Below are 41,395 nucleotides of genomic sequence, written 5' to 3' on the forward strand. Positions count from 1 at the left end.
GCGACGATCTCGGCGGCGGTCTCCTTGACGGTCGCCTCGTCGATGTCGCTGACGACCAGCTCGGCGCCTTCGCGCGCGAAGGCGAACGCGGTCTCCCGCCCGATGCCGCTGCCCGCGCCGGTGACCGACACCAGGGTGTCGCCGAAGTACTCGCGGGGACGCCCGACCTGCGCGCGCAGCATGGCCCGGCTCGGCGGTTTGCCGTCGACCAGGTCGGCGAAGTCGTGCACCGCGGCCGCCATCACCTGCGGGTGCGACATCGGCGAGAAGTGGCCCGCCCTGATGTCGCGGCGCCACAACCGCGGCGCCCAGCGCGCGGTTTCGTCGAACGAGTAGGGCCGCACGTACTTGTCGCGGGTGTTGACGATGAGCTGCACGGGCACGTCCACGGTCTGCGGCCTGCCACGCATGGAGAACGAGCGAAAGTAGTTGGCCGGGTAGGTCTTCACCGAACGGGCGGCGTCGGAGGCCAGCTTGTCCGAATGGTGGATCTTTTCGGCGGGGATGTTGTCGACGGCATTGCGCCGCAGAGCCGGGACCGACAGCGCCAGCCGCAGGCCCAGGGGCGCCAGCACCGGGATCGAGAAGAACACCATGTAGGTCAGGCGCAGCGCCTGGGTGATCGAGCGCAGGAACCTGCGCGGCCGCCAGGGCTGGCGCAGCCCGCTGAACACGTAGTCGACCAGCTGCTCGTGGCTGGGGCCGGACACCGACGTGAACGAGGCGACCCGGTCGCTCGCGCCCGGCCGCTTCAGGTACTCCCAGATGCCCACCGAACCCCAGTCGTGGGCCAGCACGTGCACCGGCTGGCCGGGGCTCAGCTCGCCGATCACCGCGGCAAAGTCGTCGGCGAATCGGGCCATCGTGTAGGCGGAGACCGCCTTGGGCGCCGACGTCATGCCGACGCCACGGTTGTCGTAGCGGATGACGCGGAACCGCTCGGTTAGCTGCGGGACGACGCCGTCCCACAGCACGTGCGAGTCGGGGAAGCCGTGCACCAGCACGACCGTCGGGCCCTCGCGGTTGCCCTCCTCGTATACGGCGATGCGCACGCCGTCGGTGCTGTCGACGAACCGCTGGGGTACCTGTTGTAGCTCCGGCATCGAACCTCCCGCTGTGACTGGCCTCTGACGCCAGTGGCCACACGGTAGCAAGCGCGTCGGCGCCGACCCGGCACCCGAACGCGGTCGCCCTGGATGTGTGCCGACGAATGCGCAGTGACAGGATAGTTTTGATAGTCGACCCGCCCCGACCCACGAGCGATCGAGGAGTCAGAAAAGATGGCCTTCTCCGTCCAGATGCCGGCACTCGGTGAGAGCGTCACCGAGGGGACGGTCACCCGCTGGCTCAAGCAGGAGGGCGACACGGTCGAACTCGACGAGCCCCTCGTCGAGGTGTCGACCGACAAGGTGGACACCGAGATACCGTCGCCGGCCGCCGGTGTGCTGACCAAGATCGTTGCCCAGGAGGACGACACGGTCGAGGTCGGCGGCGAATTGGCCGTGATCGGCGACGCGGGAGAGCAACCCCAGGCCCAACCCCAGGCGCCCAGCCAACCGGAACCGCAGCCGGAGCCGGAGCCGGAGCCCGAACCGCAGGCCCAGGCTCAGCCCGAGCCGCAGCCGGCGGCGCCGGCCCAGCCGGCGGCGTCGGGCGGCGGTTCCGGCGACTCCAAGCCGGTGCTGATGCCCGAGCTCGGCGAGTCGGTGGCCGAGGGCACCGTGACCCGCTGGTTGAAGAAGGTCGGCGATTCGGTTCAGGTCGACGAGCCGCTGGTGGAGGTGTCCACCGACAAGGTGGACACCGAGATCCCCTCGCCGGTGGCCGGCGTCCTGGTCAGCATCACCGCCGAGGAGGACGCGACCGTCCCGGTCGGCGGCGAGCTGGCCCGGATCGGCGCCGGAACGGAGGCCGCCGCGCCGGCTCCGTCGGCTCCCCCGGCGCCGCCCGCACCCCAACCCGAGCCCAAGCCGGCGCCGAAGCCCGAACCCAAACCGGAGCCGGCGGCGGCCAAACCCGCGCCCGCGCCGGCGCCGATACCGCAACCCGCACCAGCCCCGGCCCCGCCCGCCGCGGCGCAGGCCGGCGCCCCGAGCGGGGACGGCGCGCCATACGTGACCCCGCTGGTGCGAAAGTTGGCCAACGAGAACAACATCGACCTCTCCGAGGTCACCGGCACCGGCGTCGGCGGCCGCATCCGCAAGCAGGACGTGCTCGCGGCGGCGCAGAAGAAGGAGCAGGCGAAGCAGGCGCCCGCACCGACCGCGGCGCCCGCCGCGGCGCCGGCCGCGGACCGCAAGGCGGCTCCCGCCGCCGCGCCCACGCCGACGCCCGCGCTGGCCCACCTGCGCGGCACCACCCAGAAGGCGAGCCGGATCCGTCAGCTCACCGCGGCCAAGACGCGCGAATCGCTGCAGGCCACGGCCCAGCTCACCCAGACCCACGAGGTCGACATGACCAAGATCGTGGGGCTGCGGGCCCGCGCCAAGTCCGCATTCGCCGAGCGCGAGGGGGTGAACCTGACCTACCTGCCGTTCATCGCCCGCGCCGTGATCGACGCCCTCAAGATCCACCCCAACGTCAACGCCAGCTACAACGAGCAAACCAAGGAGATCACCTACTACGACGCCGAGCACCTCGGCTTCGCCGTCGACACCGAGCAGGGCCTGCTCTCCCCCGTCGTCCACAACGCCGGCGACCTGTCGCTGGCCGGGCTGGCCCGGGCCATCGCCGACATCGCCGAGCGCGCCCGGTCGGGCAACCTGAAGCCCGACGAGCTGTCCGGCGGCACGTTCACCATCACCAACATCGGCAGCCAGGGCGCCCTGTTCGACACCCCGATCCTGGTTCCGCCGCAGGCGGCCATGCTCGGCACCGGTGCGATCGTCAAGCGGCCGCGGGTGATCGTGGACGAGTTCGGCAACGAGTCGATCGGTGTCCGCTCGGTCTGCTATCTCCCGCTGACCTACGACCACCGGCTGATCGACGGCGCCGACGCCGGACGTTTCCTCACCACGATCAAGAACCGGCTCGAAGAGGGAGCCTTCGAGGCTGATCTGGGGCTGTGACGACGTGCCCAAGCCCGTCATCGCGATAGCGGGTTCCTCCGGCCTGATCGGCTCCGCCTTGGCCGCCGCGCTGCGCGCCGCCGACCACCCGGTGCTGCGCATCGTGCGCCGCACGCCGACGAATTCCGAAGAGCTGCACTGGAATCCGGAGAGCGGCGAGTTCGACGCGGACGCGCTGGTCGACGTCGACGCCGTCGTCAACCTGTGCGGCGTCAACGTCGGGCAGCGCCGTTGGTCGGGCGCCTTCAAGCAGAGCCTGCGCGACAGCCGCATCGCTCCCACCGAGGTGCTGGCCAACGCCGTCGCCGACGCCGGCGTCGAAACGCTGATCAACGCCAGCGCGGTCGGCTACTACGGCAACACCAGGGATCGGGTGGTCGACGAAAACGCCCGGGCGGGAAGCGGTTTCCTCGCGCAGCTGTGCGAGGACTGGGAGGCGGCGACGCTGCCCGCCCAGTACGCGGGCACCCGGGTGGTGCTGGCCCGCACCGGCCTGGTGCTGTCGAAGTCGGGCGGCGCGCTGCGCCGGCTGCGACCGCTGTTCGCGACGGGCCTGGGCGCCCGGCTGGGCAGCGGCCGGCAATACATGTCGTGGATCACGCTGGAAGACGAGGTGCGGGCGCTACTGTTCGCCATCTCACACCCGTCGCTGTCGGGTCCGGTGAACCTGACCGGACCGGCGCCGGTGACCAACGCGGAGTTCACCACCGCCTTCGGTCGTGCGCTCAATCGCCCGACCCCGTTGATGCTGCCCGGCTTCGCGGTGCGGGCCGCGCTCGGGGAGTTCGCCGACGAGGGGCTGCTCATCGGTCAGCGCGCCATCCCGTCGGCGCTGGAACGCGCTGGTTTCGAGTTCCACCACAACACCATTGGCGAGGCGCTCGCCTACGCCACCGCCCGCCGCGACCACGACTAATAACGTCGCGTCGCCGGTCCGGGGCGGGCCGAGTAGCGTCGGCCGGGTGAGTGATTCCATCCGGTCGAGTTCGGCCGCGATCGACGTCCGCCAGCTCGGGACGGTCGAATACCGCACCGCCTGGCAGCTGCAGCGCGACCTGGCCGACGCCCGGGTCGCCGGCGGGCCCGACACCCTGCTGCTGCTGGAGCACCCGGCGGTCTATACCGCCGGGCGGCGCACCGAGGCGCATGAGCGACCGGTTGATGGGACGCCGGTGGTCGACACCGACCGCGGCGGCAAGATCACCTGGCACGGTCCCGGGCAGCTGGTCGGCTACCCGATCATCGGGCTGGCCGAGCCGCTCGACGTCGTCAAATACGTTCGGCGCCTTGAGGAAGCGCTCATCAAGGTGTGCGGTGACCTGGGCCTGGCCACCGCCCGGGTCGACGGCCGGTCCGGCGTTTGGGTGCCCGCCGGCGGCGGCCGGCCGGCCCGCAAGGTCGCCGCCATCGGTGTGCGGGTGTCGCGGGCGACCACGCTGCACGGGTTCGCCCTCAACTGCGACTGCGACCTGGGCACCTACAACGCGATCGTCCCGTGCGGCATCAGCGACGCCGGGGTGACGTCGTTGTCCGCCGAACTGCGGCGCAGCGTCGCCGTCGACGAGGTGCGGGCGGCGGTCGCCGTCGCGGTCTGCGACGCTCTGGACGGCGCGCTTCCGGTGCGTGACCACCCGGTTGCCCGCGTAGCATCAACGATGTGACTGTCGCTCCCGAAGGCCGCAAGCTGCTGCGCCTGGAGGTGCGCAACGCGCAGACCCCGATCGAACGCAAGCCGCCGTGGATCAAGGTGCGGGCCCGGATGGGTCCGGAGTACACCCAGTTGAAGGGCCTGGTCCGCCGGGAGGGCCTGCACACGGTGTGCGAGGAGGCCGGCTGCCCCAACATCTTCGAATGCTGGGAGGACCGGGAGGCCACCTTCCTGATCGGCGGCGACCAGTGCACCCGTCGCTGCGACTTCTGCCAGATCGACACCGGAAAACCGGCGGCGCTGGACCGCGACGAGCCCCGGCGGGTCGCCGAGAGCGTGCAGACGATGGGGTTGCGCTATGCGACCATCACCGGTGTCGCGCGCGACGACCTGCCCGACGGCGGCGCGTGGCTATACGCCGAGACGGTCCGGGCCATCAAGGAGCTCAACCCGTCGACCGGCGTCGAGCTGTTGATCCCCGACTTCAACGGCGAGCCCGCGCGGCTCGCGGAGGTCTTCGAGTCGCGCCCGGAAGTGTTGGCGCACAACGTCGAAACGGTGCCGCGGATCTTCAAGCGGATCCGGCCCGCCTTCACCTACCGGCGCAGCCTTGACGTGCTCACCGCGGCCCGCGACTTCGGCCTGATCACCAAGAGCAACCTCATCCTCGGGCTGGGCGAAACCGCCGACGAGGTGCGCGGCGCGCTGGCCGACCTGCGCGACGCCGGCTGCGACATCGTCACGATCACCCAGTACCTGCGCCCGACGTCGCGCCACCACCCGGTCGAGCGCTGGGTGACACCCGAGGAGTTCGACGAGTTCGCCCGGCACGCCGAGGGCCTCGGCTTCTCGGGGGTGCTGTCCGGGCCGCTGGTGCGGTCGTCGTACCGGGCCGGGCGGCTCTACGACCAAGCCGTGCGCGGCCGCGCCTCGACGGCCTGAGTGTCCCGGCGATCTGGGCCCGAACGTATCCTTGGTGATTATGGCTAAACCCCGCACCGCCGCCGAGAACAAGGCCGCCCGGGCTCAGGCAACCGCCGCCCGCAAGGCCGCCGCGAAGGAGCGCCGCGGCCAGTTGTGGCAGGCGTTCAACATGCAGCGCAAGGAAGATAAGCGCCTGCTGCCGTACATGATCGGCGCGTTTGTGCTGATCGTCGGCGCCGCGGTGGCGGTCGGCATCTGGGCCGGCGGCCTGACCATGATCACGATGATCCCGTTCGGCGTGCTGCTGGGCGCCCTGGTGGCGTTCATCATCTTCAGCCGCCGGGCCCAGCGCGCGGTCTACAGCAAAGCCGAAGGTCAGACCGGCGCGGCCGCGTGGGTGCTGGACAACCTGCGGGGCAAGTGGCGGGTGACCCCGGGGGTCGCCGCGACCGGCCACTTCGACGCGGTGCACCGGGTGCTCGGCCGGCCCGGCGTGATCCTGGTCGGCGAGGGATCGGCGGCCCGGGTCAAACCGCTGCTGGCCCAGGAGAAGAAGCGCACCGCCAGGCTGGTCGGCGAGGTGCCGATCTACGACATCGTCGTCGGCAACGGCGAGGGCGAGGTGCCACTGGGCAAGCTGGAGCGCCACCTCACCAAGCTTCCGGCCAACATCACCACCAAGCAGATGGACACGCTGGAGTCGCGGCTGGCCGCCCTGGGTTCGCGCGCCGGCGCCGGCGTCATGCCGAAGGGGCCGCTGCCGAACGCCGGCAAGATGCGCGGCGTGCAGCGCACGGTGCGCCGCCGGTAACGTCGGTCACCGCCGCAGCACGGCCGTCCCCGTCAGCCGATCTTGCAGGCCACGGCCGTCGGAGTCGGTAAACAGCGCCGGGATGACCATCGCGATCAGCAGCCCGCGCGCCACCAACCGGCCGAGCCCGACCGGCACCCGCCCGTCCACCGACGCCACCTGCAGACCCAGCGCCAACTGCCCCGGCGTGAAGCTGAACAGCCGCACCGCCACCACCCCGAGCGCGAACCAGATCACCAACACCGCGGTGGCCAGCGTCCGCTGGGAAAACAGGCCGAACGCCATGGCCAGCGCGCCCAGGCCGTAGGAAATCAGCCAGTCGATCATCAGCGCGACCAGCCGTCGGCCCATCGGCGCCAGGGATCCCGGACCCGCCTGCGGCAGGCCGAGGCTCTCGCCCGGAAAAGCCGACCGCGATCCCGGCAAACCGTCGGTCATGGGCGGCTTCCGACGGCCCGGTGGAACCGCCGCGCAAGCCCGCGACGCAGCGGGGATGCGACGGTGTGTCCGTCTTGCCGACCAGATACGATGCTGCCGTCCATGGCCCCACAATAGAACCCGTCAGCGACCCGGATTCTGGTGCGGGGAAGCATGGTCACGTAACCTCTGCGCAACATCGGGTTGACTGACGGGCAACATCAGCTCCATAGCGTCAGGCCGCGGATCACCAAGTAAAGGAGCAATTCTGTGACGGAAATGACGCCCGACGACGTCTTCAAACTCGCCAAGGACGAGGATGTCGAGTTTGTCGACGTCCGGTTCTGTGACTTGCCAGGCATCATGCAGCACTTCACGATTCCGGTTTCGTTCTTCGACGAGAGCGTGTTCGAGGACGGCTTGGCCTTCGACGGTTCGTCGATTCGCGGTTTCCAGTCGATCCACGAATCCGACATGCTGCTGCTCCCGGACCCGGCGACCGCTCGGATCGACCTGTTCACCGAAGCCAAGACCCTGAACCTCAATTTCTTCGTGCACGACCCGTTCACCCTGGAGCCGTACTCGCGCGACCCGCGCAACATCGCGCGCAAGGCCGAGAACTACCTGAAGAGCACCGGGGTCGCCGACACCGCCTACTTCGGCGCCGAGGCCGAGTTCTACATCTTCGACTCGGTCAGCTTCGACTCGCGCACCAACGGCTCGTTCTACGAGGTGGACGCGATCTCCGGGTGGTGGAACACCGGCGAGCCGAACGAGAGCGACGGCAGCCCCAACCGCGGTTACAAGGTCCGCCCCAAGGGCGGCTACTTCCCGGTCGCGCCCGTCGACCACTACGTCGACCTGCGCAGCCGGATGCTGCACAACCTGATCCAGTCGGGCTTCTCCCTGGAGAAGGGCCACCACGAGGTGGGCTCCGGCGGCCAGGCCGAGATCAACTACAAGTTCAACACGCTGCTGCACGCGGCCGACGACATGCAGCTGTACAAGTACATCGTCAAGAACACCGCGTGGCAGGCCGGCAAGACCGTCACCTTCATGCCCAAGCCGCTGTTCGGCGACAACGGGTCCGGGATGCACACGCACCAGTCGCTGTGGAAGGACGGCAGCCCGCTGATGTACGACGAGACCGGCTACGCCGGCCTGTCGGACACCGCGCGGCACTACATCGGCGGCCTGCTGCATCACGCCCCGTCGCTGCTGGCGTTCACCAACCCGACGGTGAACTCCTACAAGCGGTTGGTGCCGGGCTTCGAGGCGCCGATCAACCTGGTGTACAGCCAGCGCAACCGCTCGGCGTGCGTGCGTATCCCGATCACGGGCAGCAACCCGAAGGCCAAGCGGCTGGAGTTCCGTTGCCCCGACTCGTCGGGCAACCCGTACCTGGCGTTCTCGGCCATGCTGATGGCCGGGCTGGACGGCATCAAGAACAAGATCGAGCCGCAAGCGCCGGTCGACAAGGACCTCTACGAGCTGCCGCCCGAGGAGGCCGCCAACATCCCGCAGGCACCGACCCAGCTGTCCGCGGTGATCGACCGGCTGGAGGCCGACCACGAATACCTCACGGAGGGCGGCGTTTTCACGCCCGACCTGATCGAGACGTGGATCAACTTCAAGCGCGAGTACGAGATCCTGCCGGTCCAGATCCGGCCGCACCCCTACGAGTTCTCGCTCTACTTCGACGTCTAAGCCGCCCCAACGGTCGCGAGCAGACGCAGAATCGCCCTCGCCGACGCGCTCCGGTGCGATTCTGCGTCTGCTCGGCGGTGAAACTCCTTCTGCCGCAGGATCAACCGGGGCGGCGGCCCAGGATTCCGCGGGTCATCCGCACCGGCTGACCCTCGGCCATCTCGACGACCTCCAGCCAGCCCCCCGGCGCGACGTAATGCCGCTCGACGTCTTCGCGATGCATCGAGATGATCAGCACCCCCGCGTCGGTGACCTCGTAGCTGTCGAAGGCGCCGTAATCCCGCGGTTCACCGTTGCTGAAAACGACCGTGAAAGCCACCGGCAAATTCTAGCCGTCGAGCGACAGGTCCTTGCGGAAGCGCTGCATGCCGTCGATCTTGTCGGCCAGCGTGGCATCCGGGCCGGAGTAGAACACCCACGGCATGGTGATGATGCCGGTGATGCCGGCGTCCGCGGCGCGCTGATAGTCGGCGGTGGTGAAGGCGTCGGTCAGCGGCGTCAGGATGGTGAAATCGTCCATGGACAAGCCGAGTTCGGCCCGCAGTTCCCGCAGCCGGCCCACCGCCTCGATGGCCCGATCGGTCTTGATCAGGTCGCCGATCCAGCCGTCGTTGCGGGCGGCGCGGCGCAGCGCGATGTCGCTGAGCCCGCCCACGTACACCGGTATCGGAGGCGGCGTCGGCTCCATTTCCAGGCGCGGTGTCCGGTAGAACGTGCCCTCGAACTCGGCCCAGCCCGGTCGCCACAGCGCCCGCATCAGCTCGATCATCTCGTCGGTGCGTTTGCCGCGGGCGTCGAACCGCTCACCCATCAAGGCGAACTCCTCCCGGCACCAGCCGACACCGATCCCGAGCTCTACCCGGCCGGACGCCAAAACCGCCGCCGTGCCAATGGCTTTCGCCGCCGAGTACGGATTGCGCATGGCGGGAATGTAGACGGTGGTGACGAACCGCAGCCGGGCGGTGACCTGGGCCAGCGCGCCGACGAGGACCCAGGGGTCGGGCCAGTCGGTGAAGGGCTGCCAGCGGCGCTGGCCGTCCCTGGTGTACGGGTACGGGGTTTCCAGGGTCTCCAGGTTGACGACGTGGTCGGGGATCCCAACGCCGTCGTAGCCGAGTTCGTCGGCCGCCTTGGCGATTTCGACGATCTCCCGGGTGTTCAAAAAGGCGCTGCTGACGTAGAACTTCATTCGGCTTCCCTCGCCCACGACGGCTCGATGAAGACGCCCTCGGCCTCGACGGTGACCCCGTGCGCGTCCGAAATAGTGCCGCGCGCAAAGACTTTGACGCCCTCCTTGCGGTCGACCCACGCCTCGGAGCGCAGCGGGCCCAGCGGGGTGCCGCGCAGGTACTTCACGGTGATGGTCCCGGTGAAACGCGGCTTGGAAAGCCCCTCGCTGGCCGCCTCGCCCAGCATGTGGTCGAGCACCAGGGCGCTCACCCCGCCGTGCACCAGCTTGGGCGGGCCCTCGTAGGCCGTCCCGAGGACGAACTCGCTCCAGCACCGGCCGCCGCCGTCGTGGTGCACGATCACCGGCGGGGCGATCGGGTTGCCCAGGCCGATCGCGGCGTTGCCCAGAGTCAGCGGGCGGCCGCCGTCGACGCGGTAGGTCACCCCCATCGGCCGCGTCCGTTGCCGCAGCGACTTGGTGACTTCCTCGATCGCGGATCGCGCGTCGGCGACTACGCCCTCGTCGGCCTCGGTCCGGATCGTGGCGTCGATGAGGTCGCGGACCGCGTCGGCCAGCGGGGTGTATAGGGCCGTCACGCGTTGGGCTTCCGCCGCGCTGAGCACCTCGAAAGTGGCGTCCAACGCGCCGGCCTCCTGACTCAACTTCCAAACACCTTGCGCACCACGGCTTTTGCCCGACGCGTTACCCGCAGATAATTGTCCAAGAACTCGCCGCCGTCGTCGGACGACCACCCCGCGGCCACCGCGACCGCCTTGAGCTGACGGCCCGGCCCCGGCAGCTGGTCGGTGGGCTTGCCGCGAACCAACACGAGCGCGTTGCGGGCCCGCGTGGCGGTCAGCCAGGCCTGCCGCAGCAGGTCCACATCCTCCGCGGGCACCAGGCCGGCCGCGGCGATGGCGTCCAGGGATTCCAGCGTCGACGTGTTGTGCAGCGCGGGCACCTCGTGCGCGTGCCGCAGCTGCATGAGCTGCACGGTCCATTCGATGTCGGCCAGTCCCCCGCGACCCAGCTTGGTGTGGGTGTTGGGGTCCGCCCCCCGCGGCAGCCGCTCGGACTCGACGCGGGCCTTGATGCGGCGGATTTCGCGTACCGCCTCCGCCGACACGCCGTCGGGTGGGTAGCGCGTCTGGTCGGCCATCACCAAGAACCGCTGGCCCAGTTCGGCGTCGCCGGCGACCGCGTGCGCGCGCAGCAGCGCCTGGATCTCCCACGGCTGCGCCCACTGCGAGTAATAGGCGGTGTAGGAACTGAGCGTGCGGACCAGCGGGCCGCTGCGACCCTCGGGCCGCAGGTTCGCGTCCACCTCCAGCGGCGGGTCGACGCTGGGCGTGCCCAGCAGCGCCCGCACCTGCTCGGCGATCGTCGTCGACCACCGCACAGCCTGCGAGTCGTCGACGCCGTGGGCGGGCTCGCAGACGAACATCACGTCGGCGTCGGACCCGTAGCCCAGCTCGGCGCCGCCCAGCCTGCCCATGCCGATGACCGCGATCGCCGCCGGCGCCCTACCGTCGTCGGGCAGGTTGGCCCGCATCATGGCGTCCAGGGCGGCCTGCAGCACGGCCACCCACACCGACGTTAGCGCCTTGCAGACGTCGGTGACCTCGAGGAAACCGAGCAGGTCGGCCGAACCGACGCGGGCCAGTTCGCGGCGCCGCAGCGTGCGCGCGGCCGCGATCGCCCGCACCGGATCGGGGTGGCGGCTCGCCGAGGCGATCAGCGCCCGAGCCACCGTCGCGGGGTCGGTCTCGAGCAGCTTGGGCCCGCCCGGACCGTCGCCGTAATCCTGAATTACCCGGGGCGCGCGCATCAGCAGGTCCGGCACGTAGGCCGACGTTCCCAGCACGTGCATGAGCCGCCGGGCCACCGCGGGCTTGTCCCGCAGCGTGGACAGGTACCACCTCTCCCCGGCCAGCGCCTCCGACAGGCGCCGGTACGCCAGCAGCCCGCCGTCGGGATCGGGCGCGTAGGACATCCAGTTCAGCAGCCTCGGCAGCAGCACCGACTGCACCCGGCCGCGCCGCCCGCTCTGGTTGACCAGCGCCGACATGTGCTTCAGCGCGGTCTGCGGCCCCTCATAGCCCAGCGCCGCGAGCTGCCGCTCGGCGCCCTCGGAGGTGATGCCGTGTGGGATCTCCAAACCGGCCGGGCCGATCGACTCCAGCAGCGGCTGGTAGAAGAGCTTCGCGTGCAGGCCGGACACCCGCACGTTCTGGTGCCGGAGCTCCTCGCGCAGCACCCCGGCCGCGTCGTGGCGGCCGTCGGGCCGGATGTGCGCCGCCCGCGCCAACCAGCGCACCGCCTCCTCGTCGTCGGCCTCCGGCAGCAGGTGGGTGCGCTTGAGTCGCTGCAGTTGCAGCCGGTGCTCGAGCAACCGCAGGAACTCGTAGGACGCCGTCAGGTTCGCCGCGTCCTCGCGTCCGATGTAGCCGCCCCGGCCCAGCGCGTCCAGCGCGTCCACCGTCGAAGCCACGTGCAGCGACTCGTCGGTGCGGCCGTGCACCAGCTGCAGGAGCTGCACGGCGAACTCCACGTCCCGCAGGCCGCCGCTGCCGAGTTTGATCTCGCGGGCGCGCACCTCGGCGGGCACCAGCCGCTCCACCCGGCGGCGCATGGCCTGGACCTCGACGACGAAATCCTCACGCTCGCAAGCGACCCAGACCATTGGCGTCAGGGCGGCCAGGTAGCGCTCCCCGAGCTCGGCGTCGCCGACGGCCGCCCGGGCCTTCAGCAGCGCCTGGAACTCCCACGTCTTGGCCCAGCGCTGGTAGTAGGCGATGTGCGATTCGACGGTGCGCACCAACTCGCCGCTGCGGCCCTCCGGCCGCAGGCCGGCGTCGACCTGGAAGAAGGCCGACGACGCCACCCGCATCATCTCGCTGGCCACCCGGGTGGTGACCGCGTCCGCGCGCTCGCCGACGAAGATGACGTCGACGTCGCTGACGTAGTTCAGTTCGCGGGCACCGCATTTGCCCATCGCAATGACCGCCAGCCGGGGCGGCGTGCGGTCCCCGCACACGCTGACCTCGGCCACCCGCAGCGCGGCGGCCAGCGCGGCGTCCGCCAGGTCCGAGAGCTGGGCACTCACCACGGTGAACGGGAGGACCGGCTCGTCCTCGACCGTGGCGGCCAGGTCGAGGGCCGCCAACACCAGCAGCTGGTCCCGGTAGAGGATGCGCAGGCGTTCCAGCGCCGACCCGGGGGCGCTCAGCGCCTCGTCGACGCACTCGAGGAACGTCGCGCACAGTTCATCGCGTGAGGGCAGGTGGGCCTTGCCGCGCAACAACTTCCAGGACTGCGGGTTGGCGGCGAGGTGATCCCCGAGGGCCAGCGACGAGCCGAGCACCCCGAACAGTCGGCCACGGAGCCCGCGTTCGGTGAGCAGCGCGGCGCTCAGTTCGTCCCAATCGCTGTCCGGGTTCTCCCACAGCCGCACCAGGACCCGCAGCGCGGCGTCGGGGTCGGGCGCGCGCGACAACGCCCACAACCGGTCGATGTAGTTCTGGTCGTCGCGCTCGTACCAACCCAGCTGCGCCAGACGATCACCGGCGGGCGGGTCGACCAGCCCGAGCCGGCCCACGCTGGGCAGCCGGGGGCGTTCGGTCGCGGGTTTGGTCACGACCACGACGGTAGCGCAAGCCGCCGGTCTCTCAGACCGATCGGCGCAGGGTGTGAGCTAGAGCGACAGGTAGGTGCGCAGCTCGTAGGGCGTGACGTGGCTGCGGTAGTTGGCCCACTCCGTGCGCTTGTTGCGCAGGAAGAAGTCAAACACGTGCTCCCCCAACGTTTCCGCGACCAGCTCGGAGGCCTCCATGGCGCGCAGCGCCGCGTCGAGGCTGGTGGGCAGCTCGCGATATCCCATCGCGAGGCGTTCCTCGGGCGTCAGGTCCCACACGTTGTCCTCGGCCTGCGGTCCCAGCACGTAGCCCTTCTCCACGCCGCGCAGCCCGGCGGCCAGCAGCACCGCGAACGCCAGGTACGGGTTGCACGCCGAGTCGGGGCTGCGCACCTCGATCCGCCGCGACGACGTCTTGTGCGGCGTGTACATCGGCACCCGCACCAGGGCCGACCGGTTGGCCGCCCCCCACGACGCGTTGGTGGGCGCCTCGCCGCCCTGCACCAGCCGCTTGTAGGAGTTGACCCATTGGTTGGTGACGGCGCTGATCTCCGAGGCGTGCTCGAGGATCCCGGCGATGAACGACTTGCCCACGTCCGAGAGTTGCAGCGGGTCGTCGGTGCTGTGGAAGGCGTTGACGTCGCCCTCGAACAGGCTCATGTGGGTATGCATGGCCGAGCCGGGGTGTTCGGCGAAGGGCTTGGGCATGAACGACGCCCGCGCGCCGTTTTCGATCGCGACTTCCTTGATGACGTAGCGGAACGTCATGACGTTGTCGGCCATCGACAGCGCGTCGGCGAAGCGCAGGTCGATCTCCTGCTGACCGGGCGCGCCCTCGTGATGGCTGAACTCGACCGAGATGCCCATGAACTCGAGGGCCTCGATGGCGTCCCGGCGGAAGTTGGACGCGGAGTCGTGCACCGCCTGGTCGAAGTAGCCGGCGCTGTCGACGGGGATGGGCCTCGACCCGTCGTTGGGGCCGGACTCCAGCAGGAAAAATTCGATTTCGGGGTGCACGTAGCAGGAAAAGCCGAGGTCGTTGGCCTTCTGCAGCTGGCGGCGCAGCACGTGGCGCGGGTCCGCCCACGACGGCGAGCCGTCGGGCATGGTGATGTCGCAGAACATCCGCGCGGAGTGGTGGTGGCCGGACGGGGTCGCCCAGGGCAGCACCTGGAAGGTCGACGGGTCGGGGTTGGCGACGGTGTCGGATTCGGAGACGCGTGCGAAGCCCTCGATCGAGGATCCGTCGAAGCCGATGCCCTCCTCGAAGGCGCCTTCGAGTTCGGCCGGCGCGATGGCTACGGACTTCAGGTAGCCGAGCACATCGGTGAACCAGAGCCGAACGAAGCGGATGTCTCGCTCCTCCAACGTGCGGAGGACGAATTCCTTCTGTCGATCCATAACTCGAACAGTAGGCAACCGCTGTTAATTTTGTGTTACCGACGCCCGCTCAGAACCGTTGCGGGGCTCCGCCCTTGATCCGCGTGCGCTAGAGGCCGGTGCCGCCGCGGCCGCCGGTGGCGGTGCCGTTGCCGGCGCTTATGACGGCGGCGCTGCCACCACCGCCACCTCCGCCACCACCGGCGAGGACGTCGCCGAGGCCGCCCGCGCCGCCGGTGGCGCCGCCGCTTCCGGTGCCGCTGTGGCCGTTGCCGCCGCCGGTTCCGCCGACGCCACCCACGCCACCGGGACCGCCGCTGCCGCCGGTTCCGCCGTCGACGCCGCCGCCGGTGCCGCCGCTGCCGCCGGCGTTGGCGACGCCGATGCCACCACCGCCACCACCGCCACCGGCGGCGTCCACGGCGGAGGCGTTGGCTCCGGTGACGGTGCCGCCGACGCCGCCGTTGAGGACGAAGACGCCGGGACCCGCTCCGTTGCCCCCGCTGCCGCCGGTGATCGTCGTGGCACCGACGTTGACGGCCGCGCCGCCGCCACCACCGCCACCGGTACCGCCCTGGATCAGCAGGTTGGGCCCGCCGCCTTGACCTCCGACGCCGCCGCTGCTGGTGAGGTCGAGGCCGAGCGTGGGATCGATGATTTCCGCACCGCCGCCTTGGCCCCCGGCTCCGGCGGCGCCGCCGGAGCCGCCGGTGACGAACAAGCCGCCCAACTGGCCGCTGCCGCCCACGCCACCGCCGCCGCCCCCGCCGCCGGCGATGGCACCACCGGTCGTGGTGGTGAGGACGCCCTGGCCGCCAATGCCGCCATTGCCGCCGTGGCCGCCGTTGAGGCCCGTACCGCCGGCCCCGCCGGCGCCGCCGGTGCCGCCGACGCCGCCATTGAAGCTGGTAGAGCCGCCGGGGCCGCCATCGCCACCGGCGCCTCCGGTGCCCCCTTCACCGAACAGGCCCGAGCCTGCGCCGCCGGCCCCGCCCACGCCGCCGGCACCGCCGTCGCCGCCGTTGATAGAGCCGGCGGTGCCCGGCAACCCGGTGCCGCCAGTCCCGCCCATGCCGCCGGTGCCGCCCATGCTCAGCAGACCGATGCCCGCCCCGCCGGGCCCGCCTGTTCCGCCAACGCCGCCCGCGAGGCCGGCGCCGCCGGTGCCGCCGACACCGCCATTGCCGAAGAGGACGCCGCCAGTGCCGCCCGCGCCCCCGACGCCGCCGGTTGCGCCGGCCCCACCGGCGCCGCCGGCCCCGCCGTTGCCGAGCAACCCGGCGTTACCGCCTCGGCCGCCGGGTTGCCCCGGCAGGCCAGACCCGCCGTTGCCGCCATTGCCCCACAAGAGCCCGCCCGGCCCGCCCGGCTGCCCGGTCCCGGGCGCCCCATCGGTGCCGTTGCCGATCAACGGGGTCCCCAGCAACAACTCCGTGGGCGAGTTGATCGCCCCTCGCACGTCTTGCCAAACGGTTTGCAACGGCGAGGTATTCGCCGCCTCGGCCGCCGTATAGCCGGCCGCCGCCGCCCGCAGGCTCTGCGTGAACTGGTCGTGAAACGCTGCCGCCTGCGCGCCGAGTCCCTGGAAGTACTGCCCGTGGGCGGAGAACAGCGCCGCGAGGGCCGCCGACACCTCATCCCCCGCCGCGGGCAGCACCCCCGTCGTCGAGAGGGCAGCCGCGCGGGCCGCGCCGAGCGCCGACCCGATCCCGGCCAAATCCGCTGCGGCCGCCGCCATCGTCTCCGGTGCGGCGATTACGAACGACATGTCGGTCCACCTACCAGCTAGCCCCGGTTGCCACTAGCCCGGCGGTCCTCCATCCGTCAGGTGCATGCAACGTAGCAGGACGGGCGAGGGCAAGCCCGAGGTTTGGCTCAGGGCCGGCACCGCAATGAAGCCGGCGGCAGTGCGCCCGCGACGAAGTACCGCACCACCGCGGTGTCCACGCACTGGTCGCCGTTGAACACGGCGGTGTGTTGGGTGCCGTCGTAGCTGATCAGCGGCGCGCCGAGTTGCCGGGCCAGGTTGACGCCGGCCTGGTACGGCGTGGCCGGGTCGTGCGTCGTGGAGACGACGACGGCCTTGCCGGGTGCGACGGGCGCCGCGGCGTGCGGCCTTGAGGTGGCGGGCACCGGCCACAGCGCGCACAGGTCGCGCGGTGCGTTTCCGGTGAACTGCCCGTAGCTCAGGAACGGGGCGACCTGCCGCATCTTCTGATCGGCGGCGACCCAGGTCGCCGCATCCGTCGGTGTCGGCGCGTCGACGCAGCGCACGGCGTTGAACGCGTCCTGGTCGTTGCTGTAGTGCCCGGCCTTGTCGCGGCCTTCGTAATCGTCGGCCAGCATCAGCAGGTCGCCGGCGTCGGTGCCGCGTTGCAGCCCGAGCAGGCCACTGGTCAGGTACTTCCAGTGCGCCGGGGTGTAAAGCGCGTTGATGGTGCCGGTGGTCGCGTCGGCGTAGCTCAGCCCGCGCGGGTCCGACGTCCGGCCCGGCTTGGCGACCAGCGGGTCGACCAGGGCGTGGTAGCGGTTGACGAATTGAGCCGGATCGGTGCCCAGCGGGCATCCGGCCGAGCGGGCGCAGTCGGTGGCGTAGTCGTTGAAAGCCGTTTGGAATCCGGCCATTTGGTTGATGTTCTCGGTGACCGGGTCCACGGTCGGGTCGATGGCGCCGTCGAGCACCATCGCCCGCACGTGGTCGCCGAACGCCTCGAGGTATGCGGTGCCCAGCTCGGTGCCGTAGCTGTAGCCGAGGTAGTTGATCTGTTCGTCGCCCAGCGCCTGGCGGACCGTGTCCATGTCGCGCGCGACGGATGCGGTGCCGGCGTTGGCCAGAAACGCGTTGCCCATCCGGCTGGCGCATTGCTGAGCCAGGTGCTGGTTGATTTGCTCGATGTGCGCCACGCCGGCCGGGCTGTAATCGACCATCGGTTCGCGGCGGAACGCGTCAAAGTCGGCGTCGCTGCGGCAGCGCAACGGCGGGGTCGAGTGGCCCACCCCTCGAGGGTCGAACCCCACCAGGTCGAAGTTGCGGGTGATATCGCTGTTCTCCAGGTCCGAGGCCATGCCGGCGACCATGTCGACCGCGGACGCGCCCGGCCCGCCCGGGTTGATCAACAGCGATCCCATCCGGCGTCCCGTCGCGGGCACCCGGATCACCGCCAGCTTGGCTTGCGCGCCACCCGGATTGGCGTAGTCGACGGGGACCGACACGGTGGTGCACTGGGCGGTGGGGACGTCGCTGGTGTCGGTCAGGAATTGGCTGCAGCTGCCCCAGTTCTGCGGGCGCGCCGCAGCGGCCGGCGGAGCCGGGGTCGGGGTCTGGCCCGCACCCGGTTCCGGGGTCGCCCCGGCCACCGGCAGCGGCAGCACCGGTTGTCCCGCAACCAGAATCCCGAACGACAGCAGCGCCGAGCTCAACGGTCTCAGGCGCGACATGGCTGTCAATATTTGCAGCACCGAATACCCGTCCGAACGCGAAATGGTCACGGCTTGATCTCGCCTCGGCGCGTCGCGACCTGGTCGGATCGTCGGGCGTTGGGTGTGAATCGTGGGCGTTTCATGTGAGCCCAGGGCGGGAAAATCGCCGAAACCCCGCCCTAGGCGCACACCGAAAACCGCCAGCTCACAATCGACGCCCAGTGCGCGCGTCGCCACTAGTCCGTCGAGACTGCGCTCAGCGCCAAAAAACGCCGGATTTTTAGCGTTGAGCGCAGTCTCGGCGCCGCAACACCCCTAGCACTTGGCGCCGCTCGGCGGCGTGTCGCCGCCGATCAGGTACTCCGTCACGTAGTCGTCGATGCAGCTGTCGCCCTGGAAGACCACCGTGTGCTGGGTGCCGTCGAAGGTCAGCAGCGAGCCGCGCAGCTCCTGGGCCAAATCGACGCCGGCCTTGTAGGGGGTCGCCGGGTCGTGCGTGGTCGACACCACCACCGTCGGCGCCAGGCCGGGCGCCGTGATGGCGTGCGGCTTGCTCGTCGGCGGCACCGGCCAGAACGCGCAGGTGCCCAGCGGCGCGTCGCCGGTGAACTGCCCGTAGCTCATGAACGGGGCGATCTCGCGGGACCGGCGGTCCTCGTCGATCACCTTGGCGCGGTCCGTAATCGCCGGCTGGTCAACGCAATTGATCGCGACCCGGGCGTCGGTGGCGTTGGTGTAGTGGCCGTGCGGGTCGCGGCGCATGTACATGTCGGCCAACGCCAGCATGGTGTCGCCGCGGTGGTCGGCCAGCTCGGACAGGCCGTCGGTCAGGTGGTGCCACAGCGACGGCGAGTACAGCGCCATGATCGTCCCCACGATGGCGTCGGCATAACTCAACCCGCGCGGGTCCTTGGTGGGTATCGGCCGGCCGACCATCTCGTTGTTGGGGTCCACCATCGGGTCGACCAGTCTGTGATAGACGGTGACCGCCTTGGCCGGGTCGGTGCCCAGCGGGCAGGTCGGTTGCTTGGCGCAGTCGGTGGCGAAGTCGTTGAACGCGTCCTGAAATCCCTTGGCCTGACGCAGATCCGCCTCGATCTGGTCGGCGTTCGGATCGACGGCGCCATCGAGGATCATCGCGCGCACCTTGGTGGGATAGGCCTCCGCATAGGCCGAGCCGATCCGGGTGCCGTAGGAGTAGCCGAGGTAGGTCAGCTTGTCGTCGCCCAGCGCCGCGCGGATGGCGTCCAGGTCGCGGGCGACGTTGACCGTCCCCACGTTCGCCAGGAAGTCCTTGCCCATCTTGTCGATGCAGCGGCCGACGAACTGCTTGGTCTCGTCCTCCATGTGGGCCACGCCGGCAGGGCTGTAGTCGACGTTCGGCTCGGTGCGCAGCCGGTCGTTGTCGGCGTCGGAATTGCACCAGATCGCCGGCCGCGACGAGCCGACCCCGCGCGGGTCGAAGCCGACCAGGTCGAAGCGTTCGCGGATGCGCTTGGGCAACGTCTGCACGACGCTCAACGCGGCGTCGATGCCGGACTCACCGGGGCCGCCGGGATTGATCACCAGCGAGCCGATCTTGTCCCCGGTCGCCGGAAACCGAACCATCGCCAGCGTCGCCACGTCGCCGTCGAGGTGGTCGTAGTCGACGGGCACCGCCAGCCGGCCGCACATCGCGCCGCTGGGGATCTTGGCCTTGGGGTTGGACGAGCGGCACGGCGTCCATTCGATCGCCTGGCCCAGCTTGGGCCCCGCCATTACGGCGCGCCCGCCCACGACGCGGAGACAGCCGCCGAGCAGCATCGCCACGGCGGCGAGCGCCGTCCAGATCAGCAGCGTGCGCGCGACCTTGTCGCGGCGAGACAACCCCATGCCCACATATGCTGCCAGAGCCAACCTGAGATTCTGATGAGCGCCTCCAGCGGCGAACTAACCGACGGCCGCGAGCAGTTCTTCCATCGCCACCGCGAAGTCGTCGGCCATCTCCCACAGGTCCGGCAGCAACTCCGGGCACGAGATCAGCCCGACGTCCAACGTTCCGTTCAGCGACATCACGGTGATGTTGAGGCCCGAGCCGTGGAAGATCGGGCCCAGCGGATACATCGCCTTGACCTCGCAGCCCAGGAAGTACAGCGGCTCCTGCGGACCCGGGACGTTGGAGACCACCAGGTTGTGCACCGGCATGGTCTCGGTCAGCCGGGTCCGGGCGTACAGCCGCATCGCGACGCCGAAGACCGCCGGCGCGGCGAACTGCGTCCAGTCCTGCAGCAGTGAGGCGCCGATGGCCGAACTGTGTTCCTTGGCAAGCGAATTCGCCTCGGCGATGGCCGCCAGCCGCTCGACCGGATCGGCGATCTCGGTGTGCAGGCTGGAGAACATGGCCGAAACCTGGTTGCGGCCCGGGCGATCCGACTTTCCGTGCACCGACACCGGAACGGAAGCCACCAGCGACGTGTCGGGCAACGCGTCGCGCTCGGCCAGGTACTGGCGCAGCACCCCGGACACCAGGGCCATCACCACGTCGTTGACCTTGACGCCGAAGTGGTTCTTGACGGTCTTGACGTCCTCGAGGTCCAGCTGCGCGTACGCGATGTTGCGGCGGCCGGTGATGGAGGCGTTGAACGCGGTCCGCGGCGCGGCGAACGGACGCGCCATCGCCTGGCCCTCGACGGCCTTGCGCACCGTCGCGACCACCGAGGACACGGTCTGGGGCACCACGTTGGCCAGCCGCAGCGGCCGGCTGGCGAACCGGACCAACCCGCCCGCGGCGATCTGCCATCCGCTGCCGCCGCCGACGCCGTCCACCGGATCGGGTGCGGGCGCGTCGGCCTCGGTGGCGCACAGCTGCGACATCAGATTCGCGCCCGTCACCCCGTCCACCCCGCAGTGGTGCACCTTGGTCATCACCGCCAGCCGATCGGAATCAGCGCCCGCCACGCCTTCGATGACCCACATCTCCCACAGCGGCCGGCTGCGGTCCAACGGCAGCGACGCGATGTGCCCGCAGATTTCCGACAATTCGCTGCGGCCGCCCGGCGGCGGCAACCCGATGCGGTGCAGGTGGCGGTCCACGTCGAAGCTCTCGTCTTCCACCCACACCGGGTGATCGAGGTTCAGCGCGCTGTCGGCGAGCTTTTCGCGGAACTGCGGCATCGCCTTCAGGCGCAGCGTCAGCGCGTCGCGCAGCCGGCCGAAGGTGTAGCCGCCCGGCATCGTCGACGTGTCCACCTCGATGATCGAGCAAACATGCATGGGCTGCGCGGCGGTCTCGAGGTACAGGAAACTGGCGTCGAGTCCGCTGAGCCGCTGCATGCGGAGATGGTATGACTCACACCACACGGGCGGTGCAACCGCGCACCCGAGATGGCAGAATGGCGGGAGTCAGCGAACCCGGGGACCGCAACGGCCACGAGGATCGATCCGACCACTACCAGGGACAATGATGTCTGAGCAAAACCCTTATGGTGCCAATCCGGCTGCGCAAGCCAAGCCGCCGACCCGGATTCGCACCCACCACCTGCAGAAAATGAAGGCCGAAGGCCACAAGTGGGCCATGCTCACGGCCTACGACTACTCGACCGCCCGGATCTTCGACGACGCCGGCATCCCGGTGCTGCTGGTCGGTGATTCGGCCGCCAACGTGGTGTACGGCTACGACACCACGGTTCCGGTTTCGATCGACGAACTCATCCCGCTGGTGCGCGGCGTGGCGCGCGGCGCCGAGCACGCCATGGTCGTCGCCGACCTGCCGTTCGGCAGCTACGAGGCCGGCCCGGCCGCCGCGCTGGCCGCCGCGACCCGGTTCATGAAGGAGGGCGGCGCGCATGCCGTCAAGCTCGAGGGCGGCGAGCGGGTGGCCGACCAGATCGCCTGCCTGACGGCCGCGGGCATCCCGGTGATGGCCCACATCGGCTTCACGCCGCAAAGCGTGAACAGCCTCGGCGGCTTCAAGGTGCAGGGCCGCGGCGACGCCGCGGAGCAAACCGTGCACGACGCGATCGCCGTAGCCGAGGCCGGCGCGTTCTCCGTCGTGATGGAGATGGTGCCCGCCGAGCTCGCCACCCAGATCACCGGCAAGCTCACCATCCCGACCATCGGGATCGGGGCCGGGCCCAACTGCGACGCCCAGGTCCTGGTTTGGCAGGACATGGCCGGCCTGAGCGGCGGCAAGCCGCCGCGGTTCGTCAAGCGGTTCGCCGATGTCGGGGCCGAATTGCGAAAGGCCGCAACGCAATACGCGCAAGAGGTGGCCGCGGGCTCCTTCCCCGCCGAGGAGCACTGCTTCTGACGGCCGCTTAGCCGAAAGGCGCGCAACCCGCCCTTTCCCCCGCTTGAAGCGGCGGTCCCGGTCATGCCGGGGATTGCTGAAACCTCTTGTGTGACACCGCTGGTAGGGTTGCTGCTATGGGCGACCGGGGCTCGTGAGCGGGGTTGAAGAAATCGTCGGCAGTAATCGTGGTGGCCTCGTGCACCGCCGAACGGTCCTGGCGTTGCCGCTGCTACTGGCGGGCGGCGCGGCCCTGACGCGAGTGCCCCGCGCCGCCGCGCAACCGCCCCCCGGCCCACCGGAATCGAGCCGGTGGTCGACCGAGCGCGCCGACCGCTGGTACCGGGCGCAGGGCTGGCTGGTCGGCGCCAACTACGTCACGTCGAACGCGATCAACCAGCTGGAGATGTTCCAGCCCGACACCTTCGACCCGCTGCGCATCCACGTCGAGCTGGGCTGGGCCCGCTCCGCCGGATTCAACGCCGTGCGGGTGTTCCTGCACGACCAGCTGTGGACCCAGGATCAGCGCGGTTTCCAGGCTCGCCTCGCCCAGTTCGTCGCCATCGCCGCCGACCGCGGCATCAAGCCGCTGTTCGTCTTGTTCGACTCGTGTTGGGACCCGTTCCCCAAGGTCGGGCCGCAGCGGTCCCCGACGCCGGGCGTGCACAACTCGGGCTGGGTGCAGGGCCCGGGCGCCGAACGCCTCGGCGACCGCGGCTACCTCGACACCATGCGGGCCTACGTGACGGGGGTGCTGACCCAATTCCGCAACGACGACCGAGTTTTGGGTTGGGACCTATGGAACGAGCCCGACAATCCCTCGCACCACTACGCGTCGGTCGAGCGGCCGGACAAGGAGCAGCTCGTCGCGGACCTGCTGCCGCAGGTGTTCGCGTGGGCCCGTTCGGTCGATCCCGTCCAGCCGTTGACGAGCGCGGTGTGGCAGGGCGAATGGCCCGACGCCGGAAGCACCAGCGCGATCGCCGCCATTCAGCTGGGTAACTCCGACTTCCTGACGTTCCACTCCTACGGCGAGCCGGCCGGCTTCGAGAACCGCATCGACGAGCTCGCCTCGCAGGACCGGCCGATCGTCTGCACCGAGTACCTGGCCCGTCCGTTGGGCAGCACCGTCGCGGACATCCTGCCAATTGCCAAGCGCCGCAAGGTCGGTGCGATGAATTGGGGGCTCGTCGCGGGCAAGACCCAGACGTATTTCCCGTGGGACTCGTGGGATCACCCGTACGCCTCGATTCCCGACGTGTGGTTCCACGACCTGTTGCAACCCGACGGGCGGCCGTTCCAGGAAAGCGAAATCCAGACGTTTCGTCAGCTGACCGGCGGGGCGATGCATCTCAACCAGTAGCACCGCGATATGGCACCCTATGGGTTGCCCATCACGCCGCCTCAATGGAGCCGAGAATGCCTGTGAAAGCGCCGAAAACCTCGCGTCATCTGGAGGTGGAGCGCAAGTTCGACGTCGTGGAGTCCACCGTGTCGCCGTCGTTCGAAGGCATCGCCGCGATCGCTCACGTCGACAAGTCGCCGGTCGAATCGCTGGACGCGACGTACTTCGACACGCCGGGGCAGGACCTGGCGCGCAACAAGATCACCCTGCGCCGCCGCACCGGCGGTCACGATGCGGGCTGGCACCTCAAGTTGCCGTCCGGCCCGGAGGCGCGCACCGAGGTTCGCGCACCGCTGGACGCCTCAGAGCCCGACACCGTGCCGGGCGAGTTGCGCGATGTGGTGCTGGCCATCGTCCGGGAGCGCCCGCTCGTACCCGTCGCCCGAATCAGCACCGAACGCGAAACCCAGGTGCTCTACGGCGCGGACGGGGCGGCGCTGGCCGAGTTCAGCAACGACCACGTCACCGCGTGGGCGGCCGGCGACTCCGACGCCCAGCCCGCCGAACAGGAGTGGCGCGAATGGGAACTCGAGCTCGCCGAGGGCAACGGCGCGGCCGACACCGAGCTGCTGAGCCGGTTGAGCAATCGGCTGCTGGACGCCGGTGCCGCGCCCGCCGGTCACGCCTCCAAGCTAGCCCGCGTGCTCGGCACGTCGGCGCGTCCCGACGGCGCGGTCGCGCCCGCCGACCCGGTGCACCGGGCGGTGGCCGAGCAGGTCGGCGAGCTGCTGGTGTGGGATCGGGCGGTCCGCGCCGACGCCTACGACGCGGTGCACCAGATGCGGGTGACCATCCGCAAGATCCGCAGCCTGCTGGCCGACTCCGGTGACTCGTTCGGATTGTCCGAGAACGCGTGGATCCTCGACGAGCTCCGCGAGCTGGGCAACGTGCTGGGCGCGGCCCGCGACGCCGAGGTGTTGGCCGAGCGCTACCAGCAGGCGTTGGACAAGCTGCCACCCCAGCTGGTGCGCGGACGCATCCGCGAACGCCTCGTCGACGGGGCGCGCCGCCGCTACCAGACGGGGCTGCGGCGGTCGCTGATCGCGATGCGCTCGCAGCGATACTTCCGGCTGCTCGACGCCCTCGAGGCCTGGGTGGCCGAAGCTCCCGCGGCGGTTCCGGGCGAAGAGGCTGCGCCGGTGACCCTCGATCCGGCTTACCGCAAGGTCCGCAAGGCGGCGAAGGCCGCCGCCCAGGTGGAATCCGGCGACGAGCACGAACGAGACCTGGCGCTGCATCGAATTCGCAAGCGCGCCAAGCGGCTTCGCTACACCGCCGCGGCCACCGGCGCCACGCAGGTGTCCGAGCAGGCGAAGGTAATCCAGACGCTGCTGGGCGACCACCAGGACAGCGTCGTCAGCCGCGAGCACCTGGGTCATCAGGCCGAGGCCGCGCACACCGCCGGCGAGGACACCTTCACCTATGGGCTGCTGTACCAGCAGGAGGCCGACCTCGCCGAGCGGTGCCGTCAGCAACTCGACGACGCGCTGCGCAAACTCGCCAAGGCGGTGCGCTAAGCGCCAAAGCGGGGGCGGACGAGTTGGCCTGTAAGCCGGATTCTGTTCCCCGCCGCCGCGGCATGAGCAACGGCGGCGGGGCGGCGACCATCCATCTGGACACTCCGTTGCCGGGTGCCTCGAGCGGCCTACCCGCAGGCTCGGGCGAGCAACCCTCGAACGCCTGCGCGGCCGCACCTTTCGATGCGGCCTTCTTGGCCTTGCTTCGGGTGGGGTTTGCCTAGCCACTCCGGTCACCCGGAATGCTGGTGCGCTCTTACCGCACCGTTTCACCCTTACCACCGCGAGGGTGGCGGTTTGTTTTCTGTGGCACTTTCCCGCGAGTCACCTCGGATTGCCGTTAGCAATCACCCTGCTCTGTGAAGTCCGGACTTTCCTCGACTCGACATGCGAGCCGCGGCCGCCCGGCCAACTCGTCCGCGACGGTCCACGGTACCCGCTGGAGAATCTGCTGACCAGCGGCATTCGGGCATATCAGCAATTACCTAATCATTGCCTAAATAGCGAAGTTGGTGTCACATTGAACCTCATGACAGAAACCGACGGGTATGTCGATCAGGCGTTCGCGGGACTCGCCGATCCGCAGCCGATGTACAAGGCGTTGCGCGAAACCACCCCGGTATTCCGGTCGCCGACGGCATGGGTTCTCAGTCGTCTGGCCGACATCGAGATGGCCCTCAAGCACACCGAGTTGTTCTCGTCGAACATGGACGCCGTCGACCTCGGCAACGTCCGGCCGATGATCCCGCTGCAAATCGACCCGCCCGATCACGCGAAATACCGCCGCGTCCTCGACCCGCTGTTCACCCCGCGGGAGATGGCCCGGCGCGAACCCCGCGTCAGCGAGCTGGTCAACGAGATGATCGACCGCTTCGCCGGTCGCGGCGAATGCGACTTCCACGAAGAGTTCGCCGTCCCCCTCCCCTGCACCGTCTTCCTGCAATTGCTCGGCCTGCCGCTGGAGGACCTCGACCAGTTCCTGGAGTGGAAGGACGGCATCATCCGCCCGCCGGGCGACTCCGGCTACGACCGCCGCCACGAGTCCGGTGCTCCGACGGCGCAACAGATCTACGAGTACTTCGACCGTGCCATCGACGACCACATCGCCAATCCGCGCGACGACGTGCTGTCCGCCATGATCGCGGCGAACGTGGAAGGCAAACCGCTGACGCGCGAGGAGCTGCTGGACATCTGCATCCTGTTCCTGATCGCCGGGCTCGACACCGTAACCGACTCTCTGGACTGCTTTTTCGTGTTCCTGGCCCGCCACCCCGAGCACCGTCGCCAACTCGTCGAGCAACCCGAGATACTGCCCAGCGCCATCGAGGAGCTGTTGCGCTGGGAGACGCCCGTGCCGGGCGTGGCCCGCGTCTGCATCCAGGACACCGAGGTGGGCGGGTGCCCGATCAGCAAGGGTGAACGGGTCAGCCCGCTGCTCGGCGCGGCCAACACCGACCCCGCCGAGTTCCCCGACCCGGAGCTGGTGGACTTCACGCGTAATCCAAACCGGCACCGCGCCTTTGGCGGTGGCCCGCACCGCTGCCTGGGGTCCCACCTCGCCCGCATGGAGCTGCGGGTGGCGCTGCGTGAATTCCACCGCCGCATCCCGAATTACGAGGTCAAGCCCGGCACGCAGCTGACCTATACCGCCGCGCTGCGGTCGGTGGAGTCGCTGCCGCTGGTGTTCCCGGCGTCATGACCCGCATTGAAGTGGATGCGGACCGTTGCACGGGGCACGGCCGCTGCTACACGTTGGCGCCCGACGTCTTCGACGCCGACGAGGTGGGTCACTGCGTGGTGCTCGTCGAGGAGGTCTCGGGCGAACTCGAGGCGCAGGCCAAAACGGGTGAGCAGAACTGCCCGGAGCAGGCAATCACGCTGTCGCCCTGAGGATTACGCGAAGCAGACCACGCTGCGGGCGCCGCGCCCGGCGGACATGTCGGTGAATGCCGCCTCGACATCGTCGATGCCGATCCGCCGCGTCACCAACGCTTCGAGGTCGAGCTTGCCGCGTTGGGCCAGCGCGGCAAGCACCGGGATGTCGCGCGCCGGGTCGCTGGCGCCGTAGACGCTGCCCTGGATCGCCTTGCCGTCGGCCATCAACGACAGCGCCGGAAACGTCACCTCCTCGGCGATCCCGGCGGCGCCCACCAGGGTCACCTTGCCGCCGCGACGGGTGGCCTCGTAGGCCAGGCGCATGGTCGCGGGCTTGCCCACCACCTCGATCCCGTGGTCGACCCCGAGGCCCCCGGTGAGGTCGCGCACCGCGGCGACGACGTCGACCTCGCTGGCGTCGATGGTGTCAGTTGCCCCGTTGGCCACCGCGGCCGGAAGCTGGCCGGCGGCCCGGTCGGCGGCGATGATCGGCGCCGCGCCGGCCAACCGCGCGCCCTGGATCGCGGCCAAACCCACACCGCCGCAACCGATCACGAGCACACTCTCCCCCGGGCGCACGGCCGCGGTGCGCATCACCGCGCCGACCCCGGTGGTGACGCCGCAGCCCAGCAGCGCCGCGAGGTCGAGCGGCAGCGACTCGTCGACCCGCACCACCGCCGCGGCCGGCAGCAGCGTCTCCTCGGCCAGCGACCCGACGCCCATTCCCGGCCACACCGGCGCGCCGCCGCCCTCCGCGTACGGGCCGCCGTATGCGTGGTCGTAGCCGTGCACGCACAGCTGGGCCTCGCCGCGCAGGCAATGCGTGCAGGAGCGGCAGGGCACGTTCCACGTCAGCACCACGTGGTCCCCCGCGCTGACGGTGGTGACGTCGGCGCCCACCTCGGCGACCATCCCCGCACCCTCGTGCCCGAGCGTCGACGGCAGCAGCGTCGGTATCGCCCCGTCGCGCAACGACAGATCGCTGTGGCACACCCCGCTGGCGTGCAGCCGCACCCGGACCTCGTGGCCGGCCAGCGGTCGCAACGCGAGCTCCTCCACCGCCGTGGGCTGTCCGACCTCGCGCAGCACGACCGCTTTCATCGGACCAAAAATGTGATCGGCGTCATAGCGACTTACCATGGCTGGACAACCGCACCGGGTCAAGGGAGACGGGCGATGACAACTACGGTCCACAAAGCGCCGGCGACGGATTCGGTCCTGACCATCGGCGGCCAGCCGCAGGAAGGCGCCGCGGGAACCTACCCGGTGCACAACCCGGCCCGACCGGCCGAGATCGTCGGCCACGCACCCGCCGCCGACCGTGCCCAACTGGACGCCGCGGTGTCGGCGGCGAAGCGGGCGGCCCCGGAATGGCGGGCGCTCGGCGTCGCGGAGCGGGTCGCCGCCATCTCGGTGGCCGCGGCCACGGCCGCCGAACAGCTGACCGCCAACGACGGCGCGCGGCTCTACACCCGCGAGCACGGCAAGGTGCTCACCGAGGCGAACTTCGAGATCAGCACCGGACCCGGCCTCGCCGCGCTGATCGGCTCGATGGCCGAGGCGGCGCTGGCCCAAGAGCAGGTCGACCCCGGCTCCGATTACCCACGGCTGCACCGGGAGCCGTTCGGCGTCGCCGCGCTGGTGCTGCCGTTCAACTGGCCACTGGCGCTGACGATGACGAAGCTCGCGTCGGCGCTGACGGCGGGCAACACCGCCGTCGTCAAGGTGCCACCGAGCTGTCCGCTGGCCGCGCTGCAGCTGGCCGGCGCGGTGGCCGCGGCGCTGCCGCCGGGCGTGGTGAACGTCCTGTCCGGACCGGGCAGCGAGCTGGCCCAGGCGCTGGTCACCCACCCGGGCATCGACCTGATCTCGCTGACCGGCGGCGTCGCCACCGGGCGCGCCGTCATGGCCGCCGCCGCGGCACGCCTCACCCCGGTGCTGCTCGAGCTGGGCGGCAACGACGCCGCGATCGTCGCCCCGGACATCGAGGTCACCGACGAGCTCGTGGAGCGGTTGGTGACGGCGACCTATACCACCGGCGGCCAGGTCTGCATGGCGATCAAGCGGCTGTACGCGCCTGCCGGCAAGGTCGGCGAGCTGGCCGAGGCGGTGCTCGCGCGCTGCGAGCGCGAGGTGATCGGCGACGGCCTCGCCGACGAGACCACGCTCGGTCCGCTGCACACCGCCGCCGGGCGCGACCGGGTCGCCGCCCTGGTCGGTGACGCCGAGGCCCAGGGCGCGTCGGTGCGCACCGCGGGGCGGATCCGCGAGGCCGACGCCGCCTCCGGCGGCTACTTCGCGCTGCCGACCGTCGTCACCGACCTCGCCTCCGATTCGCGGCTGGCCTCCGAGGAGCAGTTCGGTCCGGTGCTGCCGATCTTCGGCTACGACGACATCGACGACGCCGTAACCGCTTCCAACGCAACAGAATTCGGCCTCACCGCGTCGGTCTGGACCGGGGACGACGCGCTGGCCGACCGGATCACGGACCGGCTCGTCGCGGGCACCGTCAGCGTCAACTGCCATGGCCTGGCCGCCCAAGACCCGCGCCTGCCGTTCGGCGGCTGCGGCCAGTCGGGCCTCGGCCGGGAACTCGGCGTCGACGGGATCCGGGCGTTCACCCAGCCGCGGACGTTCGTCCGGCATCCCGTGCCGAGTTAGCCACTACCGGCGATCGGCAGTCCCGGGCACAGCTTGACGTAGCCCATGTCGGGCGACACCCAGTCGCGCCACTGCTGGCGGCTCATGTTCGAGGTCAGCTTGGCGCACAGCATCTCCGGCGACGCATCCGCCGGCCATAGCCGCACCGTGGTGTCGGCTCCCGCGGAGGCCAGCCGTTGCCCGTCGGGGCTGTACGCCACGCTGAGTACCGGGCCGGTGTGGCCCTCGAGGTAGGCGCCGAACGGCTGGCCGGTGGTGGCATCCCAAAGTTGCAGCGTGCCTTCGCTTTCCGCGGTGGCCAGCCGCCGTCCGTTGGGACTGAAGGCCACGGCGTTCACGGTGTCGCCGTTTCCCCTCAAGGGGTCGCCGACCGGTTGCTCGGTTCCCGCGTCCCACAGCCGCACCGTCTGGTCGCCGCTCGCGGTGGCCAGCCGGCGGCCGTCCGGGCTGAACGCCGCGCTGAACACCGGCCCGGCGTGGTCGGCGAGGACGGCGAGCGATTGGCCGGTGCCCGCATCCCAGAGCCGCACCGTCTGATCGACACTGGCCGAGGCCAGCCGGTGACCGTCGGGGCTGAACGCCACGCTGTCCACCCTGCGGGTGTGGCCGGTCAGGGCGATCGACTTACCGGTGGCGGCGTCCCACAGCCGCACCGTCTGGTCGTCGCCGGCCGACGCCAGCTGGCGGCCGTCGGGGCTGAACGCCACGCTGAGCACCGGGCCGGTGTGGCCGCGCAGCGGCGCGCCCACCGGTTGGCCGGTCCCGGCGTCCCACAGCCGCACCGTCTGGTCGTCGCCCGCCGAGGCGACGCGCCGCCCGTCGGGGCTGAACGCCACGCTGTTCACGTTGCCGGTGTGGCCGCGCAGGGGCGCGCCGACCGGCTGGCCGGTGCCGGCGTCCCACAGGCGCACCGTCTGGTCGTCGCTGGCCGAGGCGAGGCGGTGGCCGTCGGGGCTGAAGGCGACACTATTCACCTTGCTGGTGTGGCCGACCAGCGGTGAGCCGAGCGGCTGGCCGGCGTCCCACAGCCGGACCGTGGCGTCGGCGCTTGCGGTGGCCAGCCGGCGCCCGTCGGGGCTGAACACGACGCCGTTCACGATGCCGCTGTGTCCGACGAGCAACGGGCCGCGGTCGTGGTCGGCGTCGGCGTCCCACAAACGCACGGTCTGGTCGGCGCTCGCACTGGCCAGCCGATGTCCCGCGGGGTCGAACGCCACGCCCTGCACCGGCCCGGTGTGACCGGTGAGGGGCGCGCCGACCGGTTGACCGGTGTCGGCGTCCCAGATCCGGACCGTCGTATCCATGCTCGCGGAAGCCAGCCGGTGCCCGTCGGAGCTGAACGCGACGCTGAGCACCGGGCCGATGTGCCCGACGAGGGGGGCGCCGATCGGTTGGCCGGTGCGGGCGTCCCACAGGCGCACGGTCTGGTCGTCGCTCGCCGAAGCCAGCCGCTGCCCATCAGGGCTGAACGCCACGCCGACCACCGAGCCCGTGTGGCCGACGAGCCGGGGACCGGGCGTGTAGCCGGCCCGTACGTCCCACAGCTGCACGGTGCGATCGCTGCTCGCCGAGGCCAGCCAGTTCCCGTCCGGGCTGAACGCCACCCCGAGCGCCGAACCGGTGTGACCGCGGAGGGGCGCGCCGACCGGGTGGCCCGTCTCCGCATCCCAGATTCGGACGGTCTTGTCCATGCTCGCGGAAGCCACCCGGCGCCCGTCCGGGCTGAACGCCACGCCGATCACGTTGTCCTGATGGCCGGTCATCGCCGCGCCGACCTGTTGGCCGGTCTCGGTGTTCCACACCCGCACCGCCTTGTCGAGGCCGACGCTGGCAAGCCGGCGCCCGTCGGGGCTGAACGCCACACCGTTCACGGCACCGGTGTGCCCGGTGATGATTTTCAGGGTGCTGGCTCGTTGGGCCACCGCGGTGTAGAGCGGGCCGTCGTCGGCGGGAGTGAGCAGGGCGCGCGCGGCGAGGATCTGCTGGAAGGCGCGCGCGTCCCCGCCGGGCTGGGTGCCGGCCAGCATGTCCTGCGCCTCGGCGATCAGGATCTGCCGCTGGGTGAGCAGCTTCTGGTGCAGCTGGCTCTGCGCCTCGTGTCGCGCTTGGACGGCCTGCACACCGAGCATCACGGCGACGAGGGCGACGACGGCGGTGACCGCCAGCGCGGCAGCGAGGATCTGTAACCGTTTCCGCAGGGCAGCCGCGCGCCGCTGGGCGGCTTCGAGTCCGACTTGCGGGCCGTCGGCGCGGGATGCCAAGGCGGCCTTGGTCTTTCCCGTGCGTCGCCGGTCTCGGTGTTCGCGGACCGCGTCGGTGAGCACATCGTGCGTGAGTTCGATGCGCTGCGCGCCGTAGCGTTCCTGCAGCCGTAGCAGCCGCGACCCGATCAGCCGGGACAGTTCGTCCTCGGTGAGCCGTGACGGCACCGCTTCCTCGCGGACGTAGCTGTCGCGGAATCCCTTCTCGGTGATGAGCTCGGACTCGATGAACTGCGCGACGCGCGGGGGAAGATCGCGCACGCACGACAGGTAGTAGTTCGACAGGATGTCTCGCCTGGCGTCCTGGACCAGCCGGTCGTCGAAGTGGCTCTGCCCGCGCCGCTTCCGCTCCTCGTTGAGCTCGCGGCAGAACAAGCTGAGCAGCGCGGGTTCGACCTCCAGGGCGTCGAAGTCGTCGCCGGGACGATCGACATCGGCAAACGGGACGCCATGGGCGCGGTGCAGGTCCTCGCCGGCGACGATGCCCACCACCCGGCGCGCCAACGAACGGGGCATCAACTCCTCGGCCGGCTTGTACACCGCGTCGACTGCCTCGCTCGTTCCCATCGGCAAGAGTCGCATCCGCGACTGACCGAGCGACGGGATGAGCTGGCGCCAGTCGTCGAGATCCGGGACAGATTCCTCCCGCAGGCAGAGCAGTAACTTGTAACTGCCCTTCCGTTCGGCCAGCTCACCGAGCTCATCCCTGAATTCCCGAACGAGATCGGCAACCCGCTGAGCGGGTGTGACGAGTTCCTCGAACTGGTCGAGGACGATCACCGGCGTCAGTGGCTCGCCGCGCTCGCTTCGGAGCTCGAAGTCGTCGCGATGCAGATATTCCGAAAGAGATTCGCCCTCCGCAGGCAGCACCGGATCGAGCACCTCGGCCCGAATCGAGTCGGACACCGATTGCCGCAATTGACGAGTCAGCGGTGCGGCGCCCGGCGCAACGTCGAAGCGCACATAGACCGGCAGAAAGTCGTTGTCGCGCAGCAACGGGAACAGCCCCGCGCGCAGCAACGACGTCTTGCCGACGCCGGACCGCCCGTACAACAGGGTGATGGGAGCGTCGAGAACGCAGCTCAGCAGCGTCGTCGATTCGTGGCCACGCCCGTGGAAGAACGCGCTCCCGGATTCCTCGAACGACTCGAGCCCCGGCCACGGGTTTTCGCTGTCGAGCCGTTCTGTCGCAGTCGCGCGCGTCATGCCGTGTCGCCAAACGCCAAGCGCCCGAAGGCATCCCGAGCGCGCTCCGCATTCGCCAAGACAACCGGAATCGACGAACGGATCGTTCGGCGGATCGCGGTCAAGTCTTACGCTCCCATGCGTCCCCCGGGCCTACAAAAGCCCAAGATATGCGGATGGCCAGGGTGTCGGAGGCTAAATCACTTTTTTCATATCTGCAAGCCGAATTGGGTATCTCGGCTGTCTCTAGACTAGCCGTCCGGGGGGTCCCCGGTTTTCCTGTACGGCAATGTGTTTGCGGCCCTCCGGATCGGGCGGCGAACGCGGGTAGAGTGGCTCGATGGCCGTCGCCCCGTCGAATGAGCGGATGATCGCGGGCGTCGCCGCCGCGTCTGTCTCGCTCGGGGTGGCCCAGCTGGTGGGCATCCCGTTCGGCGCGCAGGCCGACGCGCGTGCCGCGGTCGGCGCGGTGGCCGTCGACGTGACACCGGGGCCCGTCAAAGAGTGGGCGATTCAGACCCTCGGCTCCCTGGACAAGCCCTTCGTGGCCGTCGTCGTGCTCGTGGCGATCGCCGCGATCGCCGCCATCGCGGGGAGCTTCGAGACTGCGCGCCGCCCCGTCGGGAGCGTCACGATCGCAGCGGCGGGCGTGCTGGGATGCCTCGCGGTGTTGTCACGGCCGGGTGCGACGGCCGTCGACACGATCCCGACGCTGGTCGGCGCCGCCTGCGGCGTTGCGACCCTTCGTTTGCTGACCCGTCGGATCCGGTCGGGGTCGGACGGCGGGGACACCGTCGACGACCCGGACGCGGGCAGGCGCAGGCTGGTCATGCTGGGGCTGCTCGGATTCGGAGTGGTGAGCGGCGTGGCGGGTGCGGTCGTCACGCGGTTGGTGCATTCGGTGGCCGCCGACCGCACCGGCTTTGCGCTTCCCCGCCCGCGCACGCCGGCGCCACCGATACCCGCCGACGTGCAACCGAACGGCGTTGCGCTGCCGAGCTTTATCACGCCCAGCGCCGACTTCTACCGCGTGGACACCGCACTGACCGTTCCCCAGCTCAGCCACGGTGACTGGCGACTGCGCATCCACGGCATGGTGGACCGCGAAACCACCTACAGCTTCAACGACCTGGCCCGCTTCGACGTCGTCGAAACGGTGACGACGCTGACCTGCGTATCGAATCCCGTTGGCGGAAACCTCATTTCGACGGGTGTTTGGACCGGCTACCGGGTGGCCGACCTGCTCGCCGCGGCCGGGGTGCATGCTGACGCCGACATGGTGCTCTCGACGTCGATCGACGGGTTCACCGCCGGCACGCCCGTTCAGGCGCTCACCGATGGCCGCGCGGCGCTGCTGGCGGTGGGCCTGAACGGTCAGCCCCTCCCAGTCGAGCACGGCTATCCGGCCCGGCTGGTGGTGCCCGGGCTCTACGGCTACGTGTCGGCGACCAAGTGGGTCGTCGACGTGGAGCTGACCCGCTTCGACAGGGCGAAGGCGTACTGGACGCGGCAGGGCTGGGCGCCGCGCGCGCCCATCAAGACCGAGTCGCGGATCGATGTGCCGAAGGATGGTCAGCAGCTGCCCGTGGGCCCCGTGGTCTTCGGCGGCGTCGCGTGGGCGCAGAATCGCGGCGTGCGGGCGGTCGAGGTCCTCATCGACGACGGGGTCTGGCAGCCCGCCGAGCAGGGCGCCAGTTATTCCAACGACACGTGGCGGTTGTGGCGCTTTCCGTGGCAGGCGAAAAGCCCTGGGAGGCACACCATCTCCGTGCGCGCCACCGACAACACCGGGGCCACCCAAACGGCCGATCGGGTCGGTAGCGTCCCGGACGGCGCCACCGGCTGGCACACGGTGGAATTCACCGTCGTGCAGGCGTGAACTATTTTGCCGAAAGCTTGCGCCAGCTGAACACCACGATCGCGAGGCCGACCAGCACCGTGATGGGCCCGATGATCGACCAGGTCGTGGTGTTGCTCATCGGGCTACCTAGCAGCACCCCGAATCCCTGCAGCGCCCAGATCAGACCGAACAGCGCGACGATTACCCCGAACGCGAGCGTGACGACGAAAGTCCTTCGCATATAGGCAGGCTACGCGCCGCGTCGAGTGTGCAGTCAAGGCTTCCCGTGTGCACTGGCGGCGGAGAATACGCCGAATCCACACCCTGGGCTCCCACTCAAAGCCCTGAGTGCACAACCGCCGAACGCACGAAGTGAGGTAGCCGACTACGCGTGCAATGTGCTCCCCCGCTCCCAAGACTTCGTGGTGAAAGCACGACACCGACGACCTCCGGGGGAACACCATGACCATCACGGCTGATGCACCGATCTGCCCGAGCGTGTTCGAGGCCGGCCTCCCGAGGATCAACTACGAGCACTGCCAGAGCCCGGACGAGGCGCACGAAATCCTCCGGGCAGCGCGACGCCGGGCGCCGATCGCCGTCAGCCCGCACGGGCCGGAGCTGCTCACCTACGAACTGGTCAGAAGCGTGCTGCGCGACCCCCGATTCCGGATGCCTCAGGGCATGTTCCTGGCCTCACAAGGCATCACCAGTGGGCCGTTGTGGGAGCGGGTGGCAGCCAGCCTGATCAGCCTCGACGGGCCCGAGCACCAACGGCTGCGACGACTGGTGTCCCAAGCCTTCACACCGCGCGCCACCGCGCGGCTGCGCATGACGATCGTCGATGTGATCACCGAACTGGTGGACCGCCACGCCGCTACGGGACGCTGCGAGGTAGTCGGCGAGATCGCGAGGCAATATCCGATCCCGATCATCTGCGCGCTGCTGGGCGCGCCGGCGGAGGATTGGCAGCTCTTCTCGGACTGGACCGACGACATCTTCAAGGCCTTCAGCTGGGACGTCGCCGCCCACGAGCGGACCATCCTGACCGCGTGGGCGGATCTTGACGCCTACATCGACGACATGGTCGCCCAGCGGCGCCACCGGCTGACCGACGACCTGACCTCCGATCTGATCCGGGCCGAGGACGACGGCGATCACCTCAGCGCCGACGAACTACGGATGCTGGCGGCCGGCCTGCTGATCGCCGGCACCGACACCACCCGCAACCAGCTGGCGGCCTCGGTGCAGGCGCTGTGCGAGCACCCCGGCCAGTGGGAGCTGCTGGCCCAGAATCCCGAGCTCGCCAACAAGGCCGTCGAAGAGACGATGCGCCACTCACCGATCGCGGCCGCCACGCTGCGCACCGCGCGCGAGGACGTCGAAATCGCCGGATTCATGATCTCGGCCGGCACGCTGGTCATCGCCAACACCGCCGCCGCGAACCGCGATCCCGCCGTGTACGACGAACCCGACCGCCTCGACATCACCCGCGACGGCGCCCCGCCAATGCAGACGTTCGGCGCCGGCATGCACTACTGCCTGGGCGCCAACCTGGCCCGACTTGAGCTGGCCGAAGCACTCGCGATCATGACCCGGCGCATGCCCAACGCCCGCCTCGCCGGCCCGGCCCCATGGAAGCCCCTCAGCGGGCTGAGCGGACCCATGGCACTGCCGATCGAATTCGAGCCCGGGCATTAATCGCTATCGCACGGTTCGGATGACGAACGCGTCGATGCTCTCGTCGTAACCGACCGTCTCGTCCACGAACAGTTCCCCCACCGTGTGGCCGTCCTCGGCAACCGCGATAAAGCGCGCTGCCTCCTCGTCGTATGTCACCGACCCTTGCACGAACATCGCCGCCACCTCGTGCCCGTCGGCTCCGAAAACGACAAGCTTCAACCCTCCGGCTTCCTTGACGTACTGCGCCGCTTCGGCACGGGTCTTGGCCATCGCAGGGATTCCTTTCTGCCGGTGCTGTGGTCAATGCTTACGGCATCGCCTCGGCCCACTTAATCTTGCCCTCGAAGCCCAGCGATGTTGCCACGGCGCGGTAGCAGCGAAAGACGCGGCGGCCAGCGGAATGAGTCATTTATACTCATACCATGAGTAAGCGGCTGCAGGTTCTTCTCGACGCGGACGAGTGGGACGAGCTGCAGAAAATCGCCCGCCGGCATCGCACAACCGTCTCCGAATGGGTGCGCCGCACCCTGCGCGAGGCGCGGGAACGGGAGCCGACCGGCGATCTCGACGCCAAGTTGCGGGCCGTCCGAACCGCCGCGCGTCATGAGTTTCCGGCGCCTGGCATTGACCAAATGCTGGAGGAGACCGAACGCGGATACATGGAGCCTCCTGAAGCTACCCAGTGATCTTCGTCGACACCAACATCCCCATGTACTTGGTGGGCGCGTCGCGCCCACACAAGCTGAATGCGCAACGTCTGCTGGAATCCGCACTGTCGGCGGGCAACCGGCTTGTCACCGACGCCGAAGTGCTACAGGAAATCTGTCACCGATATGTGGCGATCGAGCGTCGCGAGGCGATCCAGCCGACCTTCGACGCGATCCTCGGGGTGGTGGACGAGGTGCTGCCGATCGGGCACGCCGATGTCGAGTTCGCCAAGGACACTCTGTCGCGCTATCGAGGCCTCTCGGCGAGGGCTGCGTTGCACATCGCCATCATGACTCGCTACCACATCGCTCAACTGATGAGCTTCGACCGCGGCGTCGACGCATATCCGGGCATCACGCGACTGGATTAGCCGCAACTTTGCTTTCATTGCATAGATAGCATTGACAGCGCCGGAAATCCGACGATAGTCATCAGGTATGGCGCTGCTGCCAGACCCTGATCCCCGGCAGCGACAGCACGTCGTGATCTCGGTGGACGACCACGTCATCGAGCCGCCCGATCTGTTCATCGGCCGGCTGCCCGCGGCGCTGTCCGACCGCGCCCCGAGGGTCGTCGAGACCGACGACGGGCGCCAGGTGTGGCGCTACGAGGGCCGCGAGTATCCCAACATCGGCCTCAACGCGGTGATCGGACGGCCCCGCGAGGAATGGAGCATGGAAGCCGCCCGGTTCGACGAAATGCGGCCCGGCTGTTGGGATGTCGACGCCCGGATCGCCGATATGGACCTCGCCGGCATCTGGGCATCGCTGAATTTCCCGTCGCTGATCGCCGGGTTCGCCGGCACTGTCTTCTGGAAGAGCGACGACCTGGAGCTGGGCCTGGCCACCCTGCGGGCCTGGAACGACTGGCACCTCGAGGCGTGGGCCGGCGCCTACCCCGACCGGATCATCCCGCTGCAGCTGCCGTGGCTGGCCGACCCCCAACTCGCGCCCGAGGAGGTCCGCCGCAACGCCGCGCGCGGCTTCAAGGCCGTGAGCTTCCCCGAGCTGCCGGCCCAATGCGGAATCCCCAGCCTGCACAGCGGCGCGTGGGATCCGTTCTTCGCCGCCTGCGAGGAGACCGGCACCGCGGTGTGCCTGCACACCGGCTCCGCGCAGTGGGCGCCAATCCCCGCCCCGGACACGCCTTTTGAAACCATCACCACCCTGTTCCCGGTGAACGGTCTGGTCGCGTGCGCGGACATGCTGTGGTCGGGGATCCCGGTGCGGTTCCCGGGGCTCAACATCACGCTGGCCGAGGGCGGTCTCGGCTGGGCGGCCATGCTCGGCGACCGCGCCGATTACGTTCTGGCGCATTCCGCTTCGGGCCACGAGGGTGGTGCGTGGAAGAGCGACCTGCTGCCCAGCGAGGTGCTGCGGCGCAACTTCTGGTTCTGCTCGATCGACGACCCGCACGCTTTCGGCGCCCTCGACGCGATCGGGGCTGACCGCATCCTCGTCGAAAGCGACTACCCGCACGCCGACTCGACGTGGCCCGACACCCAGGAGGTGGTGGCGCGCAACGTCGCCGGCCTGTCGACGGAGGACGCGGCCCGGATCACCCACCGCAACGCCGCACAGTTATTCGGCCACCCGCTGCCCGACGACGGGTGGCTCGCCAGAACGTAGGAGGCCCGCAAGTGCTTGACTTGTTGATCCGCGACGCCGAGATCGTCGACGGCACCGGCGCGCCCGCCCGCCACGGCGACGTCGGCGTCAGCAACGGGCGCATCGTCGCCGTCGGTGACGTCGACGACATGGCCACCAAAACCGTTGACGCCCAAGGGCAGACACTCGCGCCCGGGTTCGTCGACCTGCACACCCACTACGACGCGCAGCTGTTCTGGGACCCGACCGCCAGCCCATCGGTGCAGCACGGCGTCACGACCGTGTTCGGCGGCAACTGCGGCTTCACGCTGGCGCCGGCGGCGCCCGACCAACACGACTACCTCACCCGGATGCTGGCGCGGGTGGAGGGGATGCCGCTGGACGCGTTACGGGCCGGCCTGGACTGGGGCTGGGCATCGTTCGGCGACTGGCTGGGCCGCCTGGACGGCCATACCGCGGTCAATGCCGGTTTCCTGGTTGGCCATTCGGCGCTGCGGCTGGCCGCGATGGGCGCCGATGCCGTGGGCGGCGAGGCTACACCGGAACACATCGACAAGATGGTCGCGGTGTTGCACGACGCGCTGGGCGCCGGCGCGCTCGGGCTGTCGACCTCGCAGTCGCCCACCCACAATGACGGTGGCGGGCAACCGGTTCCGTCGCGCAGCGCTTCGCGCGACGAGCTGGTGACGCTCGCGGCCGCGCTGCGCGACCATCCGGGCACCACGCTCGAGGCCATCATCCCCGGCTGCCTGTCCGGCTTCACCGACGACGACATCGCGCTGCTGACCGACATGTCGGTGGCCGCGGACCGCCCGCTGAACTGGAACCTGCTCGGCGTCTCGGCGGCCAACCCGGCCGGGCACGGAAAGCAGTTGCGCGCCTTCGACGCCTCGGCCCAACGCGGCGGCCGGGTGGTGGCGCTGACCCTGCCGCAGGCCATGAAGATCCGGCTGTCGTTCCTGTCCGGCTTCGTGCTCGACGGGCTGCCCGGCTGGCGCGACACGATGCACCTGCCGGTGCCCGAACGGCTTGTCGCGCTTGCCGATCCGCAGGTGCGCCGCCGCCTCGCCGAGGGCGCCGCCTCCAAGGAGGCCGGCATGCTGCGCGGCCTGGCGCAATGGGACCGCCTCGTCATCGTCGAGACGTTCGCCCCCGAGAACGCCGACGCGACCGGCCGCAGCGTCGGCGCGATCGCCGCCGACCGGGGCGGCGAGCCCTTCGACACGCTGCTGGACATCGTGATCGCCGACGAACTGCGCACCGGCCTGTCCCCGCCGCTGACCGGTGACGACGCGGCCGACTGGCGGGCGCGCGCCGAAGTGTGGCACCACCCGGGCGCGGTGATCGGCGGCTCGGACGCCGGAGCCCACCTCGACATGATGTGCGGCGCCATCTACACGACGTCGCTGCTGGGCCGGGGCGTCCGCGAGCATCAGGTCGTGACGCTCGAGGAGGCCGTCCGGCTCATCACCGACGTGCCGGCCCGGTTCTACGGGCTGACCGAACGCGGCCGCATCGAGCCCGGCTGGCACGCCGACCTGGTGCTGTTCGACCCGGCCACGGTCGACCACGGGCCCGAGCGCACCCGCTACGACCTGCCTGCCGGCGCGCCGCGGCTGGTCGCCGACGCCTACGGGATCACCTCGGTGCTGGTCGGTGGCGTCGAGGTGTGCCGTGACGGCGTCGCCACCGGCGCCCTCCCCGGCACCGTGTTGCGGTCCGGACGCGACACCGAGACGGTCAAAGCCTCGTGACGCCGGCCACGCTGCCGGTCGAGTTCACTCCCGCTTGACCAGCGCGTGCCAGGCCATGTCGGCGATCGCCTCGCAGTAGCGATCGTCGATAGGTAAATCGGAGTAAAGGACGCGAACGTTCAACGGCGCCAGCACGACTTGCACGGCCGCCAGGGTGTTCACCCCGGCACGCAGTTCGCCCCGTTCCCTCGCGCGGTCGATCACCGCGCGCAAGGCGTTAAAACGCGCCTGCCAAACCAGCATTCGGGTTTCTTCGTCGTGATGGCCGGGACGTTCCATGACGAGCGCCCGCGTGAAGGCGCGGCCCTCCTCGGAATTGAGCCGCGCGATCGCTCTGCGCGCGAACGCCAGCAGGTCTGAACGCAACGAACCGGTGTCCGGTACCGCACTGAAGGCCTCGGCGTCGGCGAGGGCCGCGTCGACGATCAGTCGCTGCCGGCTGCCCCAGTAGC

General features: G+C 70.0%; 34 protein-coding genes and 1 other RNA gene. 18 read left to right on the forward strand and 17 right to left on the reverse strand.

Annotated features, from left to right (window positions below; translation table 11 throughout):
- Positions 1–1,103, reverse strand: a 1,103-nt coding sequence (locus tag A5712_RS04495; RefSeq protein ID WP_156766412.1) for an SDR family oxidoreductase, incomplete at its 3' end; no start/stop codon positions are given.
- Between the two features lie 177 nt (positions 1,104–1,280).
- Between A5712_RS04495 and sucB the strand changes: the two genes are divergently transcribed.
- From sucB to A5712_RS04520, 5 genes are read left to right on the forward strand one after another with little or no spacing between them, the layout of a single operon-like run.
- The gene (gene sucB / locus A5712_RS04500; protein ID WP_068101903.1) at positions 1,281–3,068 is read left to right on the forward strand and encodes a 2-oxoglutarate dehydrogenase, E2 component, dihydrolipoamide succinyltransferase; all 1,788 of its coding nucleotides are present in this window, start codon (positions 1,281–1,283) and stop codon (positions 3,066–3,068) included.
- Positions 3,069–3,072: 4 nt separating this feature from the next.
- A complete protein-coding gene (locus tag A5712_RS04505) occupies positions 3,073–3,984 on the forward strand; it encodes a TIGR01777 family oxidoreductase (protein ID WP_068101905.1) in 912 nt (303 codons plus the stop codon).
- 46 nt (positions 3,985–4,030) lie between these two features.
- A complete protein-coding gene (lipB, locus tag A5712_RS04510; protein WP_068101907.1) occupies positions 4,031–4,729 on the forward strand; it encodes a lipoyl(octanoyl) transferase LipB in 699 nt (232 codons plus the stop codon).
- Positions 4,726–5,658: a lipoyl synthase gene (gene lipA / locus A5712_RS04515; RefSeq protein ID WP_068101908.1), complete on the forward strand. Its 933-nt coding sequence runs from the start codon at positions 4,726–4,728 to the stop codon at positions 5,656–5,658. Before lipB ends, lipA begins: the two co-directional genes overlap by 4 nt.
- 40 nt (positions 5,659–5,698) lie before the next feature.
- A complete protein-coding gene (locus A5712_RS04520; protein ID WP_068101910.1) occupies positions 5,699–6,451 on the forward strand; it encodes a DUF4191 domain-containing protein in 753 nt (250 codons plus the stop codon).
- Positions 6,452–6,457: 6 nt separating this feature from the next.
- Here the strand turns inward: A5712_RS04520 and A5712_RS04525 are convergent, their stop codons facing one another.
- Positions 6,458–6,889, reverse strand: a complete 432-nt coding sequence (locus A5712_RS04525; protein ID WP_068101912.1) for an RDD family protein — start codon at positions 6,887–6,889, stop codon at positions 6,458–6,460.
- A gap of 249 nt (positions 6,890–7,138) precedes the next feature.
- Here A5712_RS04525 and glnA (A5712_RS04530) point away from each other — a divergent pair, with 249 nt between their 5' ends.
- A complete protein-coding gene (gene glnA, locus A5712_RS04530) occupies positions 7,139–8,575 on the forward strand; it encodes a type I glutamate--ammonia ligase (protein ID WP_068101914.1) in 1,437 nt (478 codons plus the stop codon).
- Between the two features lie 100 nt (positions 8,576–8,675).
- Here glnA (A5712_RS04530) and A5712_RS04535 read toward each other — a convergent pair whose 3' ends face one another.
- The 9 genes from A5712_RS04535 to A5712_RS04575 all read right to left on the reverse strand — a co-directional run bounded on the left by A5712_RS04535 (position 8,676) and on the right by A5712_RS04575 (position 21,492).
- Positions 8,676–8,894, reverse strand: coding sequence for a hypothetical protein (locus A5712_RS04535; RefSeq protein ID WP_066937719.1), 219 nt, complete (start codon positions 8,892–8,894; stop codon positions 8,676–8,678).
- A 9-nt stretch (positions 8,895–8,903) separates the two neighbouring features.
- Positions 8,904–9,764 carry a TIGR03619 family F420-dependent LLM class oxidoreductase gene (locus tag A5712_RS04540; RefSeq protein WP_068101916.1) on the reverse strand — a complete coding sequence of 287 codons (861 nt, stop codon included), beginning with the start codon at positions 9,762–9,764 and terminating at the stop codon, positions 8,904–8,906.
- On the reverse strand, positions 9,761–10,408 hold the full coding sequence (locus A5712_RS04545) for a PaaI family thioesterase (RefSeq protein WP_082973263.1): 648 nt from the start codon (positions 10,406–10,408) through the stop codon (positions 9,761–9,763). Before A5712_RS04545 ends, A5712_RS04540 begins: the two co-directional genes overlap by 4 nt.
- On the reverse strand, positions 10,405–13,389 hold the full coding sequence (locus A5712_RS04550) for a bifunctional [glutamine synthetase] adenylyltransferase/[glutamine synthetase]-adenylyl-L-tyrosine phosphorylase (protein ID WP_068101918.1): 2,985 nt from the start codon (positions 13,387–13,389) through the stop codon (positions 10,405–10,407). Before A5712_RS04550 ends, A5712_RS04545 begins: the two co-directional genes overlap by 4 nt.
- A 51-nt stretch (positions 13,390–13,440) precedes the next feature.
- The gene (gene glnA, locus A5712_RS04555; RefSeq protein ID WP_068101920.1) at positions 13,441–14,781 is read right to left on the reverse strand and encodes a type I glutamate--ammonia ligase; all 1,341 of its coding nucleotides are present in this window, start codon (positions 14,779–14,781) and stop codon (positions 13,441–13,443) included.
- Between the two features lie 88 nt (positions 14,782–14,869).
- Positions 14,870–16,528, reverse strand: a complete 1,659-nt coding sequence (locus A5712_RS32405) for a PE family protein (protein ID WP_068101922.1) — start codon at positions 16,526–16,528, stop codon at positions 14,870–14,872.
- Between the two features lie 107 nt (positions 16,529–16,635).
- Positions 16,636–18,207 carry an alpha/beta hydrolase gene (locus A5712_RS04565; protein ID WP_156766413.1) on the reverse strand — a complete coding sequence of 524 codons (1,572 nt, stop codon included), beginning with the start codon at positions 18,205–18,207 and terminating at the stop codon, positions 16,636–16,638.
- A gap of 288 nt (positions 18,208–18,495) precedes the next feature.
- Positions 18,496–20,058: an alpha/beta hydrolase gene (locus A5712_RS04570; RefSeq protein ID WP_156766414.1), complete on the reverse strand. Its 1,563-nt coding sequence runs from the start codon at positions 20,056–20,058 to the stop codon at positions 18,496–18,498.
- A gap of 51 nt (positions 20,059–20,109) precedes the next feature.
- Positions 20,110–21,492 carry a wax ester/triacylglycerol synthase family O-acyltransferase gene (locus A5712_RS04575; protein WP_068101927.1) on the reverse strand — a complete coding sequence of 461 codons (1,383 nt, stop codon included), beginning with the start codon at positions 21,490–21,492 and terminating at the stop codon, positions 20,110–20,112.
- Positions 21,493–21,622: 130 nt separating this feature from the next.
- On the opposite strand from A5712_RS04575, the gene panB reads away from it, so the two are divergent.
- The 3 genes from panB (at position 21,623) to A5712_RS04590 (ending at position 25,369) form a co-directional block, all read left to right on the forward strand.
- Positions 21,623–22,468: a 3-methyl-2-oxobutanoate hydroxymethyltransferase gene (gene panB / locus A5712_RS04580; RefSeq protein ID WP_068101969.1), complete on the forward strand. Its 846-nt coding sequence runs from the start codon at positions 21,623–21,625 to the stop codon at positions 22,466–22,468.
- 178 nt (positions 22,469–22,646) lie between these two features.
- Entirely contained in the window at positions 22,647–23,810 is a 1,164-nt protein-coding gene (locus A5712_RS04585; protein WP_068101929.1) for a cellulase family glycosylhydrolase, read from the forward strand.
- Positions 23,811–23,866: 56 nt separating this feature from the next.
- A complete protein-coding gene (locus tag A5712_RS04590; RefSeq protein WP_068101930.1) occupies positions 23,867–25,369 on the forward strand; it encodes a CYTH and CHAD domain-containing protein in 1,503 nt (500 codons plus the stop codon).
- A gap of 15 nt (positions 25,370–25,384) precedes the next feature.
- Here A5712_RS04590 and rnpB read toward each other — a convergent pair.
- Positions 25,385–25,785: RNase P RNA component class A (rnpB, locus tag A5712_RS04595), an RNA gene on the reverse strand.
- Positions 25,786–25,898: 113 nt separating this feature from the next.
- Between rnpB and A5712_RS04600 the strand changes: the two genes are divergently transcribed.
- Entirely contained in the window at positions 25,899–27,068 is a 1,170-nt protein-coding gene (locus A5712_RS04600; RefSeq protein ID WP_068101931.1) for a cytochrome P450, read from the forward strand.
- Positions 27,065–27,259 carry a ferredoxin gene (locus tag A5712_RS04605; RefSeq protein WP_068101933.1) on the forward strand — a complete coding sequence of 65 codons (195 nt, stop codon included), beginning with the start codon at positions 27,065–27,067 and terminating at the stop codon, positions 27,257–27,259. Before A5712_RS04600 ends, A5712_RS04605 begins: the two co-directional genes overlap by 4 nt.
- Positions 27,260–27,262: 3 nt before the next feature.
- Here A5712_RS04605 and A5712_RS04610 read toward each other — a convergent pair whose 3' ends face one another.
- Positions 27,263–28,345, reverse strand: a complete 1,083-nt coding sequence (locus A5712_RS04610) for a Zn-dependent alcohol dehydrogenase (protein WP_068101935.1) — start codon at positions 28,343–28,345, stop codon at positions 27,263–27,265.
- Between the two features lie 75 nt (positions 28,346–28,420).
- On the opposite strand from A5712_RS04610, the gene A5712_RS04615 reads away from it, so the two are divergent.
- Entirely contained in the window at positions 28,421–29,905 is a 1,485-nt protein-coding gene (locus A5712_RS04615) for an aldehyde dehydrogenase family protein (RefSeq protein WP_068101937.1), read from the forward strand.
- Here the strand turns inward: A5712_RS04615 and A5712_RS04620 are convergent.
- Positions 29,902–33,372, reverse strand: coding sequence for a hypothetical protein (locus tag A5712_RS04620; RefSeq protein ID WP_068101946.1), 3,471 nt, complete (start codon positions 33,370–33,372; stop codon positions 29,902–29,904). The genes A5712_RS04615 and A5712_RS04620 overlap by 4 nt on opposite strands.
- Before the next feature lie 319 nt (positions 33,373–33,691).
- Here A5712_RS04620 and A5712_RS04625 point away from each other — a divergent pair, with 319 nt between their 5' ends.
- On the forward strand, positions 33,692–35,230 hold the full coding sequence (locus A5712_RS04625) for a molybdopterin-dependent oxidoreductase (RefSeq protein ID WP_068101947.1): 1,539 nt from the start codon (positions 33,692–33,694) through the stop codon (positions 35,228–35,230).
- 1 nt (position 35,231) lies between these two features.
- On the opposite strand, the gene A5712_RS04630 is transcribed toward A5712_RS04625, so the two are convergent.
- Positions 35,232–35,432 (reverse strand): hypothetical protein, encoded by a 201-nt coding sequence (locus A5712_RS04630; RefSeq protein ID WP_068101948.1) that lies wholly within the window; start codon positions 35,430–35,432, stop codon positions 35,232–35,234.
- Positions 35,433–35,653: 221 nt separating this feature from the next.
- Between A5712_RS04630 and A5712_RS04635 the strand changes: the two genes are divergently transcribed.
- On the forward strand, positions 35,654–36,892 hold the full coding sequence (locus A5712_RS04635) for a cytochrome P450 (RefSeq protein WP_068101950.1): 1,239 nt from the start codon (positions 35,654–35,656) through the stop codon (positions 36,890–36,892).
- Between the two features lie 3 nt (positions 36,893–36,895).
- Here A5712_RS04635 and A5712_RS04640 read toward each other — a convergent pair whose 3' ends face one another.
- Entirely contained in the window at positions 36,896–37,144 is a 249-nt protein-coding gene (locus A5712_RS04640; protein WP_068101953.1) for a hypothetical protein, read from the reverse strand.
- A gap of 152 nt (positions 37,145–37,296) precedes the next feature.
- Between A5712_RS04640 and A5712_RS04645 the strand changes: the two genes are divergently transcribed.
- The 4 genes from A5712_RS04645 to A5712_RS04660 all read left to right on the forward strand — a co-directional run bounded on the left by A5712_RS04645 (position 37,297) and on the right by A5712_RS04660 (position 40,943).
- Positions 37,297–37,560, forward strand: coding sequence for an antitoxin (locus tag A5712_RS04645; protein ID WP_068101955.1), 264 nt, complete (start codon positions 37,297–37,299; stop codon positions 37,558–37,560).
- Entirely contained in the window at positions 37,557–37,952 is a 396-nt protein-coding gene (locus tag A5712_RS04650; RefSeq protein ID WP_068101957.1) for a type II toxin-antitoxin system VapC family toxin, read from the forward strand. The genes A5712_RS04645 and A5712_RS04650 overlap by 4 nt, the downstream gene beginning before the upstream one ends.
- 67 nt (positions 37,953–38,019) lie before the next feature.
- Positions 38,020–39,210 carry an amidohydrolase family protein gene (locus A5712_RS04655; protein ID WP_068101959.1) on the forward strand — a complete coding sequence of 397 codons (1,191 nt, stop codon included), beginning with the start codon at positions 38,020–38,022 and terminating at the stop codon, positions 39,208–39,210.
- Positions 39,211–39,221: 11 nt separating this feature from the next.
- Positions 39,222–40,943 carry an amidohydrolase family protein gene (locus A5712_RS04660; RefSeq protein ID WP_068101961.1) on the forward strand — a complete coding sequence of 574 codons (1,722 nt, stop codon included), beginning with the start codon at positions 39,222–39,224 and terminating at the stop codon, positions 40,941–40,943.
- A 24-nt stretch (positions 40,944–40,967) separates the two neighbouring features.
- On the opposite strand, the gene A5712_RS04665 is transcribed toward A5712_RS04660, so the two are convergent.
- Positions 40,968–41,395: TetR-like C-terminal domain-containing protein (locus tag A5712_RS04665; RefSeq protein WP_068101963.1), on the reverse strand; the 428-nt coding region annotated here is incomplete at its 5' end.

This window comes from Mycobacterium sp. E2327 (genome assembly GCF_001672675.1).
Taxonomy (GTDB): domain Bacteria; phylum Actinomycetota; class Actinomycetes; order Mycobacteriales; family Mycobacteriaceae; genus Mycobacterium.

Bases quoted from the DNA above. Each gene is read 5' to 3' on its own strand.
- A5712_RS32405 (WP_068101922.1), bottom strand. From the start codon at position 16,528: ATGTCGTTCGTAATCGCCGCACCGGAGACGATGGCGGCGGCCGCAGCG.
- A5712_RS04630 (WP_068101948.1), bottom strand. From the start codon at position 35,432: ATGCGAAGGACTTTCGTCGTCACGCTCGCGTTCGGGGTAATCGTCGCG.
- A5712_RS04540 (WP_068101916.1), bottom strand. From the start codon at position 9,764: ATGAAGTTCTACGTCAGCAGCGCCTTTTTGAACACCCGGGAGATCGTC.
- sucB (WP_068101903.1), top strand. From the start codon at position 1,281: ATGGCCTTCTCCGTCCAGATGCCGGCACTCGGTGAGAGCGTCACCGAG.
- A5712_RS04655 (WP_068101959.1), top strand. From the start codon at position 38,020: ATGGCGCTGCTGCCAGACCCTGATCCCCGGCAGCGACAGCACGTCGTG.
- panB (WP_068101969.1), top strand. From the start codon at position 21,623: ATGTCTGAGCAAAACCCTTATGGTGCCAATCCGGCTGCGCAAGCCAAG.
- A5712_RS04620 (WP_068101946.1), bottom strand. From the start codon at position 33,372: ATGACGCGCGCGACTGCGACAGAACGGCTCGACAGCGAAAACCCGTGG.
- A5712_RS04590 (WP_068101930.1), top strand. From the start codon at position 23,867: ATGCCTGTGAAAGCGCCGAAAACCTCGCGTCATCTGGAGGTGGAGCGC.
- A5712_RS04525 (WP_068101912.1), bottom strand. From the start codon at position 6,889: ATGACCGACGGTTTGCCGGGATCGCGGTCGGCTTTTCCGGGCGAGAGC.
- A5712_RS04610 (WP_068101935.1), bottom strand. From the start codon at position 28,345: ATGAAAGCGGTCGTGCTGCGCGAGGTCGGACAGCCCACGGCGGTGGAG.
- A5712_RS04645 (WP_068101955.1), top strand. From the start codon at position 37,297: ATGAGTAAGCGGCTGCAGGTTCTTCTCGACGCGGACGAGTGGGACGAG.
- A5712_RS04600 (WP_068101931.1), top strand. From the start codon at position 25,899: ATGACAGAAACCGACGGGTATGTCGATCAGGCGTTCGCGGGACTCGCC.
- A5712_RS04625 (WP_068101947.1), top strand. From the start codon at position 33,692: ATGGCCGTCGCCCCGTCGAATGAGCGGATGATCGCGGGCGTCGCCGCC.
- A5712_RS04575 (WP_068101927.1), bottom strand. From the start codon at position 21,492: ATGCAGCGGCTCAGCGGACTCGACGCCAGTTTCCTGTACCTCGAGACC.
- A5712_RS04635 (WP_068101950.1), top strand. From the start codon at position 35,654: ATGACCATCACGGCTGATGCACCGATCTGCCCGAGCGTGTTCGAGGCC.
- A5712_RS04520 (WP_068101910.1), top strand. From the start codon at position 5,699: ATGGCTAAACCCCGCACCGCCGCCGAGAACAAGGCCGCCCGGGCTCAG.
- A5712_RS04605 (WP_068101933.1), top strand. From the start codon at position 27,065: ATGACCCGCATTGAAGTGGATGCGGACCGTTGCACGGGGCACGGCCGC.
- glnA (WP_068101920.1), bottom strand. From the start codon at position 14,781: ATGGATCGACAGAAGGAATTCGTCCTCCGCACGTTGGAGGAGCGAGAC.
- A5712_RS04615 (WP_068101937.1), top strand. From the start codon at position 28,421: ATGACAACTACGGTCCACAAAGCGCCGGCGACGGATTCGGTCCTGACC.
- A5712_RS04640 (WP_068101953.1), bottom strand. From the start codon at position 37,144: ATGGCCAAGACCCGTGCCGAAGCGGCGCAGTACGTCAAGGAAGCCGGA.